This window comes from Nocardia sp. NPDC047648, assembly GCF_040642815.1.
Classification (GTDB): Bacteria; Actinomycetota; Actinomycetes; order Mycobacteriales; family Mycobacteriaceae; genus Nocardia; species Nocardia gamkensis.
Window position 1 is genome coordinate 112313 of sequence record NZ_JBEYSX010000002.1, and the last position, 57004, is coordinate 169316.

A 57004-nucleotide genomic window follows, 5' to 3' on the forward strand; every position below is an offset into this window, starting at 1 on the left:
CGAGGGCGTTGACCTGGACGACCATCGTGGGATTGGACGGCAATTTTGTGGCAATTTCTTCGGGCAGCTGCCGGTGCCCCCGTTCGAGCAGTGCGTTCGCGGCCTTGACCCGCTCATCCGGGCGCCGCAGCGTATCGACCCCGTCTACTACGAACGCGGTGGCCAGTAGCGGCCGGGCGAGTCGGCGCAACAACATGACAGAACCCCTTCCCTTGATGTAGTCACGAATCGGATTCCCGCCCGCTTCGTCACCAAACAAGCCGGTCCGCCGCCGTGTGAAGGCCGCCTCATCCGGGTAACAGCTAATCGAGAGAGATCGATTCAGGGGGAAAGGCGCCGCGGCTGACGCTCCCGCCTCCGCCCTGCTCCGCTGGAAGGTATCCGCTGTGAACACCTATACGGCCACAACGGCTTTCGAAGCCGTTGTCGCCGAGCTGCCCGCTGCGCCGAGGTGCACGTTCCGCTTCGACTCCGTCCCGTGCCGTCATCGCGCGGAATGGTTCATCCGTAAACGGTCCTGCTGCCACCCGGCGGGTGTGGATTTCCTCTGCGAGACCTGCCATACCCGCATCCATTGGATGCTGGATATCGGCATGGTGTTCGAATGCGCCGGATGCGGCGTGCACTCGGACAGTTTCGCCGAACTCTGCCCGACCGCGGCTCCGCTCTGAGCGCGGCTCAGCGCTCGCCCGCCCGCTCCCGCGCGCCGGTATCGGCGAGGAAGCCGGTGATGATCGAAGTCACCTGCTCCGGGGCCTCCACCATCGGGAGATGACCACAGTCGGCCAGCTCCACCGCTGTGTGCGGGCGCAGCCTGTGGTTGAGCCGCCCGCCCGCCTTCGCCGACAGAATCCGATTGCGCCGCCCCCAGATCGTGCAGATCGGCGGGAATCCGGCAGGCGGATCGAACGTGTCCAGCGCGCGGTAGGACGGGAAATCCTGGACCAAGCCGTGCAGGGCCAGCAACCTGCCCCGATCCGTCCAGTGCGCCCGCACGCGCGGCTCGTGCCGGATGTTCCGGTCGCGCCCGCGGGGGCCGAGCTGATTGCCGACGATCAGCGAGACCACCGGGTCCGGCAGACTGATCCGGCGGGCCAGCGGCGCCAGCGGCAGCCGGGCGTCGAGCCACGCCAAGCCCGCCGATTGTCCCGAACCGACCGTGTCCAGCGTGAGCGGATTGATCAGCACGAGCGCGCGCACCCGCTCCGGATGACCCATGGTGTAGCGCAGCGAGGTGGCGCTGCCGAGGCAGTTGCCGATCAGCACCACATCGGTGCGCCGGTGGGCGTCCAGGAACGCCGCGAGCATGTCGACGTAATCGGTGAGGCGGTAGCCCGTGGCGGGCTGGTCGGACTGCCCGTAACCGGGCAGATCGAGCGCGAAGACCTCGTGCTCGTCGCGCAGTGCGGCGACCTGGTCGTCCCAGATCCGGCGTTGCGTTCCCGCGTTGTGCAGGAACACGATCGCGGACCCGCTGCCGACGCGGTCGTAGACGACGGCCCTGCCCCGATGCTCGAAAACGTCCACGCCGACTCCCTACGAACGACCGGCGACCGAGCCTCCGGTCCCCGCGATTTTACCGGCGGGCACGGCCCCGCAGGGGCGTTCCGATCACCGGACGGCGGTCGTCGCGCGCAGGAACCGGCCGGTCCGTCGGGTGCCGAGGACCTCGGCGGGAGCGCCGTCACCGAAGACCCGCACGCCTCCGACGAACACCGCGGTGACCGTGTCGTCGTTGCGGTTCACCATGCGCGACAGGTTGTCGAACGGGGCGACCGGCGATTCCTGGTAGGCGTCGAGCGAATCGTCCAGGCGGGCCGGATCGAGGACGACGACGTCGGCTCGGTCGCCCGCCCGCAGATGCCCGGCGTCCAAGCCGTACCAGTCCGCGAGTTCACCGGTGAGCCGGTGCACCGCCTGTTCCATCGACAGGAACGGGCGACCGGCGTCCGCGGCGTCACGCACGCGGCGCAGGAAGCGGAGCCCGAAGTTGTAGAACGCCATGTTGCGCAGATGGGCCCCCGCGTCGGAGAAGCCCAGCTGCACGCCCGGATCGGCGGCGAGCCGATCGAGCACCTCCGGTCGATGATTGGAAATCGTCGTGCGCCAGCGCACCTTGCTGCCGTGCTCCACCACGAGGTCGAGGAACGCGTCCACCGGGTGCACGCCGCCGCGCTCCGAGCCCACCTGGCCGAAGGTCTTGCCGATCACCGTGGGGTCGGGGCATTCGACGATCTGCGCGTCGAAGAAGTCGCGGTGCCATACCCGTGGACCGAATTTCTTGTCGTAATCCGCGCGGAAGCGGCGCCGGTAGTTCTCGTCGCGCAACAGTTCCCGTCGTTCGTCCACCTGATCGGCCAGGTGCAGCGCTTCGGCGCCGGAACCGAACTCTTCGAACACCACCAGGTCGATGCCGTCGGCGTAGACCTCGAAGGGAACCGGAAGGTGCTGCCAGCGGAAATTGCCGCCCAGCTTGTTCAGCACCCGGGCGATCAGCGGAAACAGGTGCACGACAGCGGGAATCGCCTTGATGTCGGCGGCCGAGAGCAGGCTGACCTTCAGCGGCCTGCGGAACAGGCCGAGGCTGCTGGCCGCCATGGTGACCAGGCTGTGCGGCCGGGACACGTCCGGGCCGCCCTGCAACGCCCCGCCGCGCCGTCGCAGCACGCTGTTGAGCCGGTGCCGTTCCCGCAGCGTCGCGTAGGTGGATGGCAGCGTGCGCGACCGGCACACCTCGCCGTCGAGTTTGTCGAACAGCAACTGCTGAGAGGACATGCCGACGAAGCCCGCGTCCAGCGCCTCGGTCAGTTTCGCCTCCATCCCGGCCAGTTCGGCGGCATCGGGCCGGACGTCCTTGCGGGTGGCGCGCTCCAGACCGAGTTGGGCGGCACGAATATCCGAATGCCCGATGAACGCGGCGACATTCGGACCCAAGGGCAGCCGGTCCAGGGCGGCCGCGTACTCGTGCGCCGAGCGCCAGGTCTTGTGCTCGTCCACCGCCGCGACGACGTGCTTGCGCGGAATCGCCTCGACCCGCGCGAACAGGTCGCCCGCGTCGGAGGCGTCGACGTGCACGGTCGACAACGAACACGAGCCCAGCAGCACCGTGGTGATGCCGTGGCGCAGCGATTCGGTCAGCGCGGGATGCTGGAGCACCTCCACGTCGTAATGGGTGTGGATGTCGAGCATCCCCGGGATCACCCACTTCCCGGTGGCGTCCACCACGTTCGGGCAGGCCGGGTCGTCGATCGGCTCGGCCGAGATGGTCGTGATCCGCCCGTCGTGGATGCCGAGGTGCCTGATCGCCGAGGGCGCGCCGGTGCCGTCGAACCAGCGGCCGTTCGCGATGATGGTGTCGTACATGGATTCACACCTCGAGTTGGGCGCGTACGACCTTGCCGGTCGCATTGCGGGGAAGCGCGGTGGTGGTGAACCGCCAGCGGGCGGGCACCTTGTAGTAGGCGAGCCGCTCGGCGGTGAACGCGCGCAGCTCGTCTTCGCTGATGGCCGTGCTGTTGTCGACCACGACCAACGCCGCGACCTGCTGACCGAGGTCGGCGTCGGGCACGCCGAGGACCGCGCATTCGCGCACTGCGGGATGCTCCTCGAGGCACTGCTCGATCTCGGTGGGATAGACGTTCTCCCCGCCGCGCAGGATGAGATCCGAACGGCGCCCGGACAACCGCAGCCTGCCGTCCTCCATGATCCCGATATCGCCGGTGCGCAACCAGCGATCCGCGGTGATCGCCGCCGCGGTCGCCGTCTCGTCCTGCCAGTACCCCAGCATCACGTAGGGGCTGCGCACCCAGATCTCGCCTTCCGCGCCGTCGGGAACCGCGTTGCCCGCGCTGTCACGGATTTCCAGCGTGACCCCGACGACCGGTCGTCCCACGGTGTCCGGGAACGCCGCCAGCTCGGCCGGACTCGCCAGCGTCGCGGCGGTGCTGCATTCGGTGAGCCCATAGCTGGTCACCAGCGCGTTGCGGGCGACGGGCAGTTGATCGCGCAGCTTCTGTTGCAGCGCGGCCGACGACGGCGCCGAGTTCAGTGAGAACGAGGCCAGCGAGGACAGGTCGTAGCCGGACAGGTCGAGATCCAGCATCCTGGTGGCCATGGTCGGCATCGCGCCCCAGTTGGTGACCCGTTCGGTCTCGATGAGTCGCAGCACCCGGTCGGCGTCGAACGAGCCTTGGTGGATCACCGCCGCGTCGCCGCTGACCAGCCGGGGGACCGCCAGGTTGTGCAGGCTGGCGATGTGGAACAGCGGCGAGGTGAGCAGGAAGCGCCGACCGGTGGGCAGTTCGGTCGCGCCGGTGAGCGCGGCGGCCAGCGCGTCGCCGAAGAGGTGATAGTCGGTGACGGCCACCAGGTTCCGGTGCGAATGCACCGCCCCCTTGGGGCGTCCGCTGGTGCCGCTGGTGTAGAGGATCACCGCGGGGTCGTCTTCGTCGATGTCGGCGTGTGGCAACTCGTCGGTGCGGTGTTCGGCGATGAGCGCTGGTACGTCGTGCTCCATGGTGAGCAGGGGAATCCGGATGTCCAGTTCCGCCGCCGCCGCGGCGCGCTTCGCGTCGACGACGAGCACGGTGGGGCCGGTGTGCTCGACGCCGTAGGCGATCTCGCGCGGCGCCCACCACGCGTTGTAACCCACCGCGATCGCGCCGAGCGCCTGGGCCGCCCAGAAGGTGATGACCCACTCGGGTGTATTCGCGGCGAGAATGCCGACGCGGTCGCCCTTCCCGACGCCGAATCGGTCGCGCAGGGCCGTGGCCAGTGCCGCGACCGCGGCGGCGTGCTCGGTGAACGATATCCGGCGGTCCGCGGTGACCAGGTAGTCCCGGTCGCCGTGCGCCGACGCGGCGACGAGTAGCTCGCGAAGCGAGGACTTGCGGTGGCGTACCACCGGCATCGGTGCGCCGAGCACGTCCTCGATCACCATCTCGAATCGACCGCCGGGGCCGGTGAGCCTGCCCGCGGCCTCCGCCACGAATGCCTGCTGGTCGAAGGGCTTTGTCATATCGGGTACTTCCTAGTGGGTCGATGAGTCACGGCTGCGGGATCAGGACCGCTCGGCCGGTGATCAGGCCGCGTTCCAGCCGGTCGAGGGCAGCGCGACCCTCGGCCAAGGGGTAGCGCTCCACCTCGACGCGTAGCTTGCCCGACGTGGCCAGTGCCACGGCGTCGAACAAGTCGGATCTGGTGCCGCCGTAGGTCTTCCGTACCGACGCGCCCCATGGCCAACCGGTGCCGTCGGCCGGCGCCGCGGTGATCTCCGGCGCGCCGCCGCCGAGGCCGATCATGCGGTATGCCCCGTTGGGCGCCACCGACTCCACCGCGAGCCGTGCGGTGGTCTGGACGCCGACGAAGTCGAACACCGCGTCGGCGCCGCGGCCTCCGGTCCGGTCGAGGATCACTCCGGCGGTGTCGTCGCCCGCGACGAATCCCTCCGCCGCTCCGCAGCGCGCGGCGAGTTCGAGTTTGTCGGCGCTCACGTCCACGGCCAGCACGCGGGCGGCCGTGGTCGCGGCGAGGATCTGCACCGCGACGTGACCGAGCCCGCCGATCCCGATGACCACTGCCACCGACCCGGGGCCGAGGTGCTCGCGAGCGCCGCGGATGGCGTGATAACTCGACAGCGCGGCGTCGGCCAGCGGCGCGGCCTGGGCGAAATCGAGGTCGCCGATCGGCACGAAGGAACTCGCGGGCACCCGGATGTAGTCGGCCATCCCGCCGTCCGGCCCGAGACCGGGGCACGGCGGCATGGCGGTGCGGCCCGCGGCGCTGCAGACGTTCTCGTTGCCGCTCACGCACTCCCGGCAGACCCCGCACGACCAGCACAGATACACGATGCCGCGCTCGCCGGGCCTGCGGCCGTCCACCCCGTCGCCGACGGCCTCGATGGTGCCCGCGATCTCGTGGCCAAGGGTCAACGGCTCCTCGCGCATCCGGAACGGGATGTGCAGCACGTGCAGGTCCGAATGGCAGATGCCCGCCGCGCCCACGCGCAGCAACAGATCGGTGGGACCGATCTCCGGAATCGGCACCTCGCGCAGTTCCAGCACGCCGGGGTCGGTGAGTTGCAATGCCCGCATCATCCGCGTACCGCCGCGAACGTCGCGCGCAGATAGGCGTCGGCACGGTCGGAGCCGATCAGGCCCGGCGCCATCCGGTTCATGGTGTAGGCGAACGTGGTGCGGTGCTCGAGGTCGTTGACCACCATCGCGCCTCCGTACCCGGCCCACCAGCACACCCGGCCGTCGGGCACCTCCGGGGCGGTCTGCCGCTGCGGCAGACCGTAGCCGATGCCGAACCGCAGCGGCGTCGCGAGCGCGAGATCCACGCCGTCGGACTGCTGCCGGAAGATCAGCTCGATCGTGTCCTCCGACAGCAGTCGCTGCCCGCCGAGTTCGCCGCCGCAGGAGACCAGTCCTTGCACCCGCGCCACCGAACGCGCGTTGCCGTGACCGTTCACCGCGCCGATCTCGGCTTGCCGCCATGCCGCGCTCGCCGTCTCGGCGATGTCGAGCAGCGGGCTGGTGAGCGTCTTGACCAGCACGCTGTCCTGGTCGAGCGCGGCCATGTCGAACTCCGGCATGGTGGGCGGGACCAAGGTGGCGATCCGCCCGTGGTGCTCGGGCGCGGTGCCGATGTGGAAGTCCGCGCCCAGCGGCCCGGCTAGTTCCGCGGCGAAGAACTCGCCCAGCGAGCGTCCGGTGACACGGCGGATCACCGCGCCGATCAGGTGGCCGTAGGCGAGCGCGTGGTACCCAGAGGCGGTGCCCGGCTCCCACCACGGCGGTTGGCTCGCCAGGCGGGCGGCGGACGCCTCCGCGTCGTAGATGTCGGCGAGTTCGATCGGCGGCTGCCACCCCGAGACGCCCGAGGTGTGTGCCAGCAGATGACGAATCTCGATGTCGCCCTTGCCGTTCGCGGCGAACTCCGGCCAGTACTCGGCCACCTTCGCGTACACGTCCAGCTCGCCGCGCTCGACCAGCAGCAGGGCGCACAGCGCCGTCATGGTCTTGGTCAGGGAGAAGACGTTGACCAAGGTGTCCTCGGTCCACGGCTCGGTGCGTCCGGGGTCGCGGTACCCGCCCCAGAGGTCGACGACCGGTTCGCCGTCGACGCTGACGCAGATCGAGGCGCCGAGTTCGTCCCCGGAAGCGAGCCGGGTCTCCAGTTCCGTTCGGACCTGCGCGAATCGCTCGGCGCAGAAGCCCGATGTGGCAGTTCCCGTGGTAGTGGTCATCGCCGCCTCACACCTGTTCGAGTGCCCGGGCACGCACCGGCAACGCGTTTCCCGCGGCGGTGGCGCGTTTCGCGCCGCGCGCGAGTTCCCGCCGCAGGTCCCGCACGTACGGTTCGAATTCGATCTGGATGGTGTGCCGGGGCGAGTCGTAGTAGCGGCCCGTCCTGGCCGATTCCGCGGACCGGATGGCCGCCCGCATCTCCTCCTCCGACGGCAGGTGATAGCGGCCGGTGAGGTAGGCGGCGACCAGCTTGCTCTGCTGCTCGGCGAAATTCACCAGCGTGGGCAGCGGCTGGGCCAGCCCGAGGAAGAACAGATTGTCGATGCCCGGCTTGATCATCTGCTTGAACAGCGGGAAACGGTTGTCGCGGTCGGGCAGCAGCTCGGGGTCGGAGAAGAACGGGAAGGAGATGCGGTAACCGGTGGCGCAGACGATCACATCCACCTCTTCGACGCTGCCGTCGGCGAAGCGCACCCGCGAGCCTTCCAGCGCGGTGATCGCGGGCTTGAAGGCGATGTCGCCGCAGCCCGCGCGGTGCAGGAATTCCTCGCTCGCCGACGGATGGGCCTCGAACGGCAGATGGTCCGGCTCGGGCAGTCCGTAGTCCCGCATATTGCCGCGGAACTTCCGGACGAATCGCTGCTTGAGCTTGAGACCGAGCTTCGGCGGCATCCATCGTGGCATCGAGCGCTTGTCGCCGACCTTGCCGTTGACGTACTTCGGCAGCACCCAGACCCCGCGCCGGGCGGAGACGTAGAGCTTCGCGGCGATGAATCGCTGCGACAGCTCGGAGGCGATATCCAGTCCCGAATTGCCCATGCCGACCACCACGACCCGTTTGCCACGCATGTCGACGGGGTCGAACGGGTCGTTGTAGGCGTGGCTGTGCAGCAGCGTGCCGTCGAATTCGCCCGGGTAGTCCGGCAAGCGCGGATCCCAATGGTGCCCGTTGCAGACGACGAGCGCGTCGTAGTCCTTGGTGTGCCCGTCGCTCGTCGTGATCAGCCAGCGACCGTCCGCCCCGCGCTCGGCGGCGGTCACCGCGGTGCCGAACACGATCCGGTCGCGGATGCCGAAATGGTCGACGTAGTCGCGGAAGTACTGGAACAGCTGCGAATGATGCGGGAAGTCCGGCCACTCGTCGGGCGCCGGATAGTCCTCGAAGGCCAAGCGGAACTTGGACGTGTCGATGTGCAGGCTCTGATAGCAGGCCGACATGCCGTTGGGGTTCTTGAAGTACCAGTTTCCCCCGACTTCGTCGGAGGCTTCGTAGCAGTCGAAGGGGATGCCGTGGTCGTGCAGCCGTTTGGCGGCGGTGATCCCGGAGGGGCCCGCCCCGATCACGCAGACGCGGGGGAGTGCGGTTGACGTCATTCACTGTCCTCGTGCTGGAGGGCCGTCGTCGATGACGGCCGAACAATCCGGCGCGGGTGGCGCCGGAGTGACGTAGGCAACAAAATAGCACTCGCTAGACATCACGTCCAGTGAATGACGCACTGTCTATCAAGACCGTCCATGCGTAGACTCTGTCAGCGGAAGCAGCACGTCAGCCCGGCTTTTACGGAGACGAGGTACCGGTTCACCATGCGGACGAACGCGAATACGAACCTGCGGGACGAGCAGAAGCAGCAGACCAGGACCCGCTTGCTCGAGGCCGCCAAGGAGCTGTTCGCCACCCGCGGCTACGCCGCCGTGCGGGTGGACGAGATCGCCGCCGCGGTCGGTTGCAGCCGCGCCACGTTCTACCTGCACTTCGCGGGCAAGCTGGAGATCCTGCGCGCGATCGCCGAGGAGGGCAGCGCGCCCACCGCGCTGCACTTCTATCAGGACCTCGACCGGGTGCTCGAGACCGGTTCACGCGCCGAGTTCGCCGGCTGGATGACCCGCGCGATGGAGTGGTTCCACGAGTACAAGGACATGCTGCTCGCCTGGGACGAGGCGACCGCACTGGAGCCGGAGTTCCGCGAGATCGCCCGCAACGGCATCCTCGCGCTGCCCAACGCGATGACCGCCTACCTTGCCGGGTGGCCCGCCGATCGGCACGACGAAGCGAGGTTGCGGGTGGAATTGCTTGTCGCGCAACTGGAACGATTCTTCACCCGCTGGGCGATGCAGGGCACCATCGATGTCTCGGCGGACCAAGCCGTCGAGGTGCTCACCGACATCTGGTTCCCCGCGCTGCGCGCGCCGACGGCATCGAGCTGAGCGCGCCGCGGGGAATCCGGTGTGCGGTGACGCCTCCGCGAGCAGCGTCGTATGCCGCGTATCGCTGATGTCACCCGTGGCCGGATACCGGTTCGAGGGAGCGGCGCCTGATCACCGGTGCCGCATACCGATTCGCCGGAGCGGATCATGTCGCGCATGGGGTACCGGAGTCGACTGCCGAGTCGTCACTCGTGCGTGCCGGAATCTGTTGCCAGATATTCGCTGATTGCCCGGATCGGACTATCCGCGGCCTCGATCCGACGGTGGCCCGCAAATCTGTCGGCGGCGTGGGGCATCATCTGTGCACGCAGCCAACCACGAAATCGCTCGGAGTCACCATGCCCTCCCCACGAACCAAGCCGCAACCATTGTCGGACAGCGAGATTCAGCAGATCGCCACGGACATCGCCGGTGGCCGCCCGCCCATGGTGTGGTTCACCGCCGCCGCGGTGGGCGTTCCGGAGGGGCGCTCGGGCAAGGTGATCGCCCTCGGCGACCCTGCCGACGGTGACTTCCTGCAGGTCCGCCCGACCGGATCGAAGGATGTACTGTCCTTCTCTCCCATCGAGGTGACCTTGACCAAGCCGCCGCGAGGTGCGGCGGGCGCCACTGCCCAGCCCAAGTCGACCCCTAGGAAGGAAACCCCTGTGACCCAGCCGTCGACCACGACGAGCACCGCGACTCAGCCCGCGCAGGCGAGCGCACCCCAGCCGTCGGCAGGCCCGAAGCCCGCGGAGACCACCGCTGCGGCGAGCCGTGCCGAGAGCGCGGGCAAACAAGCCGCGGCGGCGACGGCGCCGAAGCCCGCCAAAACGGCCGCCGCTCGCAAGACCAAGGCGCCCGAGGTCACCGTGACGCTCACCGGCACCGCCGACGGCGAGTGGTCGATCGACGTGGTCAGCGGTAAGAAGCGCACCCTGCGCGGCCTTCCGGTGGCCGGATCCACCGTGGCGCAGGCGGCGAAGATCCTGCATCCGGAGGTGGCCGAGGTGGTCGCCGGAGTCCTCGACGCGTTGCGCGGTGTGCAGGAGGCCAAGGTGCAGCAGTTACAGGCCGAGCTCGAGGAGGCCAGGCGCCTGCTGAACGAGCTGAGCGACTGAGTCATACCGCGGGACTGGCGGATCGGGCGGCCGCGCGCCAGATCCGGCGCTCGGCGCCGGGACTCTCGCGTCGCACGTCGTCGTGGAACGCGTAGCCGAGCGAGTACTGCTTCGCGTGGTACATGGCCGCGTCCGCGTCCCGCAGCAGGCGGTGCGCGTCGGTGTCCGAGCTGCGCGGACCCACGCACGCCACGCCGACACTCGCGGTGATCGGGATCTCGCCCGCGCTCAGCCCGAACGGCCGGACGAACGCGCCGAGCAGCCGTTCGGCCAGCACGGCGGCCTCCGGCCGGGCGAGCGGGGCGAGCACGACGAACTCGTCGCCGCCGTAGCGGGTCACCACGTCCTCCTGGCGCACCACCCGCCGAATCCGGCTCGCCGCCGTCGCGATCAGCTCATCGCCGACGGCGTGGCCGTAGCTGTCGTTGACCCGCTTGAAGCCGTCGAGGTCGATGAACAGCAGGCAGATCGGTCGCTCGGCCCATTGTTCGCCGCGCTGCCGCAGCGCGCGCAGCAGCGCGGCCCGGTTCAGCAATCCGGTGAGCATGTCGTGGTCGGCCTGGTACTGCGCGCGCCGCTCGCTGCGGGCACTGCGCACGATCGCGCGCTCGCTGCGCACCAGCATCCCGATCAGCAACAGCGCGAACAGCGACGACACCACCACGCGGTCGAGCGGGCGCAGACCGGACCCGACCACCGGTACCAGCGAGGCCACGATCAGCGCGATCGCGATGAGGCTGGCGCGCTGTCGGGAGTGGTGCGGGTGGATGCGCCGCGGCATGCCGAGCGCGGCCATGGTCGGGTGCAGCGCCGCGACGCCCACGGTGGCGTAGGCGGCGAGCAGGGGAGCCAGCAGCACCTCGCGCCCGAACGCGGTCGCGCCCGCGGTCTCCAGGCTGTAGCCCAGGTCGCCGAGCAGCACCGCGATCAGCCCGGCGTGCAACAGCCACAGCGAGGTCTCCGCGCGCGTGGAGGTGGCCATCGAGTGCGCCACCAACGTGAGCAGCAGTGCGTCGAGCACCGGGTAGGTCGCCGCCACCACCGCGTCGAGCCCGGTCTCGGTGGACTGGAGGATCGGGGAGATGAGGAAGGTCCAGGAAGCCAGCAGCGCGCCGAGCCCGATGAGGGCGGAGTCCAGCAGCAGGTCGTAATTGCCGTGCACGTGGCGCGGCCAGAACCAGATCAGGGCGGCGAGCCCAACACCGAGATAACCCAGCAGGGTGAACGCGTCGTCGAGCGGATGCAGCGCGTGGTCGCCGATGTCACGCAGCGTGGTGCCGGTGGCGAACAGCACCGCCGAGCCGGACAGCAGATACCACGGCAACGGGTGCGCGGGGCGGTGGATGTGCACGCCGACGGCGATCATGGCGAGGGTCTCGCCGACGATGACGGCCATCGTGGCGAACGCCACCACCTGCGAGTCGAGCGTCAGGTGGACCGCGATCGCGGCCGCGCCTCCCCCGAGAAACACCGCGTACCAGCCCGATCCGATACCGCGCCGACAGCCGGGCTGTGGCTGTTCACTGGGTGTCATCAGCCCCCCTTGGTCGCTCCATCCCCGGTACACCGGGCCGCGTAACAGATCTGGGAATCCTCCACCGCGACTTCGACGTTCGCCTGTTCGTCGAGCAGTGCCCGGATGCTGCCGGCGAACGAGAACCGAGTGTTGTTGTACGAGCAGATGTCCCAACCGACCGCAGCGCGTTCGGCAACCAATGCCCTGGACAACTGATTTGATCATGGCATGGAATGCCGCCCCTCGCGGGCAGTTGGCGCAACAAGAATGAAACCGTATGCGCCACGTACTCCTGCACGCGCGGGTCCACCATCTCGGCGCGAAACTCCTCGGGATGCAGCACCTGCCGTGCGATGAATCGCCGTGCGGGTGTCGTGCGTCATGATGTCCTCCCGATCCGGCGCGGCCACCGAATTCGCAGGCCGGTCTCGCGTCGAATCGACTGTGCGTCACGAGCGCAGATCGCGCGGCGCGGACAACGGTCGGGCGGGGTGTCTCGTACCCTGACACGACCGACGAGGACAGCGAGGGACGAGCTTGCGGACATGGGTGGCGCCGGGGCGGGTCAACATCATCGGTGAGCACACCGACTACAACGACGGTTACGTCCTACCGATCGCGTTGCCGCTGGTGGTGCGGTGCGCGGCGGGGGCGCGCACCGACGGATCGGTGCGGGTGGCCTCGCGGCAGCGGCCCGGCGAGCCGGTGGTCGTCGCGGTGTCCGATCTCGCCCGGCAACGGGCACTGGTGCCCGGATGGGCGCGCTATCCGCTCGGCGTGGTCGCCGAGTTCACCCGGCGTGGGCACCGGATTCCCGGCGTGGATCTCGACCTCGACGGCGCGGTGCCGATCGGTGCGGGGCTGTCGTCCTCGGCGGCGCTGTCCTGCGCGGTGGCCGTCGCGCTACGCGACCTGTTCGCGCCCGGCGTGACCGACCGTGTGTTGATCGACATGGCCCGTGCCGCCGAGAACGACTACGTCGGCGCGCCGACCGGCTTGCTCGACCAGTCGGCCGCGCTGCTGTGCACGGCCGGGCACGCGCTCTTGCTGGACGTGCGGGCATTCGCCGCCGACACCGCCGCGCCGCGCGGGACCGGGCACGAGCAGATCCCCTTCGACCTGGCCGCGTTCGGACTCGAACTGCTGGTGATCGATACGGGGCAGCCGCACGAACTCGTGGACGGCCACTACGCCGAGCGTCGCGACCAGTGCGCCGCGGCGGCCGAGGCGCTGGGCGTCACCGCCTTGCGCGATCTGGCGGCGGCCGACGTCGACCGGATCGCCGACGACGTGCTGCGCCGCCGCGCCAGGCACGTGGTGACGGAGAACGCCAGGGTGCTCGCAGTTGCCGAGAAATTGCGAGAAGGCGTCGACCCTCGGGGAATCGGGCCGATACTCACCGCGGGGCACGCCTCGCTGCGCGACGACTTCGAGGTGTCCACCCCGGCACTCGACGCGGCGGTGGAGGCCGCGGTGGCGGCGGGAGCGCACGGCGGGCGCATGGTCGGCGGCGGATTCGGCGGAAGCGCCATCGCGCTGGTCGACCGGGAGGGCACCGAGGCGGTGGTGGCGGCGGTGCGGCGGCGTTTCGCCGACGCGGGTCTGGCTGCGCCGCGCACCTTCGCGGTGGTCGCCGCCGCCGGAGCGCACCGGGCCCGCTGAGCGACCGGCCTGATTGTGGGCGAATGTGCCGCGCCGGTAGGGCATGATCACGCAGAGTGGTGTCAGCCGACACCATTCGGCGGGCGACGAGGAGGTCGCGCGACGCCGGGCAGGACCAGCACGACGCATGCTCTCGCACGACGGACGATCTCGCTCGCCGCCCCGGTTTCACCGCCAGGAGGAACGCTGTGCCGCTCGCCGATCCGTCCGTTCTCGCCGCCGTGCCGATCGTGTCCGACCTGCACCCGGCCGCCCCACCCCCGCACCTGGTAGCCGCCGAGACCCTCCGGTTGGACGCGCAGCCGGTCGATTACGCGCTGGTCGCCCTGTATTTCGTGTTCGTGATCGGCATCGGCCTGCTGGCCAGGCAGCGCGTGTCCTCCAGCATCGACTTCTTCCTGTCCGGCCGCTCGCTGCCCGCCTGGGTGACCGGCCTGGCGTTCATCTCCGCCAACCTCGGCGCGGTGGAGATCATGGGCATGTCCGCCAACGGCGCGGAGTACGGGTTCCCGACCTTCCACTACTTCTGGATCGGCGCGGTACCGGCCATGCTGTTCCTCGGCGTGGTGATGATGCCGTTCTACTACGGCTCCAAGGTGCGCAGCGTGCCGGAGTTCATGCGCCGCCGCTTCGGCACCGGCGCCCACCTGGTGAACGCGCTGAGTTTCGCCGTCGCGCAGATCCTCATCGCCGGGGTCAACCTGTATCTGCTCGGGTCCATCGTGAACGTGCTGCTGGGCTGGCCGCTGTGGGTCTCGGTGATCGTGGCCGCGGTGATCGTGCTGTCCTACATCACCCTCGGCGGCCTGTCGGCCGCGATCTACAACGAGGTGCTCCAGTTCTTCGTGATCGTGGCCGCGCTGCTGCCGCTCACCCTGGTCGGCCTGCACAAGGTCGGCGGCTGGGACGGCCTGCGCGACAAGATCGGCGCGTCACCGGGCGGAGCGCAGCAGTGGGAATCCTGGCCGGGCAACGCCCTCAGCGGGTTCGGCAACGACTTCCTGTCGATCCTCGGCATCGTGTTCGGACTGGGTTTCGTGCTGTCGTTCGGATACTGGACCACGAACTTCGTCGAAGTGCAGCGCGCCATGGCGACGCATTCCATCTCGGCGGCGCGGCGCACCCCGATCATCGGCGCCTACCCGAAGATGTTCATCCCGTTGATCGTCGTGATCCCCGGCATGATCAGCGCGGTGCTGGTGCCGCAGATGTCGGAGTACAAGGCGGCGGTGACCGCGAACCCGGACTTCGAGAGTGACACCACCTACAACCAGGCGCTGCTGTACCTGATGAAAGACGTACTGCCCAACGGCCTGCTCGGGGTCGGGCTGGCCGGCCTGCTCGCGGCGTTCATGGCGGGCATGGCGGCCAACATCTCCGCCTTCAACACGGTATTCAGCTACGACCTGTGGCAGCAGTACGTGCGCCGCGACCGCCCGGACGGCTACTACCTCGGCGTCGGCCGGTTGGCCACCATCGGAGCGACCGTGGCGGCGATCTTCACCGCGTTCATCGCCTCCGGGTTCAGCAACATGATGGACTACCTGCAAACCCTGTTCAGCTTCTTCAACGCGCCGCTGTTCGCCACGTTCATCCTCGGCATGTTCTGGAAACGGATGACGCCGACCGCGGGCTGGATGGGGCTGGTCTGCGGAACCGCCTCGGCCATCCTGGTTTTCCTCCTGCACGAGACGGGCGTGTTCGAGTTGTCCGGGCAGGGCGCGAGTTTCGTCGCCGCCGGTGTGGCCTTCGTGGTCGACATCGTGGTCAGCGTGCTCGTCACCCAGGTGACGCGGCCGAAGCCGGCGTCCGAACTGGTCGGGCTGGTGTACTCGGAGACGCCCAAGGAGGTCCGCACCGATCCCGAGGCAGGCACGCTGCCCTGGTATCAGCGCCCGGTCCTGCTGGCGGGCATCGCGCTCGCGCTCGTCATCGCGCTCAACGTTGTCGTCGGATAAGGAGCCGCCACAATGCTTTTCGATATCCGCACCATCGTCGGCGCGTTGCTCGGGTGCTACGCGGTCGTTCTCGTCGTCACCGGCCTGGTGCACGACACCGCGGCGGAGCAGGCCAAGACCGGCGGGATCAACGTGAACCTCTGGGCCGGGCTCGGCATGGGAGCCGTGGCGCTCGCCTTCGTGGCCTGGGTCTTGCTGCGCCCGGTCCAGGTGCCGCCCGAACCGCGCCCGGCGGACAGCGCCGATGAGGAGCGCGACTCCGCCTGACACGACGGTGCCCCCCGGGAAAACCCGGGGGGCACTGGTTGTCGCACGGATCAGGCGTCAGGGGCGGGTGGTTCCGCCGGGCCAGGTGCCGGTTCCGCCGGTGCCCGGCGTACCACCGACGCCCGGCGTACCGGTTCCGCCCATTCCCGGTGTGCCGGTCCCGCCGACACCAGGGGTGCCGGACTGGCCGGCGCCGGGGCGGGGGGTCGCGCCGCGCTCCGTGGCGGTGTCCGCGGCGCCCGGTCGCGGAATATCACCGCGCCAAGCGCCTGTTTCGCGGCCTCGTTCTTCGACGAAGTGCTTGAAGCGCTCGAGGTCTCCGCTCACGCGGTGCTTCAGCACCCCGAGCTTGTCGGCGACGTTCTCCACGAACCCTTCGGGGTCGACGTCCATCTGCGCGGTCACCCGGGTGTGGGTGTCGTCGAGCCGATGGAAGGTGACGACGCCCGCGTGTTTGGGTCCGCTGTCGGACTTCCAGGCGATCCGTTCGTCGGGATGCTGCTCGGTGATCGTCGCGTCGAACTCACGCGTCGACGGGCCGACATGGACACGCCAGTGCGTGTGCCGGTCGTCGAGCTGGTCCACTGCTTCGACACCCTCCATGAAATGCGGAAACGACTCGAACTGCGTCCACTGGTTGTAGGCGGTACGAACCGGAACCTCGACGTCCACCGTGGCGGCCATTGTGCTCACTTGCTACCCCTTTCCTCGCCTGCCCACACCATCTCGCGTGGACGGGCGTCTTTCGGTTGACAAGCGCTCCCTTGGGGGCGACTCGGGACATTCATCGCTTACCCGGGGGGTGGGAGGACAAACAGGGCCAGGACTACACCAGTACGGTCGCCGCGTAAACGTCCAGCTCCCGGACCGGTTGTGTCGTGGCCCACGGTTCGAATCCCGCCCGGGTTTCGGCGTATGCCCGGCGCAGCCGCGGCGAGGTGTTCCGCGCGGCCAGGTCGATGGCATGCCTGGCGGCCGCGCACGCACGGTCGACGTCCCGTGGCACGGTCAGTCGCGCGAGGCTGAGATTCCACAAGGCCCGGTCGCGGACCGCAGGGGCCGGAATCAGTCCCAGCACGCCGTCGATCGTGTCGGCCGCCGCTTCGAGCTCACCACCCGTTTCCAGGCAGCGGGCGGTCATGGCGCCGGTCGTCCACGCGCTCTGGTAGTAGCAGTACGACTCGTCCGGAGTCGTCTGCTCGGTGAATTCGTCGCGTACTCGAAGCAGCTGTCGCCACGCGTCGAAGTTCCGTCCGGCGGAGGCGAATGCCTGCGCGGCGCACAACTTGCGAAAGTCGTCGACGCGCCCGTCGCTCACCTGCGGCCGCAGCATTCCGTCCGCGAGGGCGGCGGCAGTGCGGAATTCGCGCAGGTGGACCGCCAGTTGGGTCCGGTGACAGAGGATGCCGGTCGCGATATCGGGGTCACCGGATTCGTCCGCGTGTCGATAGGCGAGCCGAAACTGCTTGTCCGCGTTATCCAGATCGCCCTGATCCCACGCGGACCACGCGCTGCTTGCCACGGCCTCCGCGGTCAGCGATTGCAGTACCGGGCGCAGACTCGGCGGACAGTCGCGCAGCAGCGACACGCAGGTCTGCGCTTGGGCTTCGATGATCGGTCGCGCCGCATCCGACCCCAGCTGGTCGTCCAGGAGTTGTGCGGAGTGCACGGTGTTGCGCAGATGGCCGATCGCGTCGGACGTGACGGTCGGACAACCACCGCTTCTGCTCATCGTCGCCACGCCGATGACCGCGCCGGTGGCGGCGATGAAGTGTCGCCGGTTCACGTCCAGGTCTCCGATCAACGCCCGGAAACGCTTCTGCGCCCCATGGTCCGCATCTCTCAACACGCTGTCCAGCCGCGCTTGATGGCCGATACCGACGTGGCGGTTCGGTCGGCTCTCCCAGAAGCTCACCGTCCGTTGACCGCAACGCAGCAGCTCCGCGAGTTCGCTCTGCGTCAACCTGCACGCGTGGCGCAGCGTCTTCACATCCGTGCCGGTCCACATCGTCACTTCTGCCACGGTTCCCCCTGGGCCCGCTGAACGGTCGTTGCTGCCGATTGCTCGAACTTGCATGTCCGTTGCCTTCCACCAGGCATTTTGCCCCGGCATTGTGGCCTGTGTACCTGGAACCGGGAAAGCTTGTCGCACAACCGAACCCTGTGCGGCGGGACGTCGACGACCACCAGCGCGACCCAGAGGCGACCGCATGATCTACGACGAACGCGCCGAAGCCGAGATAGCCGTTCTCACCGACGTCATCGTCGCCGTCGACGAGGCACTGGCGGTCGCCGCGTGCCAGGGCCGCCACTCCAGCGATCAACGCGCTCACGTGGTCGCGATCGTGCTCTACGAGTTGATCGCCAGTGCCCGAACGGTGGCCGGACCCGATACCGGCCGCCTCTACGCCGCCCCCCTTCTCGATCACCCCCTCGAAAACGCGGCCCCTGAACTGTCCCCGCTCGACCTCTTGATCCCCCTCCTCGTCAACCGTCACACCTCCTGACACCCCCGCCCGGCGGATCGAAGCCCAGCCCCTAGGTCTGTCTCGACAGCCACATGCGTCAGCTCTTCCCGATAGGCCGACTCGGCACCGGAGAAGTTCTTCGATACGGGCGGTGACGCCTGCTTCTGCTATCCGGGAAAACGTGCCATCCGCCACCAGGTCGAACGACATGTGCGCACCCTTGCTCGCCGACGTCGCGATAGCGACGCCGTGACGTAGCCCGACACATATGGGGACCCCGGGCGCATTTTCACAGAGAAAGCCGGGTGGGTTCGTGACCCGCCCGGCTCGTGTCGATACTTGGAATTCGGTCCTCCGAATCGATCAGAACGGCGTGAAGAAGAAGCCGATCCAGGCACCGATGGCAGCGCCGACCGCGCAACCGACGACGGCGCCGACGATGAAGAACCAGATGCCGATGGCAACGCCGATCGCGCAACCGATCGCCGCGCCCAGCACGGCACCGCCGAACAGGGCGTCGTGCATCAGGCCCTGCACCTCGGGTGCGACCGCGCCGGGTGACGGCACGCCGGCCGCTGGTGTCAGCGTCAGGGTCCTAGCCGACGGATCGAGCGTGGGTACGACGCTGAAATTCTGACCGGTCTCCATACGCAGTGTCGTCGGGATCGCACCGACGAGCGCGCCCTCGTCGGAGAGCACGTTGACCGCTGCCGGTGTGACTTCGAACCGTCCCGAAGCCAGATCGACCGTAGCGGTGCGGTGATCCGCCGCCAGCGTTGTCGTGTAGGAGATAGGCCCATCCACCCCGTTCATCGTGAGGTCTGCCAGGGTGCCCTCACCGTGTGCCGTGGCCATTGCTATGCCCGTTGACGCGACGGCCAACAGGGCGGTAGCCACCAATTTCTTGATAAACATTTGGAAGTCCAATCATCGGACGATGTTGTTGGATTTCCCCCGGACGGGCGACAGTGACCGTCGGGTATAATCTTTCACCCTCAACCTGAGCACTGTCGATAGTGTCGGGTATGAGAAATTTTCGTATTCTCGGTCGGATTTCTCCCCTAAACATCGACGTCGCGGCCCCCAACCGCTTGCTGCTCGGCGGCATTGAACCGGCGAAGCTCTACCACGCGCAAGCTCTTTGATTCTTCCTCAGAAGAATGGACCGATGACTGGGTCGGAAATGAATACTCCCTCCCCGCCGGCACGCCGAAGCCCCGGCCCTGGCGCCAGGGCCGGGGCTTCGGCCGGGGCGAAAAATTACTTCTGCGGTTCGGGTGCCTTGGGCATGGGCGAATTGATCGTGCTGAAGTACATGATCGCCGCCCCGACGGCGACCGGGGCCGTCACCAGGATCTGGCCCGCGACCGTGCCGAGGGCGCCGACGGCGACGATGCCGCCGAGGCAGCCGACGGCGGCGGCCGGGATGAACGGGCCGAACATGCCGACGATGGTGGCGGCGGCGACGGTCGCTCCGGCGATGCCGCCGAGGATGCAGCCGACCGAGGCGCCGCCGATACCGCCGACGAGCGTGCCGATGGTGGCGCCCATGCCGACGGTGCTGGTCAAACGGGACCAGGCGGCCTGCTCACGGTCGTACTCGGTCTTCCACGGCGCCTTGTCCTCGAACGGCAGGGCCACCGGCTTGTAGGTCGCGTGCGCCAGGTCGAACTGTGGCGTCAGCGTCGCGGTGCGCTCGGAGACCTCGGCGGCGATGGGGAATTCGAACTCGTCGAGGTGGAAGGTCAACGGCGCGCCCGCGACGACGGTGCCGTCGGCGGCCTTCAGCTTCAGCACCTGGTCCTCGACCACCAGCGAGCCGGAATCGGTGGTGATGACGCTGGAGGTCTCGGTGGCGTGTGCGGTGAAGCCGACACCCCCGGCGGCAGCGGCTTCGGTAGATGTGGCCTCCGTGGTCGTGGCCTCCGTAGACGCGGCGTCGACGGGAACGGCGGGCGCGGCGGAACTCGTGCCCGCGCAGATGCTCACGGCAGCGGTCGTGAACGCGGCGGCCAGGGCGAGTTTCGTGATGTGCATGGAAATCCTTGGTTTCGGAGGCATGGCGAAGCGACGGCCATACCTTGTGCGATTCGGTAGGTCGTGGAAGAACGGGCGTTCGCCCGTGGATATGTGGGATCTAGGCGGTGGCGCGCTTGCGTCCGGCGACGCCGATCAGCACGTCGATCGCCAGGAAGACGAGCAGGCTCCATCCGACCAGCGGGACGAACCACCCCACCACCAGCGCGGCGGCCGCCAGCGGGATGACCAGCCACAGCGAGGACTTGCGCAGCGCGCCGCGTCGCGGAGCCCGCCCGAGGGCGAACCGGCTCGCGTCCCGGGTCGGCCGTCTGCGCCACCACATCAGGTAGCCGCGCACGATCACGGTGATCAGGCCGATCATCGCCGCGAGCAGCAACACCTGATTGAGCAGCCCGAACATCAGCCCCATGTGGAACTGGATGCCCCAGTTGGTGAGCTTGGCCATCAGCGGCCACTCGGCGTAGGGCAGTCGGTCGGTGACCGTGCCGGTCGCGCCATCGACGGCCACCGAGTCCACGGTGTAGACGCCGGGCATCCGGCGTTCCTTCACCGCGAACGCCTTGCCCGGCGCGGCCGGGACGGCGATCTCGGCCGCCTGCGTGATGCCTTCGGCGCGGGCGCTCGCGTACACCCGATCCAGCTGGGCGATCCGCTCGGCCGGGTCGGCGGGCGCGTGCTGCGCGTGGCCGCCGCCGTGGTGGTCGGAGCCCGAATCATGCTCGGAGGCAACCGCTCCAGGCAAGGTGGTGCCGACCGCGGGTGTGGTCCAGCTGAGCTGCTCGCGCAATTCGGTGATGTTCTCACCCGCGTAGGTCGACCAGGTCATGCCGGTGGCCGACAGCAGCAGCGCGAGCGGAAGCACCCACATCCCGACCGCGCCGTGCCAGTTCAGGGTGCGGCCCCGCGCGCGCTGTGAACGATCGGCCGCCCAGAGCCATCCCCAGCCGTCGCGGGCCCGGCGGCCCCGCACCCGGCGCACCCAGATGACCAGACCGGCCAGCGCGACGATCCACAGCCAGGACGCGGCGAGCTCGCTGTAGAGCCGGCCGGGCTCGCCCAGATGCAGGTCGCGGTGCAGACGATCGATCCAGGTGCGCATCGGCAGCGCCCCCGAGCTGCCGTACACGACGGCGTCGCCCACCGGCTGCGCGGTGTACGGGTTCACGAACACCGCACGCCGCTCGGATTCGCCCAGCGACGGGTCGCTGAACAGCACGCGGGTGGTGTCCTCGGCGCCCGCGGCCGGGGCGACCGCGACGAGTTGCAGGTCCGGTCGGACGGCCACGGCCGCGCCGACCTGCTCCGACAGCGGCTTCGGTGTTCCGGTCTGCGTGACCGTCAGCAGATCACGTGACGCGATCGACTCCAGAGTGGGCGAGATGGCGTAGAGCGCGCCGGTGACGGCCGCTATCAAGATGAACGGCCCGACGAACACTCCTGCGTAGAAGTGCAGCCGCATGGTCAGCGCGTACAAGCTGTTTCGGGCGGTGGTCCGGCGTGCGCCGGGGGAGTCCGACGGCTCCGATAAGTCGGCGTCGGAAATTGTTTCTGTTGTACTCACGGTCGTTTCGTTTCTGACGGCGGAACCCGGTTCGGGGGCGAATCACTTCCGGGCGGGCGCAGACCGGCACGGCGACAACGCATTCTCACGGACACGTGTCGCGGAAACCAGAAGGGCGAAGGCCCAGTCGACGGCGAACGCGCTCAGTCGTGAGAGCGCGGCCGTACCGCCGCGTGCGGAAGGAGGATTCGCGACCCCGGATGACGCAGCGCGTCGGCACGCTCAGGCGTGGGCACGAGGGTGCGAGGCGACGCTGTGCTGCACGGGAAAGTCCGTGACGGCGAGCCACACTCGCGCCACGGCACTACGTGCACCGGGTATGGGAAGAATTCAGAGAACGACGGCGAGGGGCGGAGCCCGCGTGCGCAGCGCCTCGGCGGCGAACACGCGAAGGATGACCCGATCGCGATGGACCGTGCGCAGCGGAGCGCGCTCGGCGACGACGGGCGGGGTGTGGCGCAACGGGAGCACACGGCGTACCACAGCGGTCCCGATCCGGTACGCGGCCTCCGCGCCGCGGATCACGATGGCCGCCGCGAACGCCGCGCACAGGTGCGCGGCCAGCATCGCCGGAGTCAGCTGGGCATCACCGTGATGCAGATGTCCCGACCCGATCCCCATCGTGCAGTGCCCGAGGAGTTGTCCGGCGACCAATGCCGCGACCAGCCCGGCCGACGTGTCGCGCAGCGGGGCCAGGCCCGCCACCAGCGCGCCGATCACGGCGGACGCGGCGGCGAGCAGTGCCAGCGAGGTGGTGTCCGGCAGCATGCCGCCGGAAGCCCAGCCGTGCGCCGCTACCGAAATCGCCCCCGAGATCGCACCGGCCGAACCACCGCGCACCCGCGCGACGGCGCCGCGACGTCCCGCGGCGGACCGGTACTCGTAACTCACCCCGCTGATGATAGCGGACCGATTGCACGCCTTCGACCGCATCGGCCGCCCGGACAGCGGCTCGACGTGCGGTTTCAGCGTGGAGATTCGGCGGCCTTCCGGGCAGGAGGGGAGCCACCGCCCGGAAGCCCCGGAGGCGCGCCGATCAGCCCGCCTCGACCTCCATCTCGATCAGCGGCTTGCGCAACAGCTTGCCGGTCGCGTTGCGGGGCAGTTCGTCGAGGAAGACCACCTCGCGCGGAACCTTGTAGCGGGCGAGGTTCGCCTTGACGTAGTCCTTGATCTCCTGCGGGTCGCGCTTGGAATCGGGACCGGGAACGACGAAGGCGCGCAGCCGCTTGCCGAACTCACGGTCGTCCACGCCGACGACTGCGGCTTCGAAGATGTCGTCGCGGCCCGCGATGAGGTTCTCCACCTCGAGCGGGAAGACGTTCTCGCCGCCGGAGACGATCATGTCGTCGTCGCGGCCGTCGATGTAGAGCAGGCCGTCGGAGTCGAAATGTCCCACGTCGCCGCTGGACATCATGCCGTCGACGACCTCCTTCGTGCGGCCGTCGGTGTAGCCGGTGAAGGCGAAACCGTTGTCCACGAAGATGGTTCCGGTGACGTTCGGCTCGGTGATCGGCTTGCGGTTCTCGTCCAGCAGCACGATCCGGATGCCGACCGGCGCCTTGCCCGCGGTGGTCGGCGCCTTGCGCAGATCCTCGGGGGTGGCGACCGTCATGACGGCGCACTCGGTGGAGCCGTACAGGTTGTAGAGGCTGTCGTTGAAGTGATCGAGCGTGCGGGTCACCACGTCGGGCGCGATGGCCGAGCCCGCCGCGAAGATCACCTTGACGCTGCTGACGTCGTACTTCGCCAGCACGTCCGCATCCAGGTCGAGGATGCGTTGCAGCATGGTCGGGACCACGACCAGCGAATCCGCCTTGTAGGTCTGGATATTCGCCAGCGTCTGCTCGGGATTGAAACGGCGCTGCTGGAAGACCACCCGATTGCCCAGCGCGAGACCGAGGGTGAACTGGGACAGGCCGGTGCCGTGGAAGATCGGCGCCGCCATGATCATGGTGCCGTTGTTGGGCAGCGGCACCCGGTCGATGAACTGAGCCGAGGCGAAGGGGCTGACCCGGTCGCGTGGCGCGCCCTTCGGGGTGCCGGTCGTGCCGCTGGTCAGGATGACTATGCCGCCCGGCTTGGCGGGCGCGGGCAGCGCTGCGCCGGACTGCCCGGTGATCAGCGAGTCGATGGTCGGTATCGCGGGATCGGCGTTGTCCTTCTGGTCCACCCAGGTGAGGATGCGCGGGATCGCGGCGGGAATGGCGCTCATCAGGTCGATGAACTCGCTGTCGTGCAGCACCGCCTTGACGTTCTCCCGCTCGGCCACGTCGGCGAACTGCGGCTTGGCGAACCCGGTGTTCATCAGCACCCCGCGCACGCCGAGCTTGCCGGCGGCCAGCAGGCTCAGCACCATGCCGCGGTGGTCGCGGGCCAGGATCGCCACCACGTCACCGGGATTGATGCCCCTGTTCTGCAATCCCCGGGCCAGGGCGTTCGACTGCTCGTTGAGCTGGCCGAAGGTCAGCTCCCCGCCTTCGTCGACGATGGCCACGGCGTGCGGCCTGGTCTGCGCGGCGTGCATGACGACCCCGGCGAACGGGCCGAACTTCAAGATATTGAACGCCGACCGCGCCGCGTGGTCGGGGCGCAGCGGATTGAACAGCCGCCGCTTGACCATCACGTTCACGCCAAGGGCCAGATCGCCCGCCTTGCGGGCGGTGCCGCCCAGCGCGGGGAGGGAAAGAGACATCGACGACAACCTTCCGGCGGTGTCACCCGGTGGTCCTCCGGGTGGTGCGGACCGCAATTTCGATACCCAGTGCTGGCGCTAACAGTAGCAAGCTCGTGTAACCGGCTGTGTCATGTATCTCAGCGGGTGCTACCCGCTGGTAGCGGGCCGGGCGGGGAAGCCCGGCCCGCTGCGGATCAGGCCTGGACCTCGTAGTCCACCAGCACGCGGCGCAGCAGCTTGCCGGTCGCGTTGCGCGGCAGGTCGTCGAGGAAGACCACCTCGCGCGGCACCTTGTACCGCGCCAGGTTGTTCTTCACATACGCCTTGATCTCCTCGCCGTCGGGGTCGTGGCCCGGCTCGGGGACGACGAAGGCGCGCAGGCGCTTTCCGAACTCCACGTCGTCCACGCCGACCACCGCCACGTCGAAGACGTCGGGCCGCTCCAGCAGCAGGTTCTCCACCTCTTGCGGGAAGACGTTCTCGCCGCCGGACACGATCATGTCGTCGTCGCGGCCGTCCACCATGAGCAGGCCGTTCTCGTCGAAGTGGCCGACGTCGCCGCTGGACATGTAGCCGTCGATGATCTGCTTGTGCCTGCCGTCGGTGTAGCCCTCGAACGGCGCGCCGCTGCGGATGAAGATCCGCCCCGTGGTGTTGATGGCGGTGACGCGCTGGTCGTTCTCGTCGTAGAGCCGCACTTCACAGGTGATCGGCGCGCGCCCGACGGTGCCGGGCGCGAGGGCCAGATCCTCCGGATTCGCCACGGTCGCCACGGCGCACTCGGTGGAGCCGTAGAGGTTGTAGAGCACCGGGCCGAACGCCTCGGTCGCCTTGATGGTGAGTTCGGGCGACAGCGCCGAACCGGCCAGCACGATCGCCTTCAGGGAGGACGTGTCGTACTTCGCCCGGATCGCCGGATCGAGTTCGACCATCCGGTGCAGCATCGTGGGCACCGCCACGAGCATGTCGGCCTTGTGCTCGGCGACCAGGGCGAGCGTCGCCTCGGCGTCGAACCGGCGGCGCACCACCACCTTGTTGGACAGGGCCGCGCCGACCAGCCAGGTGGCCAGGCCGGTGCTGTGGAAGATCGGCGAGACGATCACCTGGGTGCCGCGCTGCGGGAACGGGATGCGATCGACCATCTGCGCGGTGGACAGCGGAGTGACCTTGGTGCGCGGCGCGCCCTTCGGTAGGCCGGTGGTGCCACTGGTCAGGATGATGAAGCCACCGGGCTTGCTCGGCGCGGGCAGCGGATCGGCGGAGTTGGCGGCGACCAGGTCGTCGATGGTCTGCGCGCCCTCGGGCAGCGCGGTGCCCTCGTCGACCCAGGTGAGGTAGCGCGGCAGGTCGGTGGGCAGCGCGTCGAGCAGGCCGAGGAACTCGCTGTCGTGCAGCACCGCCCTGACCTTCTCGCGCTCGCACACCTCGGCGAACTGCGGCTTGGCGAACCCGGTGTTCATCAGTGCCACCCGCACGCCGAGCTTGCCCGCGGCGGCCATGGCGATGATCAGGCCGCGGTGGTCGCGTGCGAGCAGGCCGATCACCATGCCCTCGGTGATGCCCGCCGCCTGTAATCCGCGGGCGACGGCCGTGGACCGGTCGTCCAGTTCGCGGTAGGTCAGGGCGCCTGCCTCGTCCACGATGCCGGGCGCGTCCGGCGCCACCCGCGCGGAGTGCCTGATCAAGGTGGCCTGGGGGCCGAGGATGCGCGATTCCTTCATCGTCCGCAGCGTTTCCAGCGGCTTCCGGGGATCGGTGACACCCCGGGAGCGCAGCACACCCAGCGCCTTCACGGCCTCCAGCGTGTGGGCCAAGTTCATGTCGAATTACCTCCACAAAACCCTCGCGTCGGTCCTCGACCTAGCGAACCGGTACGGCGTGTTGACTTGCCACCGTAGCAGTGCGGAGTGTGACAGGTCACAATTGAACCGGACAAATCAGTCTCGGATCGGTGGCGTTCGCCGCTGGTAGGAGCGCTGCGCCCCCCGATTCCGGTTTTCGGCTAGTGGCTACCGGTCGGTAGCGATACCCTCGCAACGTCCCGAGCCCGCTCGAAGGGAGATGCGGCCGATGTCCGATCCGCAGGACCGCAAACCGTTCGTCGATGTTCCCGGCGATCTGCCCGGCATCCGGAGTCTGTTCGCGTTCAAGCCCGAAACCGGCGCGGCGCTGAGCGAATTCGCGCAAACCTTGTTGCGGGGGTCGTCTCCACTGACGCCGGGGGAGCGCGAGACGATCGCCGCGTACGTGTCCTCGCGCAACGAGACCTATTTCTGCACACAGTCGCACGCGGCGACGGCGGCGGTGCTGGTGGACGGCGGTCGCGACGTGATCGATGCCGTCATCGAAGACGTGGAGTCCGCCGCGATCGATCCGAAACTCCGTGCGCTGCTGCGGATCGCGGACAAGGTGCGGGAGTCGGGTCTGGCGGTGACCCCCGAGGACGTCGAGCAGGCGCGCGCGGCGGGTGCGAAAGACGAGGACATCCATGACGCGGTGCTGGTAGCGGCCGCGTTCTGCATGTTCAACCGCTACGTCGACGGCCTCGCCACGATCGCGCCCCGGGAACGCGCGGCCTATGAGCAGATGGGCGCGGTGCTCGCCACCGCCGGATACGTCGCCGCCGCGGCGGCGCCCGGATCAGCGCCTGGCGCTGGCGAGGGCGACCAGTAACGGAACCACCCTGGCGGCCGGGACCTCGAACCGGCCGCGGCCCGCGGTGTGCAGCCAACCCACCGCGGCCAGCTGCCGCAGATGGTGATAGATCTGACCGGAATCGCCGACACCGTCCACCCCGGCGAGTTCGGCCGCGGTTCTGCGCCCGCCCATGATCTCACGCAGCAGACGCAGCCGGACCGGGCTGCCCAGTGCGGCAAGGCATTCGGCGGTCTCGGCCCAGTCGTCCTCGATGAGGTCGCCGGTGGTGAACCTGGCCTGCCATGCCCGCTGCTGGTCGTTGGGCAGGCGGACCGACCCGGCGAAGACGACGCCGCCGTTGGGCTCGTCGGCCGCCGCGAACTCCTCCTGTAGGCGAGCCACCGCCCACTCCGCGGTGACCGGAGGAAGGCTCTCCGGCCGTACATTCTCTTCCAGCGCGCTGAGCCGCCGCTCCAGCTCGGCGACTCGGTCTTCCAGACTCACGAATCCAGAAGTTACGGAAGTCCGTATCCTCCGACAAACCGAGGGCTCCGGTCCCGCGGGCGGCGGGAGCCGGAGCCCGCGATCTCAGTTGTAGACGGCGCCGAACGACGGAACCGAGATCGTGCCCAGCCGGTAGGCGTACCCGTCCGGGTTCTCCTCGCTCACGGGCACCGACCAGCGGTGCCACAGCGATCCGTACACCGCGGCGACGACCGGGCCCGCGCCGGTGTCCAGGGCGCGGGTGCGGATGGTCGTGTCCACCGGAACATCGTTGTGCTCGTAGAGAAGTTCGGTGCCGCTGCGTCCGTTGGCCAGGTTGATCCACAGCACTTCGAGCTTCGCGCCGCCCTGGTTCGGCGAGATGGTGCCGGGCCCGCCGAAGAATCCGAGACGGAATCCGTCGACCCCGAGAGCGATTCCCGATCCGTATACGCCGGGCCCCTCTCCTCGTCCGATATCCGACTGCGCGGGAATCTGGAACGGTTGCGCGGGCAAGGCCACCTGCTCGGCCTCGGCCAGCTGCCCGGAGGCGATCAGCCGATCCACCGCCTGCTCAGCCGCCGCGTTCCCGGCCGCGGCGGCACGCAGTTGCTGCGCGGCGGCAGTCCAGTCCACCGTGGCAGGCTGCGCGGCGGCATTCCCGGCGAAGGGCGCTACCAGCACCGCGGAGGCGGCGAGGGCAGTAGCGAGGCGACGCGTAAGACTCAGTCGTTGCATAACCAGTTCTCCTCGAAGTTTTCTGGTACTGCTCGAGTGAAATACGTCCGCTGATTCGTCGATCCAGCGACTCAGGGCGATAGGCTGCCTGGTCGGTGCGCCGCCTGTCCAGGGGTGAACTCCGAATGGCGTGATCGTGTCGTTGACTCATCGACGCAGCGGCGTGCTCGTCAGCGGGCCGAGCGCGATGGATCATAGGGGCGCAGCGGTTTCCACGCCGCGCGAGGCCGCTGCGAAACGGGCCGCCGACGACGTCCGGATGCTCGCTCGCGGACATCATGCGTCAACCGATGTGGCTGCCTACCGGGGGCCTGCGGGGGCGCATGCTCGATAAACCGTTCCGTATGGTCTGGCCGAGGGTAGTGTGGGTTTCGAGGCGACCGCCGAATCCGCGGCGGCGGTGACCGTATCTGTACGGTGTGCCACCCAATCGGGCGTCATCGATCGCGAATGAGCGGAGAATCCAGAAAATGCATCGCAGTAACCGGTCACCTTTGTTCAGCCATCCGAGTGAGCCCGCCGAGGTGGGCGCACCTGCGGCCGGCGTTCCCGTGCCCGTATTCAGCGACGTCGTCGCCGCGACGCCGTCCGCGGCGACCGACGAAGCGGGACCGGTCGACTCCGGCGGCGATTAGTGCATCCGGCCGGCCGGGTCTGGGACCTGGGTTACGCCGCCGGCTGGCGGCTGGTGCGCGCCCTGCCGGAATCGCTGGCCGTCCGCCTCTTCGACGCGGGCGCCGAACGCGCGGCCCGCGACGGTGGACCGAACCAGTTGCGCCGCAACCTCTCCCGTGTCCTCGGCACCGCACCGGACGAGGTGCCGCACGCGCTGATCCGGGCCAGTCTGCGCTCCTATGCCCGGTACTGGCGCGAAGCCTTTCGGCTGCCGTCGATGGACCCGGTGCGACTGGCCGACACCATCGAATCCTCGGCGACCGGCCTGGAACACATTTACCAAGCGGTCGAACGCGGCACCGGTGCGATACTCGCCCTGCCGCACAGCGGTAATTGGGACCTGGCCGGAGTCTGGCTGGTGCAGCGCGTCGGCTCACCGACTGTGGTCGCGGAGCGGCTCGCGCCGGAATCATTGTTCCGGCGTTTCGTCCGTTTCCGTGAACGTCTGGGTTTCGAGATCATCCCGCTCACCGGCACCGCGACGCCGCCGTTCCCGCAGCTGCTCGCCAGAATCCGGCAGGGACGCATAGTCGGACTGCTCGGTGAACGCGACATGTCCGGTACGGGCGTACCAGTCACCTTCTTCGGCGAGCCCGCTCGGCTGCCCGCCGGTCCGGCCCGGCTGGCGATCGACACCGGCGCGCCCCTGCTCCCCGTGCACTGCTGGTTCACCCCGGACGGTTGGGGAGTCCACGTGGATCCCCCGCTCGACACCAGGCACGGAGTGGGCGAGACCACCCAGGCGCTGGCCGATCGCTTCGCCGCCGGTATCGCCGCCCACCCTGCCGACTGGCACATGCTCCAGCCCCTCTGGACGGCCGACCTCACCGCCGCGCAACTCGCGCGCCGCAGTGCCGCTCCGCCGGACTGAACCCGCTCCACAGCGGAAAATCCCGCCGACGACCAGCGCGGATGCGTGCCGTCACCGAGTAGGATCGAAAGTATTCGGAGGCATCCCGCGCGCCGGCCGTTCGAGGTCGCGCCGTCCCCGATCCGAAATTCCGGTCCCTCCGTGGATCGCGACAGGAGCGTCTCATGACGCAACAGCTACGCCCCATCACCAACCACGCCGACATGGGCGCTCACGCGGAGGGTTCCCACAGTGATCGCCAGCCCTTCTCCGCCCCGACCCGCACCCCTCGAGTCCTCCTACGCCCCGCCGGCGGTGCTCCCGGCCGGATCGGCGGTGCGTGGTGGCCGTGGACGTCGAATCTCACCACGGAACTCCACGACCTGATCACCGCTCTCACGCCCAGGCTCGGTGAACTCGATCGCATCGGATTCGACTGGAACGCCATCAGCCTCGCCCAGCGCCGCATAGATGACGACGACGGCATCCGTATCCACGGCCCGGTCACCGGCCAGCCCTCCGACACCATGCGGCTGGTCGGACGCAATGGCACCAGCCTGACCCTTTTGGTGATCCCCGCCGACACCGACCCCCGGATCGCCGACCGACGCATGCGCCGAGCAGCGGGACAAGCGGCCGACCGTGAATCCTCCACCGGAGCACCGCATCGCGACCTCACCCGAGACGGCGGGCGAACCCGATCCTGAGGTACTCAGTCGCCGGGCAACCCCCACGCGAATCCAGCGGCGATCACGAAACAACTGACAATCGAAATGAGGACAATGCTCCACATGTGCGCGAAGGATACGGAACATCCGGTCCGGAAGCCATAGACGCCTGATCGCCAAATCCATTCGGTGGACACGTCATTCGTTGTGCTCGATGGCCTGGAAACGGAAAATCCGGTGCGAGGCCGAGAAGCTCGCACCGGATTTCGCTACCCGGATCGTCTAAGCCGGAATCACTTCAGCTCGGCGCTGGTCTTACCGAGCACCCGGCGGGCGACGATGAGCTGCTGGATCTGCTGGGTGCCTTCGAAGATGTCCAGGATCTTCGAGTCACGGCCCCACTTCTCCAGCAGGGTGCGCTGGGAGTAGCCGATGGCCCCGGCCAGTTCGACGGCCTTCAAGGTGACGTCGGTGCCGGTGCGGCCCGCCTTCGCCTTGGACATGGATGCCTCGAGCGAGTTGGGCTTCTTGTTGTCGGCCATCCACGCGGCACGCAGGGCGAGCAGGTAGGCGGCCTCGTAATCGGCTTCCATCCGCAGGAATTCGGCGGCGGCGGCGTGCTGGTTGTTGGCCGGGGTGTCGTAGGAGATCTCCACACCGGCGCCGGTCAGGATCGAGCGCAGCTCTTCGAGCGCGGCGCGGGCGACGCCGATCGCCATCGCGGCGACGAGCGGACGGGTGTTGTCGAAGGTCTGCATGACCCCGGCGAAACCCTTCTCCACGTTGACTTCCGGGCTACCGAGGATGTTGTCCTTCGGAATCCGGCAGTCCTGCAACAGCAGCACGGCGGTGTCTGAGGCCTTGATGCCGAGCTTGTGCTCGAGCCGGGCCACCGAGAGGCCGGGAGCGTCGCGCGGCACGACGAACGACTTGATCGCCGCGCGTCCGAGGCTCTTGTCCACCGTCGCCCAGACCACGATGTGGGTCGAGCGCTGGCCCGCGGTGACGAAGATCTTCTCGCCGTTGAGCACCCACTCGTCGCCGTCGAGCACGGCGGTGGTGGACACGGCGGCGGAGTCGGAGCCGAACGACGGCTCGGTGATCGCCATCGAGGCCCACACCTTGCCGAAGCGCTTCAACTGCTCGTCGGTGGCCACGGCGGCGATGGCCGCGTTGCCCAGGCCCTGGTAGGGGATCGACAGCATGAGGCCGACGTCGCCCCACGAGGTCTCCAGCGCGTTCAGCAGCGCGGACATGTTGCCGCCGTTGGTGTTGCCGAGCAGCTCGGTGGCGTGACGGTCGGTGTCGCTGTCGTCGGAACGGCCACCGGCGGCGCCGCCGATCTTCTGGGTGCCGGAGTCGGCCAGACCCTCGACCATGGCGGCCATGGTGTCCAGCTCGACCGGGTAGTCGTGCTCGGCGAGGTCGTACTTGCGCGAGATCGGGCGGAAGATCTCCTGCGCGACCTGGTGCGCCTGGTTCGCGCTGGCCCGCAGCTTCTTGGGGAGTTCGAGATTGATCATGGGTGAGGTCTCCTGAAAAACGGAACGGGCCGGTTAGATGAGCACGACACCTTCGGCGATGCCGATGGCCCGCAGGTCGCGGTACCAGCGCTCGACCGGGTGTTCCTTGGTGAAGCCGTGACCGCCGAGCAGCTGCACGCCGTCGAGGCCGATCTGCATGCCCTTGTCGGTGGCGAGCTTGCGGGCCAGCGCCGCCTCGCGGCCGAAGGACAGGCCCTGCTCCGCGCGCGAAGCGCCGCGCAGCGTCACCAGCCGCAGGCCGTCGAGCTCGATGGCGATGTTGGCGACCATGAAGGCGACCGCCTGACGGTGCGAGATCGGCTCGCCGAACGCTTCGCGCTCGTTCACGTACGGGATCACGTAGTCCAGCACGGCCTTACCGGTGCCCGCGGCGAGCGAAGCCCAGCCGAGGCGGGCCAGGCGCACGGCGTCGGCGTACTCCTCCGCGCGGGTCGCTGCGTCACCATCGCCCAGGATGGCGTCGGTGCCGACCGCGACGTTGTCCAGGATCAGGCGGCCCAGGCCCGCGGCGCGCAGACCCATGCTCGGATCGGCCTCCACCACCAGGCCCGGCGCGTCCGACTCGACGATGAACAGCGCGGGGCGGCCGTCCAGCTCCGCGGCGACGAGGAACAGCTCGGCATCGGCCGCGGCGGGCACCAGGCTCTTCACGCCCGAGATGCGGTAGCCGCTCGGCGAGCGCACCGCCTTGGTGTCCAGGGCGAACGGATCGAACAGGGCGCGCGGCTCGCTGATCACCACGGAGGCCTGCGGCACGTTCTCACCGGTGAAGGACGGCAGGTAGGTCTTCTGCTGCGCGTCGCTGCCCCACTGCGAGAGCGCGACCGCGACGCCGCTGGGCGCCAGGATGGGCAGGGCCAGACCCATGTCGCCGTGCGCGAGCGCCTCGGCGACCAGCGAGTTGGTCACCGCACCGCGCTCGGAGGCCGCACCCTCGAGTTCCTCGGGCACGTTGATCAGGGTGATGCCGAGTTCGGCGGCGCGCTCGAGCAGGTCGCGGGGCGCCTTGGCGGCGTTGTCGGCCTCGTAGGCGGCCGGGCGCAGGATCTCGGCGGCGAACTCCCGCACCGTTTCGACGATCATCTGCTGTTCGTCCGACGGCGTCAGGTCGAAGAAGTCCTTGTTCTTCGCCTCGTTGGTGGCCAGGCGCTTCGGCGCGCCGCTGCCCGCCACCCTGGCGAACGCGCGGGTGGCCGCGCCGAGCGTGCGGAAACCGGTCTTGGTGCCCTCATAGGTGACGCGCTCGATCGGCTTGCGCAGGTTGTATTTCTCGGCGAGTTCCGACCCGGTGAGAGTCGTCATGACCCGCATCGCCGCGCCCATCCAATCCCGCTTGGGTTGGGTCAGGCCGACCGCGGACGTGTCTGGACGTCGCTTCGTTGCGCTGTCTCGAGTGCTCATCATCACCTGTTTTCTCGGACGGTTCGGTGCGGTCTTTCTCCGGCTATCTTACTCCAGAGTAAGGCTATCTTACTGCTGAGTAAGAACGGCGTCGAGATGCAGCATACGCGGGGAATCCGGGCCTTGCTGGACAAGTGCCCAAAGCTGGGCAGTCGGCGATCGGACGCCGTCTGCACCACGCGCGGCACCACGCCTGCAAGGGCGATGAGCTGCACTTTCCGGCCTGCAGGAGAAGCTGCCGGGCCGAAGAGTCGAGGCAGCCGCCGCCGATTCGCCCGGTTCCAAGGCGAAAGTGGCGATCGATCCTGATTCGTTATCCGTTCCGGTGGGTTTCCAACTGCCCGCGTCATGGGAATCCGCGCGGGGCGATCGATCGCGAGTTCCGCGGGCTGACAGAGCGGCCGGCTGTTGCGGCTACCAACGGACCACCGGAGGTTCGGGGGCCGGTGCAGCGCAGTACGTACGACCCCTGGCCGGGTGAGGTGGCGGCCTGATCGAGCGGCAGGTCGCGTCGTCCTCATTACACTTCGGAGACGTGTCGATCTTCGACTGGGCCAGGCCGGACAACGTGCAGCCGGAGCCGATCACGGTCGGTATCTGGCGCGAGCTTCCCGAGGAGTTCCGCCGCTTGGTGGAGGTGGTGAACGGAGCCGCCGTCCGTTGCGCATCGCCGACTGGGGCACACCGGGAAGCCGCTCACCGGCTACGGACAATGCTGGAAGCCGCGGCCCGTGAACACATGGCGGGGGATTCGTCGGCGTATCTGGACGCCAACGAAGATGTCGAGGTTGTGCTCTGGGAGGTGCCCCAGGCGGCGATACGACGTCCTGATATCGCGCTGTTCGATCGCGTACCAGCCGATCTCCGGCTGCTGCCCGCGCGACACCTGAAAATCGCCGTCGAGGTCATCGCGCCCAGCCACGTCAGAACGGACCGGCTCGCCAAGATGCGCGAATACGCAGCTGCCGGAATCCCGTGGTACTGGCTGGTCAGTGTGTCGGACACCGAGGTGACCGCCATCGAGACCTACGGTCTCGACCACAGCGTCGGCCACTATCGGCTCGCCCGCCTCCTGAAACCGCAGACCGCGTTCGCCGTGGACCTGCCGATCCGGATCCAGCTCGACTGGGATCAGTTGACCGAGCTCGTGCTGTGAGGTTCGCACACAGGAAGGCCCGGCCCGGACGAGCCGGTGGCGCGGCGGCCACCGGCTCCGGCGCTCACTCGCGCACGTAGTAGCGCAGCGTCGCGTATGCCGTGATCGCCGCGAAGACGATGCCGACCGGGGCGATGACCAGCGCGGTCATCGCGATGTCGTCGCCGGTGATGCGGGGGAAGACCTTGCTGGCGAACAGGTCGCCGAGGGCGCGGTCGATCACCAGCGGGCGGGCGATGAGCAGACCGAGCACCGCGAGCACCGAGCCGGCCAGCGCGGCGACCATGGCCTCGAGCAGGAACGGCAACTGGGTGTACCAGCGGGTCGCCCCGACCAACCGCATGATGCCGACCTCGGTGCGCCGGGTGAACGCGGCGATCTGCACCATGTTGGCGATCAGCATCACCGCGGCCAGCGCTTGCAGCACGGCCAGACCGAAGGCCGCGTTGCGCAACCCGTCGAACAGGCTGACCAGCCGGTCGACGATGTCCTTGTCGTTGCGCACCATGCCGACGCCGGGGCGATCGTAGAACTTCTCGTAGATCGTGGGGTAGAGCTCCGCGTCCTCCATCTTCACCCGCAGCGACGCGGGCAGCGGCGTCTCACTGACGTATTTGGCCAGCTCGGGCTGGTCCTTGAAGGTCTTCTCCTTGGCCTCGCGGACGGCCTCCTCCCGATTGAGGAACTGGACCGACTCCACGCCGCCGGTGGCCTTCAGGTCCGCCATGAGCGAGCGGCACGGGTCCTGCGAGCAGTCCGGGTCGTTGGCCGAGACGTCCTCGGTGAGGTACAGCCGCACCTCCAGCCGGTCCAGGAAGTACTGCTCGGTCTTGTCCGCGATGCGCACCGCGAGCAGACCGCCGCCGAGCATGGTGAGCGAGACCGCCGTGGTCAGGATCATCGCGATCGTCATCGTGACGTTGCGGCGCAGGCCCGCGAAGACCTCGCCGAACAGGAAGCTCGCGCGCATTACCGGCCCACCCCGTACACGCCCGTGGCCTCGTCTCGCACCAAGCGTCCGTGGTCGAGCTCCACCACCCGCCTGCGCATCGCGTCGACGATGTGGTTGTCGTGGGTGGCCATCACCACCGTGGTGCCGACACGGTTGATCCGCTCCAGCAGCATCATGATGTCGGCGCTCGTGTCGGGATCGAGATTGCCGGTCGGTTCGTCGGCCAGCAGGACCAGCGGCCGGTTCACGAACGCCCGCGCGATCGCGACGCGCTGCTGTTCACCACCGGAGAGTTCGGTCGGCAGCCGGTCGGCCTTGCCGCCGAGCCCCACCATGTCGAGCACTTCGGGAACAGTGCGGTCGATGAACTGGCGCCGCTTGCCGATCACCTCCAGCGCGAACGCGACGTTCTGGTACACCGTCTTCTGCTGCAGCAGCCGGAAGTCCTGGAACACGCACCCGATGCGCTGGCGCAACTTGGGCACCTTGCGGCCGGGTAACCGGTCGACCCGGAAATCGGCGACTCTGATCTCGCCCGCCGTCGGCGCCTCCTCCTTCAGCAGCAATCGCATGAAGGTCGATTTGCCCGAGCCGGACGGTCCGATGATGAAGACGAACTCGCCCTTGCCCACATCGACGGTGATGTCGTCCAGCGCGGGTCGCGTCGAGGTCTTGTACGACTTGGTCACGTTCCGCATGGTGATCACGGGGAGCCAGTGTAACCAGCAACCGCTCGCGGCCTGCGTCGTCAACCATGGGTGACAGCGTGGCGGCGGGCCGTCGCGCTCGGCTCAGCGACCCGGCGGTTCCGTGATCACCGCTGCTGGAACAGCGTTGACCAGGGTGGCCGGAGGGGTGGTGGTTTCGTCGGGTTTGACGAAGACGTACAGCACGAACGTGGCGACCCAGGTTGCCATCAGGATCGCCGTGGATCTACGTGGTCTCACTGATTCCCTCCCGGCGCAGCGCCGCGGCGACTCGCACCCGCAGCTCGCGTCCGACTTCGAACTGTTTGCCCGGCAACGTCCGGGCAACCATTCGGATGTTCATCTGGTCAACGGTGAGGTCTTCCACACCCATGACGGTGGGCTCGTCGAGCAGCAACGGCTGCAGACGAGCGTCTTCGTACGCCTTTGTACCGACCTCGTGCAGGATCTCGTTGACCCTGGTGATGTCAGCGCTGGCGGCCACCGGCACGTCGATCGCGGCGCGTGCCCAGTCCTTCGACAGGTTCGTGACCTTCACGATCTGGCCGTTGGGCACCGTGATCACTTCACCGTCGGCGTTGCGCAACGTGGTGATCCGCAGCGTGACGTCCTCGACCGTACCTTCCGCCTGCTCCGCGGCTCCAGTCACAGCGATGCGGACCACATCGCCGAACCCGTACTGCCGCTCGGTGATCAGGAAGAATCCGGCGAGGATGTCCTGCACGATGCGCTGGGCGCCGAAACCGAGCGCGGCGCCGAGCACCGCGGCGGGCGCGACCAATCCGGTGACGGCGAAGCCGAGCCGCCGCAGCACCTCCATGGTGATCAGCACGTAGACGATGGTCAGCACCACCCAGGTGATCACCTGGGCCAGCGCGTGCCGATGCTTGGCCGCCTCGGTGCGCACCAGGGCGTCGCTGCTGTGGAATCCGGCGTCGATCCGGCGGGTGACCCGGTCCCTCAGGTAGGTGGCGAACCGGCTGAAGAGGATGGCACCGAGGATGAGCAGCACGATCTCCAGGCCCGCGCCGCGTAGCCACGTGGTGAAACCGGTGGAAGCGATCGCCTGGATGCCCGCGACATTCATCTAGCTCGCCTGCTCTCGCATTCGCCAGCGGATACCCGACTCGATGAACCCGTCGATGTCGCCGTCGAGTACCGCCGACGGATTGTTGACCTCGTAGTTCGTCCGCAGGTCCTTGACCATCTGGTAGGGGTGCAGCACGTAGGAGCGCATCTGATTGCCCCAGGACGCACCCTCGTTGGTCTTCAGCGCGTCCATCTCGGCGCGCTCTTCCTGCCGCTTGCGCTCCAGGAGCTTGGCCTGCAGCACGCGCATGGCCGAGATCTTGTTCTGCAGCTGCGATTTCTCGTTCTGGCAGGTGACCACGATGCCGGTGGGCAGGTGGGTGATGCGGACCGCGGAGTCGGTGGTGTTGACGCTCTGGCCACCCGGGCCCGACGAGCGGTACACGTCGACGCGGATCTCCGTCTCCGGCACCTCGATGTGGTCGGTGGTCTCGACCACGGGTAGCACCTCGACCTCGGCGAAGGAGGTCTGGCGGCGACCCTGGTTGTCGAACGGGCTGATCCGAACCAGCCGGTGGGTGCCCATCTCCACCGACAGCGTGCCGTAGGCATAGGGCGTCTTCACCGCGAAGGTCGCGCTCTTGATGCCCGCTTCCTCGGCGTAAGAGGTGTCGTAGACCTCGACCCCGTACTTGTGCCGGTCGGCCCAGCGGATGTACATGCGCATCAGCATCTCGGCCCAGTCGGCGGCGTCCACGCCACCGGCGCCGGAGCGGATGTTCACCAGCGCGTCGCGCTTGTCGTACTCGCCCGACAGCAGCGTGCGGACCTCCATCGCCTCGACGTCGCTGTGCAGCGCGACCCGCTCGGCGTCGGCATCGGCGAGCGCGCTGGCCCTGGCCTCGCCCTCTTCCTCCTCGGCCAGTTCGTAGAGCACCGGCAGATCGTCGAGCCGCTGACGCAGCTCCTCCACCCGGCGCAGTTCGCCCTGGGCGTGCGACAGCTCACTGGTGACCTGCTGGGCGTGGTCTTGGTCGTTCCACAGGTCGGGGTCGGCGGCCTGATGCTCGAGCTCGTCGATACGACGGCGCAGCTCGTCGATGTCGAGGACCGATTCGACCGTCTTCAGGGTGGCGTCGAGTTCGGCGAGATCAGCGGAAACGTCAGGATGCACGATCGTCAAGCCTAGCTGCCCCTCTGTGACGGCAGCACACGAGTGCGCGCGGGATGACCGGGGACGGCGTCGCCGGGGGTGGGCGCCGTCGTGCGCGGGCCGGCCGGTCGGGTCGCCGCGACCTCACACGCACGTTCCCGGCTCCCCGCGGGACGGGTGCGCTGCGACGGACGCCTCATGGGTTTCCACCCTAAACGGCGACCGCGCTTGGCGCAGTTGGTGATTGGAATTCGTGAGGTTGATGACCGTTCTGCCGCGCGGTGCGATGCCGTCGCGGCCGATCGTTCGTCTTGTCGGACCGCCGGACCGGGCCCGGCCGGGCGGTGTGTCGAACTCCACTGATTCCGCCTGTGGATGACCGCCCGCGCCGCGATACCGACCGCTCAGCCCGAGACCGCGTGCAGTCCGCCGGGACGGCGTCCGTTGAGCGCGTCGAGGGCAGCGGCGGTGGCGTCGTCGGCGGGCAGGTAGACGAGCACCCGCTGGTCGTCGTCGGCGGAGAGCTCGAGCGATTCGTAGGCCAGGCGCAGCGAACCGGCCTCGGGGTGGGCGAGACGAGTGATGCCGGTGGCCGCGGCGAGGCTCGGGACCGTCTCGACCCGGTCGGCGAACGCCGGGCCCACGGTGACGGTGAGTTCGTCGGCGAGGGCGGCGATATGCGGGTCGGCTCGGAACGGTCCCTGTTTCAACGTGGCGACCGTCGCGTCGGCGATGTGCTCCCAGTCCGGATAGAGGTTCCGGGCGCCGGGCAGGCAGAACACGAAACGCGCCAGGTTGGGCGGGGTGTGCGGGGCGTCGAACAGTCCGGTCGGCGCCATCAGCCGGTGGTAACCGTCGGTGTAGGCGAGCACTTCGGTGAGGCGGTTGACCACGACGGCGGGCGCGGGTTCGAGCCGATCCAGGATCGCGCGCACCGTCGGTCGCACCTCGCGCAGCGGCTGCGCGTCGCCCATGCAGGTGAACCCGCTGTCCACCGACTTGCTCAATCGGTGCAGGTGGATGCGCTCGGCGGGGCTCAACCGCAACGCGTCCGCGAGCGCGGACAGCACCGGGGCCGATGGATGCCGGTCGCGCCCCTGCTCGAGGCGCGTGACGTACTCCACGCTGACCCCGGCCGAGGTGGCCAGTTCGGCACGCCGCAAGCCCGGGGTGCGCCGCCGCGGGCCGGTGGGCAGGCCGACCTGCGCGGGTGTCACCGCTTCACGGCGGCTGCGCAGGAAGAGCCCGAGTTCGTTGTCGCTCACCCCTCGAAGCTAACAAGGCGCGCCGCCCGGAGGGTGTCCCTGCCACTACCACTCTTACGGCGGTCTCCCTGCTCCGCGCACCGGGCAGCAGATTGAGTGGGCGGCCCGAGCCGGGCCGCTTCGTGATCCGAGGAGGAACAGCATGTCCAACGCTCCCTTGAAGCTCGCGGTGATCATCGGCAGCGTCCGGGAAGGCCGCTTCGGGCCCGTGGTGGCCACATGGTTCAGCGAGCAGGCACGGCGGCACGGCGGATTCGAGGTGGACGTCATCGACTTGGCGGAGGCGCACATTCCCCTGGAGTTGCCCGCGGTGCCTCCGGCGATGGACCCGAATCCGCAGCGGCCCGAAGGCATGACCGACCTCACGCGCAGGCTCGCGGCGGCCGACGCCTTCGTCATCGTCACGCCCGACTACAACCGCAGCATCCCCGCCTCCCTCAAGGCCGTCATCGATTGGCACTTCACCCAGTGGGACGCGAAGGCGATCGGCTTCGTCGGCTACAGCGGAGCCTCCGGCGGCCTGCTCGCCATCGAGCACCTGCGGCAGATCTTCAACGAACTCAACGCGCACACCGTTCGTCACTACGTGTCCTTCCCGCGCTACTACCTGCTGTTCGACGAGGAGGGACGGTTGCGGGAGCCGGAAGAGCCCGCGGCCGTCGCGACGGCGATGCTCAACCAGCTGCACTGGTGGGCGAGCGCGTTGGCCGCGGCACGGTCGCTGGAACCGGTGGGGTGAGCGCCGGACGGGAACGGCTGCAGCCGGGGGTACCGATAGGGTGCGGAGCGTGGCTGTGTACTCCTCCGATCTCGAACTCGCCCTGCGGCTGGCCGACGCCGCCGACGCGATCACCCGGGCTCGCTTCGGTGCGCTGGACCTGAAGGTCGACGCGAAGCCGGATCTGACACCGGTGTCGGACGCCGATCTGGCCGTGGAGCAGGCGATCCGGCAGGTGTTGTCCGAGCAGCGACCGGGCGACGCGGTGCTCGGCGAGGAGTTCGGCGGCGACGCCGAATTCAGCGGAAGGCAATGGGTGGTCGACCCGATCGACGGCACGAAGAACTTCGTGCGCGGGGTACCCATCTGGGCCACGCTGATCGCGCTGCTGGAGGACGGCGAACCGGTTGTCGGCGTGGTGAGCGCGCCGGCCCTGGTACGGCGCTGGTGGGCGGCCGCGGGATCGGGCGCGTGGTCGAGTTTCGACGGGCGGGCGGCCGAGCCGATCTCGGTCTCCGCCGTCGGCGAGCTGGGTTCGGCCAGTCTGGCGTTCTCCAGTCTGTCCGGGTGGCGCGAGCGCGGCCTGCGCGAACAGTTCATCACCCTGACCGACGACGTGTGGCGCGTGCGCGGCTACGGCGATTTTCTCAGCTACTGCCTGCTCGCCGAAGGCGCCGTCGACATCGCCACCGAACCGGAGGTCTCGCTGTGGGACCTGGCCGCCCTGGACATTCTCGTCCGCGAAGCGGGCGGGCGTTTCTCCGCGCTGGACGGCGAACCCGGTCCGCACGGTGGCGACGCGATCGCCACCAACGGCCTGCTGCACGAGAAGGTCCTCGACCGCCTGCGCGGCTGAGTTGTTCTGTCGTCGCTCGGCGTCGCCGGGTGGCCACCACCATGGATGCCACTTCGACCACGGTGTGCCTCCTCGCGGATGTGGACAACGCGGCGTTTCCGCATGCCGGAAGTCTCTCGAGCTATCCGGCCCGCGCCGGGTTCGCCGGGGTGAGATCGATCCCCGGCGGTGGGCGCAGGCGGCGAAGGGTGCCGTCCATGCTCGTCACGTAGAGCGCCCACGCATTCCCGTCCCGGTCGATACGCACCGACGTGGCGCCGTCCGGCGGATTGCGCAACGGGCCTGGCTTGATCAGGCCCGTGATGATCGCGCAGGTGGCGCCGGTCGTCGTATCCACCCGGTAGACGGCGCCGAGTATGTGATCGGCGACGAACAGCGCGCCCGCCCGGGTGGCCTCCATATCGTCGGGCAGCGCGACCAGGTCCGGGATGCCGGAGACGACGGTGGGATGCGCCGGATCCTCGAGCCGCACGCGCAGGATCTGCAGCGTCATGGTGTCGACGAAGACCGATTCGCCGTCGGCGGCCAGCGCGAGGCCGTTGGACGGCGGCAGCGCCGACCAATCCCGCTCGTACTCGCTCGTCTGGGGCCAGTAGCGGGAGATGCCGCTGGGACCGCTCAGGCCGATGGTGGTGAACAGCAGGCTGCCATCCGGCAGCAGCAACAGGCCGTTGGGCCCGTTCAGCCCGGTCAGCAGGACGTGCACAGCGCCGGTCTCGATGTCGTAGCGCTGGAGCGTGCCAGGCGGTTCGCTGAGGCCGTCCCCGGTGAGGAAGTAGACGTAGCGCCCGGCCACGCGCACCCCCGCCGGGCGGTGCAGATCGGTGACCAGCTTCGTCATTCGCCCGGCGCCGTCGACGTGCGCCAAGTAACCGTCCATCAGACCGGTGACATAGAAACCGCCGCGTCCGTCGGAATCGAGATTCTCCAGATTGCCGACTCCTTCGACGATGGTCGTGGTCTGCCAGCCGTCCGAGCACATGGCGGGAAATGTCTCCGCCTGTGCGGCCGGCGTCACCGTGGTGAGCCCGGCGACCACGGCGACGGCGCTCAGTACCGCCACGCGCACCCGGATCCCTGTCCCTTTTGCCATGAGCGACAACATAACAGCGCCGAACCAAGCGGTAAGCCTCGAGATTTCCGCCGGAGCGGAGAAAACCCGAGGTCGGTGCGCCGCGGCGAAAGTTTCGGATCCCGGTTGTCCCCATGTGCACAACTCGGGCGCCCACCAGGGTGAACGCCGAACCGTGCCGGTACCGCCCCGCCCCGGCGCTCGTAGGATGGGCCGGGTGACTTCCCCCGATGATTTCGCGGCTGTAGCGACCGGTGTCGCCTCCGGATCGGACGCCGGATCCGTTGCGGCGCAACAGGTCCTACGCCGAGTCTTCGGTTACGACAGCTTCCGCGGCGATCAGCAGGCGATCGTCCAGCACGTGATCGACGGTGGCGACGCGCTGGTGCTCATGCCGACCGGCGGAGGCAAGTCGCTCTGCTATCAGGTCCCCGCACTGGTGCGCCCCGGCGTCGGGGTGGTGGTCTCCCCGCTGATCGCCCTCATGCAGGATCAGGTGGACGCGCTCAGCGCACTGGGCGTGCGCGCAGGCTTCCTCAACTCCACGCAGTACCCCGATGAGCGGCGGACCGTCGAGGCGCAATTCGTCGCGGGTGAACTCGATCTGCTGTACCTGGCGCCGGAGCGGTTGCGCCTCGACTCCACCGGGCAGCTGCTGGATCGCGGCAAGGTCGCGCTGTTCGCCATCGACGAGGCGCACTGTGTCTCCCAGTGGGGTCACGACTTCCGGCCCGACTACCTGGGTCTTTCCCTGCTGCACGAGCGCTGGCCGGACGTACCGCGGATCGCGCTGACCGCGACCGCCACCGAGAAGACGCGCGACGAGATCATCCAGCGTCTCGACCTCGGCACCGCCCGCCGGTTCGTGTCCAGCTTCGACCGTCCCAACATCCAGTACCGGATCGAGCCGAAGAACCGCCCCGAGCGTCAGTTGCTGGAATTCATCCGCAACGAGCACGCGGGAGACGCGGGCATCGTCTACTGCCTGTCCCGCAACTCGGTGGAGAAGACCGCGGCGTTCCTCACCGAGAACGGCGTCACCGCGGTGCCCTATCACGCGGGCTTGGACAATCGCACCCGCGCGGCGAACCAGTCGCGCTTCCTGCGCGAGGACGGACTGGTCGTCGTGGCGACCATCGCCTTCGGCATGGGCATCGACAAGCCCGATGTGCGCTTCGTCGCCCATCTCGACCTGCCGAAATCGGTCGAGGGGTACTACCAGGAGACCGGGCGCGCGGGCCGCGACGGGCTGCCCTCCACGGCCTGGATGGTCTACGGCCTCAACGATGTGGTGCAGCAGCGCAAGCTGATCGACTCCTCCGAGGGCGACGCCGCGCACCGTCGCCAGCTCCAGCTGCACCTGGACGCGATGCTCGCGCTGTGCGAGACGGTCGGCTGCAGGCGCACCCAATTGCTGGCCTACTTCGGCGAGCCCGGGTTGCCCTGCGGCAACTGCGACACCTGCCTGTCCCCACCGCAATCCTGGGACGGCACGGTGGCCGCGCAGAAGCTGCTGTCGACGGTGCTGCGGCTCGAGCGGGAACGCGGCCAGAGGTTCGGCGCCGGTCACATCGTCGACATCCTGCTCGGCAAGAAGAACCCGAAGGTTCTGCAGTACGACCACCACGAGCTGAAGGTGTTCGGAGTCGGTACCGACCTGCGCGATACGGAGTGGCGCGGCGTGGTGCGGCAATTGCTGGCCCACGGGCTGCTGGCCGTCCACGGAGACTACGGGGTGCTGACGCTGACCGAGGCCAGCAGCGAGGTGCTGTTCGACGGACGGCGAGTACCGCTGCGCCGCGAGCCCGAACGCGCGACCAAGCCCGCGCGGGCCGCGAAGGCCGCCAAGGCGGCCTCGGCCGAGCTGCCGCCCACGGACCTGCCGCTGTTCGAGAAGCTGCGCGAATGGCGCGCGGCCACCGCGAAGGAGCAGGGCGTGCCCGCCTACGTCGTCTTCCACGACGCCACCTTGCGCGAGATAGCGGCACGCAAACCCGCGAGCCTCGCGCAGCTCGGCGGCGTCAACGGCGTCGGCGAGAACAAACTCGCCAAATACGGCGAACAGGTGCTCGAAGTGCTCGGCGCCGAATGAGCCGCTACCGTCACGCGGGACACGAGCGGTGTACGGCCAGCGGGCGAGACCGTCGAGGACTGTGGAGGACAGCGTGAGTCGGAGCGAGACGATCGGGCGCCGGGAGTTCCTGGCCGGTGCGGCCACTCTCGCGGCCGGGGCCACGTTGGTCGGCCGCACTCCGGCACACGCGGTGCCCGTCGCGGAGGGGGTCACGAAGTTTCCCTTCCCGGCCGAGCGCAGGGTGCGGGTGCTGGTGACCGGCGACGCGGGCACCGGTACCCGCACCCAGTGGGCGGTCGCCGACGCCATGCGCGCGCTGCACGGTCGCGAACCCGTCTCGCTGGCACTCGGCCTCGGCGACAACATCTACGAACACGGACCCGACGGCGCCGCCGACCAACAGTTCGCCGACAAGTTCGAAAATCCCAATACCGGTTTGGATTTCCCGTGGCTGATGGTGTTGGGCAACCACGACAACAGCTCGGTGCTCGGCGGTGACGGCGGGTGGCTGCTGCGCGGCAACGCCGAGGTGGAATACCACGCCGACTCCAGGCGCTGGTGGATGCCGAGCCGCTACTACTCGGTGCGCATTCCCGAGGAGAACCCCGTCGTCGAATTCTTCGTCCTCGACGTCAACCCGCTCGCCGCCTACCTGCCGCCGGTCTTCACACCCTATTGGGCGGTCGACGGGCAGTTCATGAACGAGCAGCGCGCCTGGCTCGATCGCGCCCTCACCGAATCGCCCGCCCCGTGGAAAATCGCCTGCACCCATCACCCGTATCTGAACAACGGCCCGCACGGGGACGCGGGCCGCTACGAGGGCTTGTCGCTGGAGCCGATCAACGGCGTGCACGTGAAGCGGTTCATCGAAGACCATGTGATCGGCCGCTGCCAGTTCATCCTGTCGGGGCACGACCACTCGCTCCAGGTGCTCGAACCCACGGCGGCGACGAAGGGAACCAGGCAGGTCGTGTCCGGCGCGGCCGCCAAGACGGTCGGGGCCGAGCCGCGGCTCACCGCGAGCGCGGGCCACAGCGCGCTGTACGAGAACTATCACGAGCTGGGCTTCATGGTGTTCGAGCTCACCGACGACGGAGTCGAAGTGGGCGTCCACACCGTCGACCTGACGACCGGCGCGTCCGCCGAGGCGTTCCGGCGCCGTCTGGCCTGAGTTCCAACTGGGTTGCGCCGCGCGGGAATTGCGGCGGGTCGCCGTCGTGGCGGCTACCGTTCTGGCTATGGCACCGGGTGAGGGTTCCAGTGACGCGGGCGACGATATTTCTGCCGGCTCGATGGGCGGTGAGACTCCGGACGCGCCGCCGTACGTCCGCAGCAGAACCGATCCGGCGGTGGAGAACGTATGGCTGCGGCGTCGGCCACCGCCACCGCGCCCCGGCCTGCCGCGAATGTCGACCGTGGCGCTGCTCGCCGCGTTCCTTGCCGTCCTCACGCTCTACGTGGTGCTGCATCAGGGTGGTTAGGGCCTGCGCGACCTGCGGGAATAAACCGGTTGCCGGGTCACTTAGAGTGGACCGTTATGAAGGAGAAGGGGCGCAAGGTCATCGCGACCAACCGCCGGGCGCGGCACAACTACACGATTCTGGACGTCTACGAGGCCGGAATCGCGCTGGTCGGCACCGAGGTGAAGAGCCTGCGCGAGGGCAAGGCCTCGCTGGTGGACGCGTTCGCGACGGTGGACAACGGCGAAGTGTGGCTGCGTGGGCTGCACATCCCCGAGTTCAGTCACGGCACCTGGACCAACCACGCGCCGCGCCGGGTGCGCAAGCTGCTGCTGCACAAGCGTGAGATCGAGCGGTTGGTCGGCAAATCGCGGGAGGGCAACCAGACGCTGGTGCCGCTGTCGATGTACTTCTCCGACGGCAAGGTGAAGGTCGAGCTGGCGCTGGCCAAGGGTAAGCAGGACTACGACAAGCGCCAGGACTTGGCCCGGCGCACGGCCGAGCGAGAGGTCACCCGTGAACTAGGACGGCGGGTCAAAGGCATGCGGTGACCGCCGTCCTGCTCGCACTGGTAGCCGCGGCGGGCTACGGCGTGAGCGATTTCTACGGCGGCGTTGCGTCGCGGCGGGTGACCGCACTGCGCGTCGTCATCTATTCCTATCCGTTCTCGGTGCTGCTGGTGCTCGCGCTGCTTCCGTTCGTGTCCGGGAGCGCGGAGGCCGCCTCGTTGTGGTGGGGCGCGGCGGCGGGTGTCGCCAGCGGTGTCGCGGTGTGGTGGTTCTACGCCGCGCTGGCCGGCGGTCCGATGGCAGTGGTCTCCCCGCTGACGGCGGTGCTGGTCGCGGGCATTCCGGTACTCGCCGGGCTGGTGACCGGCGAGCGCCCCGGCCCGCTCGCCTTCGCGGGCATCGTGTTCGCGCTGGTCGCGGTGCTTCTGGTGAGCCGGGAGTCGCCGGATGAGGTGACGGAGGAGATCACTGGGGGACGCGAACTGCGGTTCACCCGCAAGGTCGCCGCGCTGACCATCGGATCAGGCGTCGCGTACGGATTCGCCTTCGTCTTCTTGCACGAGACATCGGCGCAGTCCGGGCTGTGGCCGCTGCTCATGCAGCGCCTCGCGGCCACCGCGGTGGTGTGGCTCACCGCGCTGAGCGCCCGCGATTTCGGGCGGCTGCGGGGTGAGCCCCTACGACTGGCCTGCTATATCAGCGTGCTGGACGTCATCAGCAACGCCGCGCTGCTGTATGCCTTCCACGGCTCGCTGCTGTCACTGGTGAGCGTCATCGGCTCGCTCTATCCGGCCGTGACCGTGCTGCTGGCAATGGTTCTGCTCGGCGAGCGGGTCCGCCGGCAGCAGCAGGCAGGCCTGGTCCTGGCGTTGGCCTCGGTCGCGCTCATCGCCGCGGCCTGAGGAACGGCCGCACAGGTTCGAGCGCTCAGGCCGACTCCGGCGCGGGCACCGACTCGGGCGGCGGCTGATCGAAGGATGCCCGCTGCCCGAGTCAGAGAGAACGCGGATTGCGAGTGTCCGCCTCCCGGAATCCGGATTCCGTTCTACCGCAGGCCGCGCGGCTCATCGCGTGCACGGTTCGCGCAGCGATATCCGTTTCAAGGTCGGACTGCGGTAGTCGGCGACCACGGTGCGCGACCCCAATGACGTGGACGGATCGGGCACGTTGACCACCGCGCGCTGCGCCGCGACGTCGGGTTCTTCCCGCCCGTAGATCTGCTGCGCGGCCATTCCCTCGGAGTCGACGGTGAGCCCGGCAAGGGTCTTGCGCAGGGTCGGCCGGTCCAGTCCTCCGGTCTCGGCCGCCTTGGTGAGCAGCGCCTTCATCGGATAGGAGATCGCCCAGCCCAGGTTGTAGCCGAAATTCGTCGGTTCGCTCGGCGCGGCGTTCCTGGCCCGTTGGGCGCCGAGGCTCATGCCGTCCCAACCGTCGAACGGAGAGGTGTAGTTGTAGAGCGACATCAGAGCGGGCGCGGCCGGGGTCTTGAGCAGGGCGCTGTTCCAGGTCGGTGTCGATCCGAGGAACCGGCCCGTGTAACCGGATTTCGCCAATTTGCCGACGATCTCGGCGGCTTCGGCCGGTCCGGTGGCCAGCAGGACCACGTCGGGCGGATCGGCCATGATCTCGGCGACCGGGTAATCCTGGTTGCCGACTTCGGGGTTGGGCCCGGTGTCGACCCGGGCGGTGATGGTCGCGCCGTTGTCCAGTGCCCACTTGAGCGCCCCGCTGGCGTAGTCACCGCCGTAGTTGCCGCGGTAGGCGACCACGCCGAGCGTGCGCGGCTGGTAGTGGTTCTGCGCGAACCAGTCCAGACCCAGCACGGCTTCGGTGCAGTACGAGAAGCCGTCGTCCAGCACCAGGTCTCGGTCGGTGGAGCGGTACTGCCAGCCGGACCACAGGGTGCCTGCCCCGGTGACCAGGTCGGCGTCGTCCATCTCGCCCAGGACGGCCAGGGTCTGCGCGGTCCCGAAACTCATCGCGAGGGCCAGCACATGGGGGGCTATGTTCTCGAATTCCGCGACGTGCCTGCGCGGATCGTAGGCGGTGTCACGCGTGTAGGTCGCGATGTCGATCTCGTATCCGCCGATACCTCCCTGCTTGTTCACCTCGTTCCAGAACGCGAGTTGCCCGTCCTGCAGCGACTTTCCGAGCGGAGCGAAGGGGCCGTTGTTCAGGTCCGACAGAACACCCAGATAGATACAGCCCTTGTCGCGGTGGATCGCGTGCGGGCACGCTTCGCGGGTGACGCCCGGGACGGCGGCGGACTCGGAAGCCGAACAGCCGCCGGTCAGGACGAGCCCGAGCGCGAGGGGGGCGGCCACGAGACGCAGCAGCCGACGGAGATTACGGTGGAAAGGCATGTCTCGCTCGCTTACGGCTGCACGCAGGGCTCGGTGAGGGTGACGCGGTCCTGGGTCGGGCCGTGATAGTCGGTCGCCAGGGTCTTCGCACCCAGCGGCGCGGTCTGCTCTGGCGCTTCGATGACCGCTCGCTGCCTGGTGAGGTCGGGTTTCGCCGCGCCGTAGGTGTATTCGGGTATCGCGCCCTCGTAGTCGACGCGCAAGCCGTGCACGGCTTGGCGGACGCCCTTGCGGGTCAGCTTGCCTTCGTTGACCGCTCGGGTGAGCAGCGCCTTCATCGGATAGGAGAACATCCACCCGGCGCTGTAACCCCAGGTGGAGGGCTCGCGAGTCGCCGAGGCCCTGGCCTTCTTGGCGCCGGCGCTGAGGCCGTCCCAGCCGTCCAGCGGCGAGGTCATGTTGTAGCGCGTCGTGATCGCAGACGCCGCAGGGCTTTTCAACAGGCCGCCGTTCCAGGTCGGGCCCGAGCCGAGAAACCTGCCCGGATAACCGGCCAGCGCCGCCTTGCCCATGATCTCGCCCGCCTCCGCGGGGCCGGTGGCCAGGAGCACGAGATCCGCTCTGGCATTGAGGATCTTGGCGACGGCGGCGTCCTGGTTGCCGATCTGGGTGTTCGGCTCGGTGTCGATCTGCGCCACCATGTCGACGCGGTTGGCGGAGGCCCATTTCTTGGCCCCGGTGGCGTAGTCGCCGCCGTAGTCACCCTGATAGCTGACCGTGGCGATCGAAGACGGCTTCGCTTGGTGCTCGGCGATCCAGTCCAGGGCGATGATCGCCTCGGAACAGTAGGAGTAGCCGGACTCCAGCAACAGACCCTTGTCGCTGTTCTCGAATTGCCAACCCGACCACAGGGTTCCGGCAATGGCGATCATGTTCGCCGCGTCCATCTCGGGAAGTACCTTCTGCGTCTGCACGGTGCCGAAGCTCATGGAGAGCGCGAGGACGTGCGGCTCGATTCGCCGGTACGCCTCGGCGTGCTTCTGCAGATCGTAGTTCGTGTCCTCGGTGTAGGTGGCGATGTCCACCTCGTATTTGCCGCCGATGCCGCCCGCTTCGTTCACCGCCTTCCAGAACGCCAGCTGGCCGTTGTGAATGTCCTTGCCCAGCGCGGCGAACGGCCCGCTGGTGAGATCGGACAGCACGCCCAGGTAGATACACCCCTTGCGGGAGTCGACCGCGTTCGGACACGGGTCGGAGGTGACCCCGGGTTCGGACACGGTCGACTTGTCGCCCAGGACAGAGCACCCGGTCAGGACGAGTCCGGCGATGGCGGTGAGGGCGGACAGGCGCAGCAACCTGTCCCGAATGGTGCGAACTGCCAAAGTGTTTCCTTAGTCTGAAATCGAGATCCGCTGCTCAGAGCCGATCGTACGGCTCGTGCAGTGTAAGTCGGGTTCCTCGCCGGGCCCGGAGAACCGGCTACCAGCATCCGGGAAGGATGGGTGTTCGAGCGGGCGGTGACGGGGATCCGGTTGAGCTGCGTGCCGTGACCCCCGGACCATATCGGAGGAACAGAGAACACGGTGCGTTCTCGACACCGCCCGAGGGTGGGAGTTCGGAGGTTCCGGTCCGGAAACGTGGCGACTCGGAATGCCTCCTCCGACCCTCGGGGCCCCGTTACCTCACCCGCGTCAGTGCCCCCGGCCGACGCTGCCGGTGTGGGGTCCACCACGACCGGATATCGGGATGATCCGGCCTCTCGCCGGTGTTAACATGAACAGCCCGGCAAGGCGCCGGGGCGTACGGGGCTGAACGGTTTCGACTGCGTACGTAGATCTAGGGGAAGCGTGTCGGTGCAGGCAAGAGACCACCGTAAGCGTCGTTGCAACCAATTAAGCGCCGATTCTCATCAGCGCGAGTACGCTCTCGCTGCCTAACCAGCGAAGCGTCTCTGTCGGCCCGGGGCATGCCCTCGGCTCCGGTGCCGGCATCAGCTAGAGGGCTAACCGTCCTACTCGGTCGCGGAGTAGGACGGGACATCGAACAGCGACTGGGATCGTCATCCGGGCTTGTTCGCGGGACCCGGAGATCCGAGTAGAGGCACAGCGGACTGCACACGGAGAAGCCCTGGAGACGCGGCGGAGGACCCGGGTTCGATTCCCGGCAGCTCCACTCGGGCCCTCCACCTGTTTGCGCAGGTGGAGGGCTTTTTTCATGCCCCAAGTACCCGCGGATGGGGGCGCGTGCCCACATTTTGCCCACATCTGACCGCGGCGTTTGCCGCTGCTGGTCGGAATCCGGGGCCCATCCGATCGGCCACGTCGTCGAACGGATGGCCGCAGTTGGCGAGGGTCAATGGCAGCATCTTGGCCCACTCGGGCCACACCAGCCGATACCCGAGCCGCCGCGCGAGCCGCTGCACCTGCGCGGTCTCCCACTCCGGCGCGGCGCTGCTGTCGTGGTCGATCCATCCGAAGGCGACCGGCTTCACTCGACTACACCCCTTCGGCACGGGTTGTTATTCGGTCCTCTGGTCTTGGGTCGAGCAGATCGTGGGCGCGCTCGATCGCCTCGTCCTCGAGGATCTCCGCGTGCTCTTCGGGTGTGCGCGGCCAGCCATCCGGGCCGACGTATTGCGCGGTTCCGTCGTCCGAGAATCCGCAGAACCGAAGTACGACACCGGTCGGCCCGTTTGCCAGACCGCGTTGAAACTGTCGGTATAGGTGTCGAACAAGCCACCGTCGAGGGTACGGCGCAGATGCCAGACGGGCGCACCGTATGCGTTCACGTGGAAGGGTGAACCGATGGCGCGCATCGAGTTCTATGACGACCCAGCCGCACCAGAGCCGAACAGTCTTGTCGTCGCGGCATCCGCCGTGGTGTGCGACGACATCGGCCGCATCCTGCTTCAACGGCGCGCTGACAGCGGCCTGTGGGCACTGCCCGGTGGTGGCATGGAGATGACCGACAGCCTCCCCGGCTGCGCGGTACGAGAGGTCAAGGAAGAAACCGGTCTCGACATCGAAATCACCGGGCTCGTAGGCACTTACACCGATCCGCGCCACGTGATCGCCTACAGCGACGGCGAGGTCCGACGCCAGTTCAACGTGTGCTTCCTTGCTCATGTCATCGGGGGCGACCTCGCCATCTCCGATGAGTCCACCGAACTACGGTTCGTAACCCCCGCCGAACTGGGCAGCCTCGACATGCACCACACGCAGCGGCTCAGGCTGACCCACTACTTGGAGAGGCGATGCGCGCCATACCTCGGCTGAAGATCCGGCGCAGGAGGGTGGCGCGTGGCGGGCGGCCTTTTCTTCCGCTCTGAACGTGATTTCGCACGGTGCGCGAGGGCACATTTGGGCGCAACCCTGAGAAAAACCGTGATTGAGCGTGACTCACAGTGATGTGTTTTCGCAGGTCGAGCCCGGATTGATACCCCTGCCGGGGGTCTGATTCGGGTTCGATTCCGGGAGCTCCACTCGAGGTTCCCCACTCGAACCTAGAGTGAGGGGTCTTCCAGCGCTCCGATGGCCCGAAGAGCCGACCTCTCTGAGGGGCCACGAATTCAAGTCACCGTTGAACAGTGGGGGCGGTTGGTCAACCGCTGGGTTCACGCATTCGGCTCGCCGTAGGCTGCGGCGATGTCCTGGGAACTGCTCCACCGGCTGTAGGTGGGCGACTGTGGCCAGCCGTCGGGGGAGTCCTGCCATTCCTCCTGCCTGCCGTAGGGCAGTAGGTCGATCAGGGCGAAGGAGTGGCTGAGCTGTTCGGTGCCGCGGCCGCTGGTGTGCCAGGTGCGGTAGACGGTGTCGCCGTCGCGGAGGAATACGTTGACCGCGAACCCTGCGCCGGGCGGTGCGCCGACGTCGGCGCCGAAAGAACTGTTCGCGGTGGAATACCAGGCCATCTTGTTTCCCACCCGCCGCTTGTAGGCGAGTGCCTCTCGGATCGGGCCCTGGGTGACGATGACGAACCGGGCGTCGTAATTGTTCAGGAACTCCAACCGAGTGAACTGCGAGGTGAAGCCGGTGCAGCCGCCACACTGCCACTGCTCGCCCGGAAACCACATGTGGTTGTAGACGATCAGCTGCGACATGCCGCCGAAGAGGTCGACCAGCCGGACCGGTCCCTCCTCGCCCTCGAGGGTGTAGTCGGGCATCTCGACCATCGGAAGGCGGCGGCGCTGAGCGGCGATCGCATCGAGTTCCCTGGTCGCGGCCTTCTCCCGGACGCGCAGCGCTTCGAGTTCGCGCTGCCAGGTATCGGTGTCGACGACGGGCGGCAGTGCTTGCGTGCTCATAGGGTCCTCCCTGTCCGGGTTCATAGCTCGAGGGCTGTAGGTGTAGACGCCGCCCGCTCGCGGAACTCATCGGCGATCGGCTACTTCCTCTCGCCCGGGCCCCGCACCCGCCTCCTGCGGAATTTGCCGCCGTCCATTCGGTCATGTGATCCCTCGACGAGCTGGGCTACCTTGCCGTGCGGATGGCTCGCGAGCCATTCGCGACTACGGCGTCGGTCCGAGTCGGCTCTACCGATCCCGGTCATGATCGGCCTGGGGGTACAGGCCTCGATATGTGTGCGCCCGGCATCGTTCCGGGAGGTGAAGGCAGGAAAGGTGCCGAGGTGGGTTGCGGTCGGAAAGCGGCAAATCAGAGAAAACGGGCGGATTCTGTTTGGTTGCTGACTGCGGTGGAATTGCCGGGGTAATGTCCATTGAGCAGGGAAAATGGGGTGTTTGCCCCTCGGTATCTGGATGGCTGCCATGAAGCTCGAAGCCGAGATTCGCAACTTCTCCCGAGATGGGAGCGGGGGGCTTGGGAGGCTGACATGACTGCTGGAATCGCGGGTAACGGGATGCGGTCGATTCTGCGTGCCGCCTGTGTGAGCGTCGGGATAGATGCGAGCGATGCCCAACCGGTGGGGTCGCAAGGGGTCTACCGGTTGCGCGGCGGGCTCGTCGTGCGGATCGGCGAGCGGGGACAGAAACTCGCGACCGGGCGGGAAGTCGCGGTCGCTCGCTGGCTGGAGACCTGCGGGGTGTCCGCGGCGCGCGTCGTCGCGGACATTCCGCAGCCGGTTGTGGTCGACGGACGCCCGGTGACCTTCTGGCAGGAGCTGCCACCGCATCACCCTGGCACGCCCGGTGAGGTCGCCAGGGCGCTGGGACAGCTGCACCGGCTACCACTGCCGGGCTTCGAACTACGCCGGATGTCGCCCCTGGCCCGGGTGGAGGAGGAGATCGCCGCCGCGCACACGGTGACCGAGGACGACCGGCGCTGGCTGGGCAAACACTTGGAGGAACTGCGCGGCCGCTGGAAGGCGCTGCCGAAGGGCCTGCCGTGGTCGGTGGTCCAGGGTGGCGGCTGGGAGGGCGGCGTGGTGGTCGGTGACGACGGCGACGTCATCCTGGTCGGCTTGGAGCAGGCGATGATCGGCCCGCCGGAGTGGGACCTGGTGCACACGGCGATCGAGTGCTGGACCGCGGGCGAGCTCACCGCATCGCAGTACGCCGAATTCTGCGCCGGGTACGGCCGCGACGTGATGCGCTGGGACGGCTTCTACCTGCTGCGCGACATCCAGGAGTTCCGGATGGCCTTGCAGTCGATGCGCGCCGCCACCGTCGACCCCACCTATCAGCGGCAGGCGCTGCGCCGCCTCGCCTACATCCGCGGCGACGAGGGCATGCGGCCGTGGCCCGAGTGGGCGCACCTCGAATAGGCCGCCCGCCGCGACCCGTCATCTCTGAACGGATGGCAGGCAGGAACCTCGGGGACGTAGCCCAGGTACGCGCCGTACCCGGCCGAGTTACCCATCTCGGCGGTCGCCGAGGCGTCCTCTGCCGGGCGCGTCGCGGCACCGGGACCACGCCGCCGCACGGTAGCGATGGATCGGTGATCAGCCCTGCTGAGTCGGGACGACGACGAGTTCGGCGATGTTGACGTGCTCGGGTACGCCGACCGCGTAGGCGATCGCGTCGGCGATGTCGCGGGGTTGCAGTATCTCGATCGCCGTGCGCCACTGCTCCAGTCCGGCGCGCTGTTGTTCGTCCTGCATCCCCGCGCCGAGTTCGGTGCCGACGAAGCCGGGTTCGATGTTCTTGACCCGCACGCCGCGCGGCCCGAATTCGGCGCGCAAGTTGCGGGTCAGGTGCGCGACCGCGGCCTTGGTGGCGGTGTACACGGCGTAGTTGGGGAAGACCGTGTGGCCGCCGATCGAGCCGACCAGCACCAGATCCGCTCGCCCGCCCCGTTCCGCGGCCGCGAGCAGGTCGTCGATGAACGCTCTCGCGGTGTAGAGCAGGCCGGAGATGTTGGTGCCGACCATCTGGTCCCACTCGTCGGTGAGTGCGGACTCGAAGGGCGCGGCGAGCATGACGCCCGCGTTCGCGACGACCAGGTCGACGGAACCGAATGCCGCCCGCACGGTGGCCGCGGCGTCTCGCATCGACTGCTGGTCGGCGACGTCGGCGACCACCGCGAGAGCGTCTGCGCCGATCTCGGCGGCGAGTTCCTCGATGCGATCCTTGCGCCTGCCCAGCAGGGCGACCTTCGCGCCGCCCTTTGCGAGTTGCCGCGCGGTCGCTGCGCCGATTCCACTGGATGCTCCGGTGACGACCGCGACGCGGCCGGTGATGTTGTTGGTCATGTCCACTACGTTGCGCGCCCGCACGGCCGCATGACAGGCTGCGGTCTTCCTGGTAGTCGGGGGGCCACCCGGGCTCACGTCGGCTCACCTAGGCTCGGATCATGGACTCCGACAATCGACTGGGCGCTTTCCTGCGTGCGCGCCGCGAGCTGGTGCGGCCGGAGGATTTCGGGATGTCCGGGGGTGGTCAGCGGCGGGTCGCCGGACTGCGCCGGGAGGAGATCGCCCTGCTCGCGGGGGTGAGCGCCGACTATTACGTACGGCTGGAGCAGGGACGCGACCGACATCCCTCCGAACAGGTCATCGCCGCGCTGGCGCGCGTGTTCGCGCTGGACGAGGAGGGCACGGCGCATCTGCGAGCGTTGGCGCGGCCGACGGCCGCGCGATCCCGGGCGCCGCGACGGCCCGAACGGGTGGCGCCGGGGCTATTGCGCCTGATGGAGGCGTGGCCGCATACGCCCGCGGTGGTGCTCGGCAGATACCTGGACGTGCTGGCGGCGAATCCGCTGGCCGCGGCCGTCAATTCGTGCTCGGTGCCGGGCGTCAATCAGGTGCGCATGGTCTTTCTCGATCCCGAGGCGCGCGATCTCTACGGCGACTGGCCGACCATCGCGGCCGATACTGTGGCCAGCCTGCGGGCGACCGCCGGGGCGGACCTGGACGATCCGCGATTGACCGAGCTGGTCGGGGAGCTTTCGCTGAAGAGCGAGGAATTCCGGCAACTGTGGGCGCGCCACGACGTCCGGGTGAAGACCGCGGGCGTCAAACACTTCCGCAACCCGATGGTCGGGGACCTCACGTTGTCCTACGAGACGCTCAGCGTCAACGGCGCGCCGGGCCAGATACTCATCGCCTACCATGCGGAACCGGGATCGCCCTCGGAACGATCGCTGGCCCTGCTCGGCAGTTTGATCGCGAACGACGGGAAATCGGCCGGTGCCGAGCGCCGCGACGCCGACGCGTCTCGGCCACAGCGCTGAGCGAGTCCGGCGCCGACCGGCCGAGTCAATCCTTCGTTTCGGTCCGTGTGGCCCCCGCCGACGCCGCCACCACACACCCGACGCCCGCCCACTGTCCGAGGTTCATGACCTGACCGAGGACGATCAAGCCCGCGATCGCCGCGACCGCGGGCTCCAAGCTCATCAGCACACCGAACACGCGGGGCGGAATCCGCCGCAGCGCTTCCAGCTCCACCGAATACGGCAACACCGATGACAACATCGCGACCGCGAATCCCGCGGCGAGCACGGCGGGCTGCAACAGCGCGGCGCCCGCATCGAGCACGCCGACCGGCAGCATCACCAGCCCGCCGAATGCCATGGCGAGCGCCAGCCCGCCCCCGCCGCTGGTCCGTTCGCCGAGCGCGGCGCTGAGCAAGATGTAACCCGCCCAGCACGCCGCC

General features: G+C 68.4%; 55 protein-coding genes, 1 other RNA gene and 1 pseudogene (2 of these 57 cut by a window edge). 23 read left to right on the top strand and 34 right to left on the bottom strand.

Annotated features, from left to right (window positions below):
* Window positions 1-196 carry the 5' end (the start) of a DoxX family membrane protein gene (locus ABZ803_RS04885; protein ID WP_357032994.1) on the bottom strand. 869 nt of this gene lie to the left of the window's left edge, so 196 of the gene's 1065 nt are visible here — the first part of the coding sequence; it begins with the start codon at window positions 194-196; its stop codon lies beyond the left edge, outside the window.
* A gap of 190 nt (window positions 197-386) precedes the next feature.
* Between ABZ803_RS04885 and ABZ803_RS04890 the strand changes: the two genes are divergently transcribed.
* On the top strand, window positions 387-671 hold the full coding sequence (locus tag ABZ803_RS04890; protein ID WP_157172852.1) for a hypothetical protein: 285 nt from the start codon (window positions 387-389) through the stop codon (window positions 669-671).
* A 7-nt stretch (window positions 672-678) separates the two neighbouring features.
* Here ABZ803_RS04890 and ABZ803_RS04895 read toward each other — a convergent pair whose 3' ends face one another.
* From ABZ803_RS04895 to ABZ803_RS04920, 6 genes are all read right to left on the bottom strand, one after another.
* Window positions 679-1527, bottom strand: coding sequence for an alpha/beta hydrolase (locus ABZ803_RS04895; protein ID WP_357032998.1), 849 nt, complete (start codon window positions 1525-1527; stop codon window positions 679-681).
* Between the two features lie 84 nt (window positions 1528-1611).
* Complete coding sequence (locus ABZ803_RS04900) at window positions 1612-3363, bottom strand: amidohydrolase family protein (RefSeq protein WP_357033001.1); 1752 nt, start codon at window positions 3361-3363, stop codon at window positions 1612-1614.
* Window positions 3364-3367: 4 nt separating this feature from the next.
* Window positions 3368-5017 (bottom strand): class I adenylate-forming enzyme family protein, encoded by a 1650-nt coding sequence (locus tag ABZ803_RS04905; protein WP_357033004.1) that lies wholly within the window; start codon window positions 5015-5017, stop codon window positions 3368-3370.
* A gap of 28 nt (window positions 5018-5045) precedes the next feature.
* On the bottom strand, window positions 5046-6092 hold the full coding sequence (locus ABZ803_RS04910) for an NAD(P)-dependent alcohol dehydrogenase (protein WP_357034288.1): 1047 nt from the start codon (window positions 6090-6092) through the stop codon (window positions 5046-5048).
* Entirely contained in the window at window positions 6092-7249 is a 1158-nt protein-coding gene (locus ABZ803_RS04915; protein WP_357033007.1) for a serine hydrolase domain-containing protein, read from the bottom strand. Before ABZ803_RS04915 ends, ABZ803_RS04910 begins: the two co-directional genes overlap by 1 nt.
* A gap of 7 nt (window positions 7250-7256) precedes the next feature.
* Window positions 7257-8624: an NAD(P)-binding domain-containing protein gene (locus ABZ803_RS04920; RefSeq protein ID WP_357033010.1), complete on the bottom strand. Its 1368-nt coding sequence runs from the start codon at window positions 8622-8624 to the stop codon at window positions 7257-7259.
* Window positions 8625-8834: 210 nt separating this feature from the next.
* Between ABZ803_RS04920 and ABZ803_RS04925 the strand changes: the two genes are divergently transcribed.
* On the top strand, window positions 8835-9455 hold the full coding sequence (locus tag ABZ803_RS04925; protein WP_357033013.1) for a TetR family transcriptional regulator: 621 nt from the start codon (window positions 8835-8837) through the stop codon (window positions 9453-9455).
* 338 nt (window positions 9456-9793) lie between these two features.
* Window positions 9794-10555 (top strand): DUF6319 family protein, encoded by a 762-nt coding sequence (locus tag ABZ803_RS04930; protein WP_357033016.1) that lies wholly within the window; start codon window positions 9794-9796, stop codon window positions 10553-10555.
* A gap of 1 nt (window position 10556) precedes the next feature.
* On the opposite strand, the gene ABZ803_RS04935 is transcribed toward ABZ803_RS04930, so the two are convergent.
* Both ABZ803_RS04935 and ABZ803_RS04940 read right to left on the bottom strand, forming a co-directional pair.
* Window positions 10557-12089 (bottom strand): GGDEF domain-containing protein, encoded by a 1533-nt coding sequence (locus tag ABZ803_RS04935; RefSeq protein WP_357033019.1) that lies wholly within the window; start codon window positions 12087-12089, stop codon window positions 10557-10559.
* Complete coding sequence (locus ABZ803_RS04940; RefSeq protein ID WP_357033022.1) at window positions 12089-12283, bottom strand: hypothetical protein; 195 nt, start codon at window positions 12281-12283, stop codon at window positions 12089-12091. Before ABZ803_RS04940 ends, ABZ803_RS04935 begins: the two co-directional genes overlap by 1 nt.
* 325 nt (window positions 12284-12608) lie before the next feature.
* Between ABZ803_RS04940 and galK the strand changes: the two genes are divergently transcribed.
* From galK to ABZ803_RS04955, 3 genes are all read left to right on the top strand, one after another.
* A complete protein-coding gene (gene galK, locus ABZ803_RS04945; RefSeq protein ID WP_357033025.1) occupies window positions 12609-13733 on the top strand; it encodes a galactokinase in 1125 nt (374 codons plus the stop codon).
* Window positions 13734-13999: 266 nt separating this feature from the next.
* Entirely contained in the window at window positions 14000-15691 is a 1692-nt protein-coding gene (locus tag ABZ803_RS04950; protein WP_357034290.1) for a sodium:solute symporter family protein, read from the top strand.
* Between the two features lie 12 nt (window positions 15692-15703).
* Window positions 15704-15958: a hypothetical protein gene (locus ABZ803_RS04955; RefSeq protein ID WP_357033027.1), complete on the top strand. Its 255-nt coding sequence runs from the start codon at window positions 15704-15706 to the stop codon at window positions 15956-15958.
* Between the two features lie 237 nt (window positions 15959-16195).
* Here the strand turns inward: ABZ803_RS04955 and ABZ803_RS04960 are convergent.
* Both ABZ803_RS04960 and ABZ803_RS04965 read right to left on the bottom strand, forming a co-directional pair.
* Window positions 16196-16651: pseudogene (locus ABZ803_RS04960) on the bottom strand (SRPBCC family protein); the annotation flags it as partial.
* Between the two features lie 133 nt (window positions 16652-16784).
* Window positions 16785-17981, bottom strand: coding sequence for a helix-turn-helix transcriptional regulator (locus ABZ803_RS04965; RefSeq protein WP_357033030.1), 1197 nt, complete (start codon window positions 17979-17981; stop codon window positions 16785-16787).
* A 187-nt stretch (window positions 17982-18168) separates the two neighbouring features.
* Here ABZ803_RS04965 and ABZ803_RS04970 point away from each other — a divergent pair, with 187 nt between their 5' ends.
* The gene (locus tag ABZ803_RS04970; RefSeq protein ID WP_357033033.1) at window positions 18169-18465 is read left to right on the top strand and encodes a hypothetical protein; all 297 of its coding nucleotides are present in this window, start codon (window positions 18169-18171) and stop codon (window positions 18463-18465) included.
* Window positions 18466-18789: 324 nt separating this feature from the next.
* On the opposite strand, the gene ABZ803_RS04975 is transcribed toward ABZ803_RS04970, so the two are convergent.
* The 6 genes from ABZ803_RS04975 to ABZ803_RS05000 all read right to left on the bottom strand — a co-directional run bounded on the left by ABZ803_RS04975 (window position 18790) and on the right by ABZ803_RS05000 (window position 26524).
* The gene (locus ABZ803_RS04975) at window positions 18790-19323 is read right to left on the bottom strand and encodes a hypothetical protein (protein ID WP_357033036.1); all 534 of its coding nucleotides are present in this window, start codon (window positions 19321-19323) and stop codon (window positions 18790-18792) included.
* A gap of 363 nt (window positions 19324-19686) precedes the next feature.
* A complete protein-coding gene (locus ABZ803_RS04980) occupies window positions 19687-20463 on the bottom strand; it encodes a hypothetical protein (RefSeq protein ID WP_357033039.1) in 777 nt (258 codons plus the stop codon).
* Between the two features lie 100 nt (window positions 20464-20563).
* Entirely contained in the window at window positions 20564-22027 is a 1464-nt protein-coding gene (locus ABZ803_RS04985; RefSeq protein ID WP_357033042.1) for a PepSY-associated TM helix domain-containing protein, read from the bottom strand.
* Window positions 22028-22357: 330 nt separating this feature from the next.
* A complete protein-coding gene (locus ABZ803_RS04990; protein WP_357033045.1) occupies window positions 22358-22918 on the bottom strand; it encodes a hypothetical protein in 561 nt (186 codons plus the stop codon).
* Window positions 22919-23063: 145 nt separating this feature from the next.
* A complete protein-coding gene (locus ABZ803_RS04995) occupies window positions 23064-24722 on the bottom strand; it encodes an acyl-CoA synthetase (RefSeq protein WP_357033048.1) in 1659 nt (552 codons plus the stop codon).
* Between the two features lie 176 nt (window positions 24723-24898).
* Window positions 24899-26524, bottom strand: coding sequence for an acyl-CoA synthetase (locus tag ABZ803_RS05000; protein WP_357033051.1), 1626 nt, complete (start codon window positions 26522-26524; stop codon window positions 24899-24901).
* A gap of 250 nt (window positions 26525-26774) precedes the next feature.
* Here ABZ803_RS05000 and ABZ803_RS05005 point away from each other — a divergent pair, with 250 nt between their 5' ends.
* Window positions 26775-27377 carry a carboxymuconolactone decarboxylase family protein gene (locus ABZ803_RS05005; RefSeq protein WP_357033054.1) on the top strand — a complete coding sequence of 201 codons (603 nt, stop codon included), beginning with the start codon at window positions 26775-26777 and terminating at the stop codon, window positions 27375-27377.
* Here ABZ803_RS05005 and ABZ803_RS05010 read toward each other — a convergent pair.
* Entirely contained in the window at window positions 27345-27845 is a 501-nt protein-coding gene (locus ABZ803_RS05010; protein ID WP_040868881.1) for a winged helix-turn-helix domain-containing protein, read from the bottom strand. The two genes, ABZ803_RS05005 and ABZ803_RS05010, sit on opposite strands and share 33 nt — an antisense overlap.
* A gap of 84 nt (window positions 27846-27929) precedes the next feature.
* A complete protein-coding gene (locus ABZ803_RS05015; RefSeq protein ID WP_357033057.1) occupies window positions 27930-28562 on the bottom strand; it encodes a hypothetical protein in 633 nt (210 codons plus the stop codon).
* 470 nt (window positions 28563-29032) lie between these two features.
* Between ABZ803_RS05015 and ABZ803_RS05020 the strand changes: the two genes are divergently transcribed.
* The 3 genes from ABZ803_RS05020 (at window position 29033) to ABZ803_RS05030 (ending at window position 30794) form a co-directional block, all read left to right on the top strand.
* A complete protein-coding gene (locus ABZ803_RS05020) occupies window positions 29033-29197 on the top strand; it encodes a hypothetical protein (RefSeq protein WP_157106482.1) in 165 nt (54 codons plus the stop codon).
* Window positions 29197-30108 (top strand): phosphatidylinositol mannoside acyltransferase, encoded by a 912-nt coding sequence (locus tag ABZ803_RS05025; protein ID WP_357033060.1) that lies wholly within the window; start codon window positions 29197-29199, stop codon window positions 30106-30108. The genes ABZ803_RS05020 and ABZ803_RS05025 overlap by 1 nt, the downstream gene beginning before the upstream one ends.
* 164 nt (window positions 30109-30272) lie before the next feature.
* Window positions 30273-30794 (top strand): DUF5994 family protein, encoded by a 522-nt coding sequence (locus ABZ803_RS05030; protein ID WP_357033063.1) that lies wholly within the window; start codon window positions 30273-30275, stop codon window positions 30792-30794.
* A 254-nt stretch (window positions 30795-31048) separates the two neighbouring features.
* On the opposite strand, the gene ABZ803_RS05035 is transcribed toward ABZ803_RS05030, so the two are convergent.
* Together ABZ803_RS05035 and ABZ803_RS05040 are read right to left on the bottom strand one after the other, a co-directional pair.
* On the bottom strand, window positions 31049-32278 hold the full coding sequence (locus tag ABZ803_RS05035; protein ID WP_357033065.1) for an acyl-CoA dehydrogenase family protein: 1230 nt from the start codon (window positions 32276-32278) through the stop codon (window positions 31049-31051).
* A gap of 33 nt (window positions 32279-32311) precedes the next feature.
* Complete coding sequence (locus ABZ803_RS05040; protein WP_062969376.1) at window positions 32312-33703, bottom strand: acyl-CoA dehydrogenase family protein; 1392 nt, start codon at window positions 33701-33703, stop codon at window positions 32312-32314.
* A gap of 532 nt (window positions 33704-34235) precedes the next feature.
* On the opposite strand from ABZ803_RS05040, the gene ABZ803_RS05045 reads away from it, so the two are divergent.
* Window positions 34236-34856: a Uma2 family endonuclease gene (locus ABZ803_RS05045; RefSeq protein WP_357033069.1), complete on the top strand. Its 621-nt coding sequence runs from the start codon at window positions 34236-34238 to the stop codon at window positions 34854-34856.
* Between the two features lie 64 nt (window positions 34857-34920).
* Here the strand turns inward: ABZ803_RS05045 and ftsX are convergent, their stop codons facing one another.
* The 6 genes from ftsX to ABZ803_RS05075 form a co-directional block, all read right to left on the bottom strand.
* The gene (gene ftsX, locus ABZ803_RS05050; protein ID WP_062969379.1) at window positions 34921-35826 is read right to left on the bottom strand and encodes a permease-like cell division protein FtsX; all 906 of its coding nucleotides are present in this window, start codon (window positions 35824-35826) and stop codon (window positions 34921-34923) included.
* Window positions 35826-36515: a cell division ATP-binding protein FtsE gene (ftsE, locus tag ABZ803_RS05055; protein ID WP_040868868.1), complete on the bottom strand. Its 690-nt coding sequence runs from the start codon at window positions 36513-36515 to the stop codon at window positions 35826-35828. The genes ftsX and ftsE overlap by 1 nt, the downstream gene beginning before the upstream one ends.
* Before the next feature lie 84 nt (window positions 36516-36599).
* A complete protein-coding gene (locus ABZ803_RS05060; RefSeq protein ID WP_281032555.1) occupies window positions 36600-36725 on the bottom strand; it encodes a hypothetical protein in 126 nt (41 codons plus the stop codon).
* A gap of 16 nt (window positions 36726-36741) precedes the next feature.
* Window positions 36742-37602 carry a mechanosensitive ion channel family protein gene (locus ABZ803_RS05065; protein WP_040868866.1) on the bottom strand — a complete coding sequence of 287 codons (861 nt, stop codon included), beginning with the start codon at window positions 37600-37602 and terminating at the stop codon, window positions 36742-36744.
* A complete protein-coding gene (prfB, locus tag ABZ803_RS05070; protein ID WP_357033075.1) occupies window positions 37603-38718 on the bottom strand; it encodes a peptide chain release factor 2 in 1116 nt (371 codons plus the stop codon).
* Window positions 38719-39101: 383 nt separating this feature from the next.
* Window positions 39102-39962, bottom strand: a complete 861-nt coding sequence (locus tag ABZ803_RS05075; RefSeq protein WP_357033078.1) for a helix-turn-helix transcriptional regulator — start codon at window positions 39960-39962, stop codon at window positions 39102-39104.
* A gap of 142 nt (window positions 39963-40104) precedes the next feature.
* Between ABZ803_RS05075 and ABZ803_RS05080 the strand changes: the two genes are divergently transcribed.
* Together ABZ803_RS05080 and hisN are read left to right on the top strand one after the other, a co-directional pair.
* Window positions 40105-40701: an NAD(P)H-dependent oxidoreductase gene (locus tag ABZ803_RS05080; RefSeq protein ID WP_357033081.1), complete on the top strand. Its 597-nt coding sequence runs from the start codon at window positions 40105-40107 to the stop codon at window positions 40699-40701.
* 49 nt (window positions 40702-40750) lie between these two features.
* The gene (gene hisN, locus ABZ803_RS05085; RefSeq protein WP_357033084.1) at window positions 40751-41536 is read left to right on the top strand and encodes a histidinol-phosphatase; all 786 of its coding nucleotides are present in this window, start codon (window positions 40751-40753) and stop codon (window positions 41534-41536) included.
* Between the two features lie 121 nt (window positions 41537-41657).
* Here hisN and ABZ803_RS05090 read toward each other — a convergent pair whose 3' ends face one another.
* Entirely contained in the window at window positions 41658-42629 is a 972-nt protein-coding gene (locus tag ABZ803_RS05090) for a hypothetical protein (protein ID WP_357033087.1), read from the bottom strand.
* Window positions 42630-42825: 196 nt separating this feature from the next.
* Between ABZ803_RS05090 and recQ the strand changes: the two genes are divergently transcribed.
* The 5 genes from recQ to ABZ803_RS05115 all read left to right on the top strand — a co-directional run bounded on the left by recQ (window position 42826) and on the right by ABZ803_RS05115 (window position 47553).
* Complete coding sequence (recQ, locus tag ABZ803_RS05095) at window positions 42826-44700, top strand: DNA helicase RecQ (RefSeq protein WP_357033090.1); 1875 nt, start codon at window positions 42826-42828, stop codon at window positions 44698-44700.
* A 73-nt stretch (window positions 44701-44773) separates the two neighbouring features.
* Window positions 44774-45853 carry a metallophosphoesterase gene (locus tag ABZ803_RS05100; protein ID WP_357033093.1) on the top strand — a complete coding sequence of 360 codons (1080 nt, stop codon included), beginning with the start codon at window positions 44774-44776 and terminating at the stop codon, window positions 45851-45853.
* A gap of 67 nt (window positions 45854-45920) precedes the next feature.
* Complete coding sequence (locus ABZ803_RS05105) at window positions 45921-46163, top strand: hypothetical protein (RefSeq protein WP_357033096.1); 243 nt, start codon at window positions 45921-45923, stop codon at window positions 46161-46163.
* Between the two features lie 56 nt (window positions 46164-46219).
* Window positions 46220-46693 carry an SsrA-binding protein SmpB gene (smpB, locus tag ABZ803_RS05110; protein ID WP_174186417.1) on the top strand — a complete coding sequence of 158 codons (474 nt, stop codon included), beginning with the start codon at window positions 46220-46222 and terminating at the stop codon, window positions 46691-46693.
* Window positions 46690-47553, top strand: coding sequence for a DMT family transporter (locus ABZ803_RS05115; protein ID WP_357033098.1), 864 nt, complete (start codon window positions 46690-46692; stop codon window positions 47551-47553). The genes smpB and ABZ803_RS05115 overlap by 4 nt, the downstream gene beginning before the upstream one ends.
* Window positions 47554-47715: 162 nt before the next feature.
* On the opposite strand, the gene ABZ803_RS05120 is transcribed toward ABZ803_RS05115, so the two are convergent.
* Entirely contained in the window at window positions 47716-49014 is a 1299-nt protein-coding gene (locus ABZ803_RS05120) for an ABC transporter substrate-binding protein (protein WP_357033101.1), read from the bottom strand.
* Window positions 49015-49025: 11 nt separating this feature from the next.
* A complete protein-coding gene (locus ABZ803_RS05125) occupies window positions 49026-50336 on the bottom strand; it encodes an ABC transporter substrate-binding protein (RefSeq protein ID WP_357033104.1) in 1311 nt (436 codons plus the stop codon).
* 422 nt (window positions 50337-50758) lie between these two features.
* On the opposite strand from ABZ803_RS05125, the gene ssrA reads away from it, so the two are divergent.
* Window positions 50759-51129, top strand: a transfer-messenger RNA (tmRNA) gene (gene ssrA, locus ABZ803_RS05130).
* Between the two features lie 37 nt (window positions 51130-51166).
* Here the strand turns inward: ssrA and ABZ803_RS05135 are convergent.
* Complete coding sequence (locus ABZ803_RS05135) at window positions 51167-51445, bottom strand: hypothetical protein (RefSeq protein ID WP_357033107.1); 279 nt, start codon at window positions 51443-51445, stop codon at window positions 51167-51169.
* Window positions 51446-51758: 313 nt separating this feature from the next.
* Between ABZ803_RS05135 and ABZ803_RS05140 the strand changes: the two genes are divergently transcribed.
* Window positions 51759-52229 (top strand): NUDIX domain-containing protein, encoded by a 471-nt coding sequence (locus ABZ803_RS05140; RefSeq protein ID WP_357033110.1) that lies wholly within the window; start codon window positions 51759-51761, stop codon window positions 52227-52229.
* Window positions 52230-52567: 338 nt separating this feature from the next.
* Here ABZ803_RS05140 and ABZ803_RS05145 read toward each other — a convergent pair whose 3' ends face one another.
* Window positions 52568-53257, bottom strand: a complete 690-nt coding sequence (locus ABZ803_RS05145; protein ID WP_357033113.1) for a DUF899 family protein — start codon at window positions 53255-53257, stop codon at window positions 52568-52570.
* Between the two features lie 527 nt (window positions 53258-53784).
* Here ABZ803_RS05145 and ABZ803_RS05150 point away from each other — a divergent pair.
* Window positions 53785-54675 (top strand): phosphotransferase, encoded by an 891-nt coding sequence (locus ABZ803_RS05150; RefSeq protein WP_357033116.1) that lies wholly within the window; start codon window positions 53785-53787, stop codon window positions 54673-54675.
* Window positions 54676-54852: 177 nt separating this feature from the next.
* Here the strand turns inward: ABZ803_RS05150 and ABZ803_RS05155 are convergent, their stop codons facing one another.
* Window positions 54853-55602 carry an SDR family oxidoreductase gene (locus ABZ803_RS05155; RefSeq protein WP_357033119.1) on the bottom strand — a complete coding sequence of 250 codons (750 nt, stop codon included), beginning with the start codon at window positions 55600-55602 and terminating at the stop codon, window positions 54853-54855.
* Between the two features lie 101 nt (window positions 55603-55703).
* Between ABZ803_RS05155 and ABZ803_RS05160 the strand changes: the two genes are divergently transcribed.
* Entirely contained in the window at window positions 55704-56582 is an 879-nt protein-coding gene (locus tag ABZ803_RS05160; protein ID WP_357033121.1) for a helix-turn-helix transcriptional regulator, read from the top strand.
* A gap of 25 nt (window positions 56583-56607) precedes the next feature.
* On the opposite strand, the gene ABZ803_RS05165 is transcribed toward ABZ803_RS05160, so the two are convergent.
* Window positions 56608-57004 carry the final stretch of an EamA family transporter gene (locus ABZ803_RS05165; RefSeq protein WP_357033124.1) on the bottom strand. The gene runs 512 nt beyond the window's last position, so only the last 397 of its 909 coding nucleotides appear in the window; the start codon falls outside the window, past its right edge; the stop codon is at window positions 56608-56610.

Coding starts and splice junctions, on each gene's coding strand:
- ABZ803_RS05020 (WP_157106482.1), top strand. CDS start 29,033: ATGCATCGCAGTAACCGGTCACCTTTGTTCAGCCATCCGAGTGAGCCC.
- ABZ803_RS05160 (WP_357033121.1), top strand. CDS start 55,704: ATGGACTCCGACAATCGACTGGGCGCTTTCCTGCGTGCGCGCCGCGAG.
- ABZ803_RS04925 (WP_357033013.1), top strand. CDS start 8,835: ATGCGGACGAACGCGAATACGAACCTGCGGGACGAGCAGAAGCAGCAG.
- ABZ803_RS05090 (WP_357033087.1), bottom strand. CDS start 42,629: ATGGCAAAAGGGACAGGGATCCGGGTGCGCGTGGCGGTACTGAGCGCC.
- ABZ803_RS05150 (WP_357033116.1), top strand. CDS start 53,785: ATGACTGCTGGAATCGCGGGTAACGGGATGCGGTCGATTCTGCGTGCC.
- ABZ803_RS05120 (WP_357033101.1), bottom strand. CDS start 49,014: ATGCCTTTCCACCGTAATCTCCGTCGGCTGCTGCGTCTCGTGGCCGCC.
- ABZ803_RS04980 (WP_357033039.1), bottom strand. CDS start 20,463: ATGCACATCACGAAACTCGCCCTGGCCGCCGCGTTCACGACCGCTGCC.
- ABZ803_RS04905 (WP_357033004.1), bottom strand. CDS start 5,017: ATGACAAAGCCCTTCGACCAGCAGGCATTCGTGGCGGAGGCCGCGGGC.
- ABZ803_RS04910 (WP_357034288.1), bottom strand. CDS start 6,092: ATGCGGGCATTGCAACTCACCGACCCCGGCGTGCTGGAACTGCGCGAG.
- ABZ803_RS05145 (WP_357033113.1), bottom strand. CDS start 53,257: ATGAGCACGCAAGCACTGCCGCCCGTCGTCGACACCGATACCTGGCAG.
- ABZ803_RS04920 (WP_357033010.1), bottom strand. CDS start 8,624: ATGACGTCAACCGCACTCCCCCGCGTCTGCGTGATCGGGGCGGGCCCC.
- ABZ803_RS04935 (WP_357033019.1), bottom strand. CDS start 12,089: ATGACACCCAGTGAACAGCCACAGCCCGGCTGTCGGCGCGGTATCGGA.
- ABZ803_RS04955 (WP_357033027.1), top strand. CDS start 15,704: ATGCTTTTCGATATCCGCACCATCGTCGGCGCGTTGCTCGGGTGCTAC.
- ABZ803_RS05030 (WP_357033063.1), top strand. CDS start 30,273: ATGACGCAACAGCTACGCCCCATCACCAACCACGCCGACATGGGCGCT.
- ABZ803_RS05035 (WP_357033065.1), bottom strand. CDS start 32,278: ATGATCAATCTCGAACTCCCCAAGAAGCTGCGGGCCAGCGCGAACCAG.
- smpB (WP_174186417.1), top strand. CDS start 46,220: ATGAAGGAGAAGGGGCGCAAGGTCATCGCGACCAACCGCCGGGCGCGG.
- ABZ803_RS05040 (WP_062969376.1), bottom strand. CDS start 33,703: ATGATGAGCACTCGAGACAGCGCAACGAAGCGACGTCCAGACACGTCC.
- ABZ803_RS05080 (WP_357033081.1), top strand. CDS start 40,105: ATGTCCAACGCTCCCTTGAAGCTCGCGGTGATCATCGGCAGCGTCCGG.
- ABZ803_RS05065 (WP_040868866.1), bottom strand. CDS start 37,602: ATGAATGTCGCGGGCATCCAGGCGATCGCTTCCACCGGTTTCACCACG.
- ftsX (WP_062969379.1), bottom strand. CDS start 35,826: ATGCGCGCGAGCTTCCTGTTCGGCGAGGTCTTCGCGGGCCTGCGCCGC.
- ABZ803_RS05005 (WP_357033054.1), top strand. CDS start 26,775: ATGTCCGATCCGCAGGACCGCAAACCGTTCGTCGATGTTCCCGGCGAT.
- ABZ803_RS05140 (WP_357033110.1), top strand. CDS start 51,759: ATGGCGCGCATCGAGTTCTATGACGACCCAGCCGCACCAGAGCCGAAC.
- ABZ803_RS05015 (WP_357033057.1), bottom strand. CDS start 28,562: ATGCAACGACTGAGTCTTACGCGTCGCCTCGCTACTGCCCTCGCCGCC.
- ABZ803_RS05060 (WP_281032555.1), bottom strand. CDS start 36,725: ATGGCAACCTGGGTCGCCACGTTCGTGCTGTACGTCTTCGTCAAACCC.
- ABZ803_RS05155 (WP_357033119.1), bottom strand. CDS start 55,602: ATGACCAACAACATCACCGGCCGCGTCGCGGTCGTCACCGGAGCATCC.
- ABZ803_RS04900 (WP_357033001.1), bottom strand. CDS start 3,363: ATGTACGACACCATCATCGCGAACGGCCGCTGGTTCGACGGCACCGGC.
- ABZ803_RS04930 (WP_357033016.1), top strand. CDS start 9,794: ATGCCCTCCCCACGAACCAAGCCGCAACCATTGTCGGACAGCGAGATT.
- ABZ803_RS05105 (WP_357033096.1), top strand. CDS start 45,921: ATGGCACCGGGTGAGGGTTCCAGTGACGCGGGCGACGATATTTCTGCC.
- ABZ803_RS04995 (WP_357033048.1), bottom strand. CDS start 24,722: ATGTCTCTTTCCCTCCCCGCGCTGGGCGGCACCGCCCGCAAGGCGGGC.
- ABZ803_RS04915 (WP_357033007.1), bottom strand. CDS start 7,249: ATGACCACTACCACGGGAACTGCCACATCGGGCTTCTGCGCCGAGCGA.
- ABZ803_RS04970 (WP_357033033.1), top strand. CDS start 18,169: ATGATCTACGACGAACGCGCCGAAGCCGAGATAGCCGTTCTCACCGAC.
- ABZ803_RS05000 (WP_357033051.1), bottom strand. CDS start 26,524: ATGAACTTGGCCCACACGCTGGAGGCCGTGAAGGCGCTGGGTGTGCTG.